Below are 54,667 nucleotides of genomic sequence, written 5' to 3'. Positions count from 1 at the left end.
TCGCCGGGGCCCACATCGCCTGGGGTTCGGGGCGGATGAAGCGGAACCGGCCATAGCGTTCCAGCTTGCGACCATGGCCGGAGTCGACCAGCCCGTAATCCGCCCAGGGCTCGCCGATCATCGTTTCGAGTTTCATGGGATGCGCGTTAGCGCAAACCATGCCCGTCGATAAAGGCCGTCACCGCGTCGAAGGTGGCAGGCAGGGTGGTGAAGCGTTCCTCGCGCTCGAACAGGTCGCCGACGCGGGGGGGCAGCGGGGGCCGCACCCCGGTCGCGCGCTCGACCGCGTCGGTGAACTTGGCCGGATGCGCGGTGGCCAGCGTCACGACGGGCACCGCAACGTCGCTCGCCCGTGCGGCGGACAGCGCGATGGCGGTGTGCGGATCGAGGATCTGCCCGGTCGACTCGGCGGCCCAGCGCATCGCGCGGCTCATATCGTCGGCATCGACCCGCGCGCTGGTGAAGAGCGGGGCGATATTCTGGCTCTGCGCATTGGTCAGCCGCATCGCGCCCGACGACTCGAAGCCCTTCATCTGCGCCGCCAGCGCCGCGCCGTCGCGGCCGTTCGCATCGAACAACAGCCGCTCGAAATTGGAGCTGACCTGGATGTCCATCGACGGCGTGGCGGTCGCCTGCACCTGACCCTTGGAATAGTCGCCCGAGGACAGCGCGCGGTGGAGGATGTCGTTGACGTTGGTCGCGACGATCAGCCGCTCGACCGGCAGGCCCATGCGCGCCGCGACATAGCCGGCGAACACGTCGCCGAAATTGCCGGTCGGCACCGAAAAGGCGATGCGCTTGCCCGGCGCGCCCAGCCGGACGGCGGCGTAGAAATAATAGACGACCTGCGCCATCAACCGCGCCCAGTTGATCGAGTTGACCGCCGACAGGGTATGGCGATCGGCAAAGGCGCGGTCGTTGAACATCGCCTTCACCAGCGCCTGCGCGTCGTCGAAATTCCCCTCGATCGCGATATTGTGGACATTGGGGGCGAGGACCGTGGTCATCTGCCGCCGCTGGATCTCGGTCACGCGGCCCGCCGGGTGCAGCATGAAGATGTCGATATTGGCGCGCCCCGCCACCGCGTCGATCGCCGCCGATCCGGTATCGCCGCTGGTCGCGCCGACGATGGTCAGCCGGGTGTCGGTGCCGCGCAGGAACCGCTCGAACAACAGCCCCAGCATCTGGAGCGCCACATCCTTGAACGCCAGCGTGGGGCCGTGGAACAGCTCCAGCAGCCATTGGTCATGGTCGAGCTGGACCAAAGGCGTGACGGCGGCGTGCGAGAAACGGCCATAGGCGGCGTCGCACAGGTCCTGGAGTTCCTGCGGCGTCAGGCTGTCGCCGACGAAGGGCGCCATGATCTTCGCGGCGGTCTGCGCATAGGACAGCCCCGCCAGCCCCTCGATCTCTTCGGGGGTCAGGGTCGGCCAGGCTTCGGGAACATAGAGCCCGCCATCGCTGGCGAGACCGGCCAGGGTCGCACCCCGGAAATCGAGGACGGGGGCGGAGCCGCGGGTACTGTGATAGCGCATGATGCGGTGCGGCTTAACCGTGTGTGTCGGTCACCACAACCATTCGATTGCGCCGAACGACCGCCAAAGCATAGATAATTGCGGCGATGGCGGCGAACAGGAACCATTGCACGGCATAGGCCAGGTGATTGTTGGGCACCGCGTCGATATCGGGGCTGGGGTTGGGCTCCAGTCCGGCGGCCGGGCTGTCCGCGACCAGCAGCATGGCTTGCGGCCGGTGGTCGAAGGCCGACTGGATCAGCGAGCCACCGTCGGGGGCGTGGGCGACATAGCCCGTCACCCGGCCGCCGGGCCAGGCGATCGCCTTGCGCGGATCATGGGTGGTGCCCAGCTGTACCTGCATCGCGCCGTGCTGCACCGAACAGGTCGCGATCAGCCGGAACCCCGCCGCCCCGGCCCCGGCGCGGCGCACCGTGACGGGCGGTCGACACTCGGCGACGGTGCGGCGGAAGAGCAGGCTGTCGTCGGGGAACAGCGGAAAGGCGATGGGCGGCCTGGCGGGGTTGGCGGCCAGCTGCGCCAGATAGGCCCGCTTCTGCGGCAACCGGTCGAGCAACTGCCACAGCCCCAGCGCGACCATCGCCGCGACCGCCAGCCCGACGACCAGCGTGGGCAGGACCGGCACCCGCTTCATGCGTCGTCGTCCGCGTCGGGTCTGGCGACCGCGCCCTCGCGCGCTTCGTTGCGATATTCGGCGGCCATCAGCGCCCCCTTGGCGACGCGCAGGGTATAGACGACGCCGATGGCGGTCAGCGGCAGCCAGATCAGCATGTGCAGCCAGAGCGGCGGATGCAGCGTCAGCTCGACCGCGATCGCCGCGATGGTGATGACCGTGCCCAGGATCAGCGTCAGGAAGGCGGCGGGCCCATCGCCGACATTGAAGCGGGTGAAATCCAGCCCGCACGCCGCGCAGGTTTCGGCGAAGGTCGTCACCTGTTTCGAGAAGAGCGGCCCGGCAAACAAATGGGGCTGGCCGCAACGCGGACACAGCCCCCCGAATGCGGCCTGCGCGATGGTGGGCGGCGTAAACTCAGCCACTATGGACCGGCGCGCCCCAGCCACCCCAGACATAGATGGTGACGAACAGGAACAGCCACACCACGTCGACGAAATGCCAGTACCAGGCCGCCGCCTCGAACCCGAAATGCTGGCGCGGGGTGAAGTCGCCGCGATAGGCGCGGATCAGGCAGACGATCAGGAAGATAGTGCCGACGATGACGTGGAACCCGTGGAACCCGGTCGCCATGAAGAAGGCCGCGCCATAGTTGATCCCCTTGAAGGGGAAGGGCGCGTGGACATATTCATAGGCCTGGATCGAACTGAAGATCAGGCCCAGCACGACCGTCAGCCACAGCCCCTTCAGCACCCCGTCGCGGTCGCCGACGCCCAGCACGCCCCACAGGCCGCGCTTCTCGCCGCCGCGCTGGTTGTGGATCAGCGCATGGTGCGCCCAGGTCACGGTGGTGCCGCTGGTCAGCAGGATCAGCGTGTTGAGCAAGGGCAGCTTGAAGGCGTCGATCACCTCCAGCCCCTTGGGCGGCCAGGTTGCGGCGATGGCGGCGGCGCCCTCGGTCGCGCGCTCCACCTGTCCGTCGACGAAGCTCATCGCGGTCGGGAACAGCGCGAAGTCGAAAAAGGCCCAGAACCAGCCGACGAAGAACATCACCTCCGACGCGATGAACAGGATCATGCCGTATCGGAAATGCAGCTGGACGACCGGGGTGTGGTCGCCATGATGCGCCTCGCGCACGACATCGGCCCACCAGCTGCCCATGCAGAACAGCACCGCCGCCAGCCCTGCCAGGAACGCCCAGCCGCCGCCGGGCGCGCTGTGCATCCACATGATCGCGCCCGAGGCCATGAGCAGCGCCGACATCGAACTGGCCAGCGGCCAGGGGCTCGGCGGCAGGATATGATAGTCGTGGTTCTTCGCGCCAGCCATGATCCCGTCCCTATGTTTCTCTTTTGAAGGGGAGGCTAACCCGCTTTCTTCCCCGAATCCACCGGGTAAAATGTGTAGGACAGGGTGATGGTCTCTATGTCGCGCGCGTCCGGGTCGTTCAGGATCTTGGGGTCGATGAAGAAGATCACCGGCATCCGCGCCGTCTCACCGGGTTGCAGCGTCTGCTGGGTGAAGCAGAAGCACTGGATCTTGGTGAAATAGCGGCCCGCCTGGTCGGGCGTCACGTTGAAGGTCGCGGTGCCGGTGACGGGCACCTTCGCATTGTTGGTCGCGGTGAAGAACACCATGTCGCGCGCGCCGATATCGACCGTCTCGTGCGGGTTTTCGGGCTTGAAGGTCCAGGCCAGCCGCGAGGAGACATTGGCGTCGAAATCGACGCGGATCTGGCGGTGGACGCTGCCCGGCGCGGCGGCCCCGCGCTGGGTCGTGCCCTGATAGCCCGTCACCTGGCAGAACATGCGGTAGAGCGGGACGCTGGCAAAGGCGAGGCCGGTCATGAACACCACGCCGAACAGCGCGAACGCGACCGTCCGGGCCTGGCGCGTCAGCCGCATCAGTGCATCCCCGACCGGATCTTCGACAGGGTGATGAAGAAGATCAGCACGACCAGGAAGCCGAGCAGCAGGGCCATCACCATGGCACGGGCGCGCTGCTTGGCGCGAATCCGATTCGAATCGTCAGGCGTCATGCCCAACGATCCACCACCAGCGCGCCGAAGAGAAGGAAAAGATAGAGGATCGAATATTTGAACAGCCGCTTTTCGGGCTTCATCGCATCGTCGGGCCGGGTGTGGCGAAAGGCGACCACCGCGGCATAGGCGGCGAAGATCGCCGTCCCGACGCTGGCGATCGCGCCATAGATCGCACCCGTCAGGCCCAGCGGCCAGGGGGCGACGGCGGCGATGGCCATCGGGATGGTGTAGAGCCCGATCTGCGCCCGCGTCACCCGCTCGCCTGCGACGACGGGCAGCATCGGCACGCCCGCATTGGCGTAATCGGTCTTCACGAAGAGCGCGAGCGCCCAGAAATGCGGCGGCGTCCACAGGAAGACGAGGCTGAACAGCAGGAAGGGCAGCAGCGCCACTTCGCCGGTCGCGGCGGCCCAGCCGATCAGCGGCGGAAACGCCCCCGCCGCGCCGCCGATGACGATATTCTGCGGCGTCCGCCGTTTCAGCCAGACGGTATAGACGAGGACATAGAACAGGATCGAGACGGTCAGGATGCCGGCGGCGACGTAATTGACCGCCAGCCCCATCAGCAACACCGAGAAACAGGCCAGCCCCACCCCGAAATGCAGCGCCGACTCGCGGGTCATCCGACCGGCAGGCAGGGGACGCTTGGCGGTGCGCTTCATCAGCGCATCCAGGTCCGCCTCATACCATTGGTTGAGCGCCCCCGCCGCCCCTGCGCCAAGCGCGATGCACAATATGGCGGTGAAGCCGATCACCGGATCGACCCCCACCGGCGCGGCCAGCATTCCGCACAGGCCGGTGAACACGACCAGCGTCATCACCCGCGGCTTGGTCAGGGCGAGGAAGTCGCGCCAGTCGGCGGGCACGAAAACGGAAGAGGGAATGCTGGACATGGGAGTCCCGCATATAGGGCTTGGCGGGGAGGGGGGCAATCGAAGCGTCTTTGCCGGGGCTGGGGGGAGTCCCATCAAGGTCAGCCCCTGGATCATTCCCTCCCCCGCCTGCGGGAAGGGAGAAGAATATGAACTCGCCCGCCAAGAGCGCACCCCCTCCCGCAAGCGGGAGGGGGACGGGGGGAGGGCCGGAGGTCTCACCGAGACCACCGCCCGTGGCCTGCCCTCCCCCATCCCCTCCCGCCTGCGGGAGGGGCGTGCCCAGCATTGAGGGCGTAGCCTAAACCGGCCTCAGCCCTTCAGCGTCGCCATGTCGATGACGAAGCGATATTTCACATCGCTCTTCTGCATCCGGTCATAGGCGGTGTTGACCTCGTCCATCGCGATCATCTCGATATCGGCGGTCAGGCCGTGTTGGTGGCAGAAGTCCAGCATCTCCTGCGTCTCGGCGATGCCGCCGATCAGCGAGCCCGCCAGCGACCGGCGGCGGAAGACCAGATTGCCGACCGAGGGCGACGGGTGCGGCGAGTCGGGCACGCCGACCAGCGTCATCGTCCCGTCGCGCTTCAGCAGGACGAGGAACTGGTCCAGGTCGTGCGGGGCCGCCACGGTGTTCAGGATGAAGTCGAAGCTGTTCGCATGTTCGGCCATCTGATCGGCGTCCTTCGACACGATCAGGTCCTTGGCGCCCAGCCGCCTGGCATCCTCGGCCTTGTTCGGCGAGGTCGAGAAGACATAGACCTCAGCCCCCATCGCGGCGGCGATCTTCACGCCCATATGGCCCAGGCCGCCCAGGCCCACGATGCCGACCTTCTGGCCCGGCCCGACCTTCCAGTGGCGCAAGGGGGAATAGGTGGTGATCCCGGCGCACAGCAGCGGCGCGACGGCGGCCAGATCGGCATCGTCATGGTTGATCTTCAGGACGAAGCCTTCCTTGACCACGATATGGTCGGAATAGCCGCCAAAGGTATGGCCGCCCAGCACGGGGTCGGGGCCGTTATAGGTGCCGACGAAGCCGGTCGTCTCGCAATATTGCTCCTCGCCGTCATGGCAGGACGGGCAATGGCCGCAACTGTCGACCATGCAGCCGACGCCGACCAGATCGCCGACCTGGTACTTGGTCACGGCATCGCCGACGGCGGTCACGCGCCCGACAATCTCATGGCCCGGCACGCACGGATATTGGGTGCCCGCCCATTCGCTCCGCGCGGTGTGCAGGTCGGAATGGCAGACCCCGCAATAGAGGATGTCGATCGCGACATCGTCGCCCTGCGGATCGCGACGCTCGAAGGAAAAGGGCGCGAGCGGGGTCTCGGCCGACTGGGCGGCATAGCCCTTGGCGGGAGTGGGCATGGAAGCTCCTCTGGAAATCTGTGACGCGACCGAAGGATCGCGGCGCCCATATGGGGCGGGCGGAGTCGCGTGCCAGCCAAGAGAAGGGCAAGTTTTTCCGATCGTTGATGATCGGATAATCGCCGGAATGCAGGATGTTATATTATCACTATTCTATCAGCGGCCATGCTGTGGGGGGCAAAGATTGTCCGGAACCGGCCGGGAAAGGCGGTATTCCGGCCCCGATCCTATCCCATGAATCCCTGGTTCCAGGTCGAGGCGTCGTAATTGCCGATATTGGGAAGCACGGTCCGCAAGCCGCCCGAGTCGATCCCGAACCACCCGGCCAGCGTCGCGGCATATTGGTCGACCGACATGGTGGGCAGCAAGCGGCCCTGCCCGACATCGTCGCTGCTGTTGATGCCGACGATCGGCGCCTTGCCATAGAAGCGCTGGCCCCGCACCGCGCCGCCGACCACGAAATGCATGCCGCCCCAGCCATGGTCGGAACCGTCGTCATTGGATTGCAGCGTCCGCCCGAAGTCGGAGGCGGTGAAGCTGGTCACCTGGTTGGCGACGCCCATCGCGGCGGTGGTGTCGTAAAAGGCCTTCATCGCCGCCGACACCTTGGCGAGCAGCCCCGGATGCTGCGCGACCAGATTGTCGTGCAGGTCGAACCCGCCCATCGAGACGAAGAAGACCTGCCGCTTCAGCCCCAGCGTCTGGCTGATCGCGATCATCCGCGCGACCATCTTCAACTGGTCGGCCAGCGCGTTGCCGGAGGGGAAGAGCGGGAAATTGGCGGCGGGCGCCCCGGCCAGCGCGCTGCTCAACTGCGCCTGGATGTCGAGCGCGCGCTTGCTGATCCGGGCATGTTCGCTAGCCATCGCAAAGCCCGGCTCGGTGGTCATCAGCCCGCGCAGCGTGTCGAGCGCCGACGACGAGCCATAGAGCGTCCGGCTGCCGCCGAGCAGCGCCACCGGCCCGCCCGTGCCCACCGCATATTGGATCGCGCTGCGCCCGGTCAGATAGACGGCATTGCCGCTGGTGTTGATGCAGGTCAGCGCGGCGGCGCCGTTGCCGCTCTGGAACACGTCGCCGATCCGCCCGCCCCAGCCGCTCGTCGCGCCCTCAGGGGTCGAGGCCTGGAAGAAGCTCTGCTGGTCGTTGTGGCTGAACAGCTTAGGCGGCAGCCTGACGGTGCGGTTGGCATATTGCGTCTTGGTCGTCGGTTCGACCAGCGTGCCGACGTTCAGCGCCACCGCCATCTTGCCCGCCGCGAACAGCTGGCTCATCTCGGGCATCGATGGCGACAGCGCATAGGCGCGGCCCCCCGGCAGCGCGATAGCGGGATTCAGGACGCTGCCCGCCAGCGCGTCGCGCTGATAGGCGATATTGGCGCGCGCCGCGCGATAGGCCGCGAAGCTGGTCTCGTCATAGGGGACGAGCGTGTTGGCATAGTCGTTGCCCCCGTACAGGAAGACGCAGACCAGCGCCTTATAGTCCGACGCGGTGGCCGCCGCCGCCTCGCCGATCGCGGCCAGGCTGGTGACGAAGGGGGTGGCCGTACCCGCCAGGCCGAGCAGCGCGCTGCGCTTCAGAAAGGCCCGTCGGGATTGATCGTGGATCATGCTCATCACCGCAGGGTCAGATAGTCGGGGGAGGCCATGGTCAGCAGGATCGCGATGCCGACCCGGTTGATCGCGCCGTTGGTCGCGGTGGCCGACACGCTGTCGACCGCGCCCCGGATCGCGGCCAGCGTCGCGGTGGAGAGCTGCCCGGCGGCAAGGACGAGGTTCACCTCGTCGACCAGCGCCTGCGCATCGGCCGCCTTGGTCAGGATCGCGCTATAGTCCGCCTTCACATCGCCGGTGCCGTTGGCGATCAGGCCGTACATATAGTTCACATAGCCCATGACGCTTTGTTCGTTGGTGATCTGGAACTCGGGCGCGACCAGCCCGGCGCTGGCGATGCTGGTCCCCGCCGGGGTGTAGCCGGGGCGGTAGAAGTTGAAGACCGAGGGGCTGCGGCCCTTGCTCTGTCCCAGCCGGTTGGCGGGATTGGAGGTGTCGCCGATCGCCCAGCCATTGGACGGCGAGGTGACACCGAAGGCGCGCGCCCAGCCGGTCAGCCGCAGCACCGGCTCGCGCAGCTTGCCCGCGGTGGTGGCGCTGGACAGGGTGCGGGCCTCGCTGTCGAGCAGGATGGCGCGGATCACCGCCTTCATGTCACCGCGCACCCCCTGGCCATTGTCGGCGAACGCGGTCGCGACGCGGGTGACATAGGCGGGTGAGGGATTGCTGGTGACGAGCCGCTGGATCAGCTGCTTCGAAATGAAGGGGGCAACGTTGGGATGCGCGAAGATCGTGTCCAGCGCCGCCTTGATCCCCGCCATGCCGCCGCCCGAGACGGTCGTGCCCAGAAAGCTGGACGCGCCGGTTTCGTTCAGCGCGGCGTTCATCACCAGTGGCTGGCGATAGCGTGCCGGGGTCGAGCTGTCGTTCGTCGCGGGGACCAGCCCGGTGAAGATGCGCGCCAGTCCCGATACATCCGCCTGGTTATAGGTCTCGACCGGCTGCCCGCCGTTCAGCCGGGGCGATCCGTCCATGTTGAGCTGATAGAGGCCGAGCGTGAACAGCTGCATCAGCTCGCGCGCGTAATTCTCGTCGGGCTGCGCGCCGGTCGCGGCATTGGCCTTGCGGTTCGACAGATAGGTCAGATAGCTGCCCATCGCGAAGCTGGTCGTCACCGCGCCCAGCAGGTCGCGATAATTGCCGAAGGCGTTGTCGAGCAGGATGTCGACATAGGCCGCCATGCTGAAGGCGCGCCACGCATCGTTGATGCCGTCCACCCCGACGACGAGGATGTCGAGCAGCGCCATGCCCACCCGCTGGCGCAGCTGGTCGGGCTCGACGATCATCTGGCGCCACAGCGTCGGGTCGAGCCCGGCGAGCGAGTTGCGATTGGCCGCCGCGTCATAGCCGTTCGCGGTCAGCCAGTCCCAATGGCTGGTCGCCCGCGTCATCGCGAACTGGTCGGTCAGCCAGCCGTCATAGCCGCGCGACACGACCGCATCGATCCCGCTGCGGGTCGCGCCCATCGTCGCCTGCGCCAGGAACCGACTCGCCTCGGTGGTGGTGGGAGAGGGGGTGACGACGACGACCGGCGTGGTGGTCGAACCGCCCGCGCCGGTGCCGGTGGCCCCCGCGCTTCCGCCGCCCCCGCCGCCACAGGCCGCAAGCGCCAGCAGGGGCAGCATCGCCGCGCCGCTCGCCCCGTGTCGCGCGATCGGACCCGGCCCGCCTGCCGGATGATCGGACAGGAGGGAGTCCGCGTCCCTGTCTCCGGTCGCCTCCGCCGGTCGGATGCTGACCGTAGGTTCGTCCCGCTGCATCGCCGCGCTATCCCGCCAACCCGCCGCCCGTCGCGGCAGGACGATATGTGCCGCATCTGTGGATAACAATCGGTGAAAGGTTCCGCCGTTCGTCGCAGCCCAGGGGCGGCTGGCGGCATCACGGGGTCCATATCGGCATAGCGGACATGCAAAAGACCCCGGAGGCGATGCTCCGGGGTCTTGCAAGGGCGGTGGGGAGCCGGGGGGTCAGTCGATGCGCGGCAGCGTCTCGAACTGGTGATAGGGCGGCGGGCTGGACAGCGTCCATTCCAGCGTCGTCGCGCCTTCACCCCACGGATTGTCGCCCGCCGGCTTGCCCGCGATCAGCGACCAGATCAGGTTGATGAAGAAGATCGCCATGCCCGCCGCCATGATCTCATAGCCGTGGGTCGCGACCTTGTTCCACAGCGCGAAGGCATCCGGATAGTCGGGATAGCGGCGCGGCATGCCTTGGAGCCCCAGGAAGTGCATCGGGAAGAACAACAGGTTCACGCCCGCGAAGAAGACCCAGAAATGCAGCTGGCCGAGCAGCTCGCTATACATCTTCCCCGACATTTTCGGGAACCAGTAATAGAAGCCCGCGAACAGCGCGAAGACCGCGCCCAGCGACAGGACATAGTGGAAATGCGCGACGACATAATAGGTGTCGTGCATGTAATCGTCGATGCCGCCGTTCGCGAGCACCACGCCGGTCACGCCGCCGACCGTGAACATGAAGATGAAGCCGATCGCCCAGACCATCGGCGTCTTGAAGGTCAGCGAACCGCCCCACATGGTCGCGATCCACGAGAAGATCTTGATGCCGGTCGGCACCGCGATGATCATCGTCGCGGCGGTGAAATACATCTTGGTGTTCACGCTCAGGCCGGTGGCGAACATGTGGTGCGCCCACACGACGAAGCCGACCACGCCGATCGCGACCATGGCATAGGCCATGCCGAGATAGCCGAACACCGGCTTGCGGCTGAAGGTCGCGATGATCTGGCTGACGATGCCGAAGCCGGGCAGGATCATGATGTACACTTCGGGATGGCCGAAGAACCAGAAGAGATGCTGGTACAGGATCGGGTCGCCGCCCCCGGCGGGGTCGAAGAAGGTCGTCCCGAAATTGCGGTCGGTCAGCAACATGGTGATCGCGGCGGCCAGCACCGGCAGCGACAGCAGCAGCAGGAAGGCCGTCACCAGCACCGACCACACGAACAGCGGCATCTTGTGCAGCGTCATGCCCGGCGCGCGCATGTTGAAGATGGTGGTGATGAAATTGATCGCGCCCAGGATCGACGAGGCGCCCGCCAGATGGAGCGACAGGATCGCCATGTCGACCGACGGCCCCGGCTCGCCGAAGGTCGATAGCGGGGCATAGGCGGTCCAGCCCACCCCCGCGCCCGACCCGAAAAAGGGCGAGGCGAGCAGCAGCGTGAAGGCCGGGATCAGCAGCCAGAAGGACACGTTGTTCATGCGCGGGAACGCCATGTCGGGCGCGCCGATCATGATCGGCACGAACCAGTTGCCGAACCCGCCGATCATCGCGGGCATCACCATGAAGAACACCATGATCAGGCCATGCGCGGTGATCAGCACGTTCCACAGATGCAGCGACTGGTCGAGGCTCTGCGCGCCGCCGTGCAGCATCCCCGCCCAGATGCCCAGATACTGGATGCCCGGTTCGCGCAGCTCGGCGCGCATCAGGCCCGAGATCGCGCCGCCGATGATCCCCGCCACGATCGCGAAGATCAGATAGAGGGTGCCGATATCCTTGTGGTTGGTCGACAGGAACCAGCGCGCGAAGAAGCCGGGCTTGTGATCGGCGTCATGGTGCGTGTGGTGATGGTCGTCATGACCGACGAAAGCCGATCCGGGGTGAAGTGCGGTGTCGGTCATGGCTTATTGTCCAGCGTTGCCGGGGCCCGCCGGATTGCCGGTGGCGCCTTGCGCGGAAGAGGGGGACTGGGCGGGCGTGGAGGCGTTTTCGGCCGGACCCGTCACCGCGTCGGCGGCATTGGCCTGCGCCGCTTCGGCGGCCGAACCCTCGGCCCCCGGCTGCGGGATGACCGAGGAGGAGGGCGCGGCCGAACCCGGCATCTTGCCGCCCTTGGCCGCGACCCATGCCGCGAACTGCGCCGGGGGCACCGCCTGCACCGCGATCGGCATGAAGGCATGGCGCGCGCCGCACAGTTCCGAACATTGCCCGAAATACAGGCCCGGCTTCTCGATGGTGAAGCTCGTCTCGTTCAACCGGCCGGGCACCGCGTCCAGCTTCATCCAGAAGGCCGGGATCGCCCAGCTGTGGATGACGTCGTTGGAGGTGGTGATGAGGCGGATCGGCACGCCCACGGGCAGGACGATGCGATTGTCCACCGCCAGCAGGCGCGGGCCGTCGGCATCGGTGCGCGCCCGCTCACCCGGCGCCACCTGATCCTTTTCCTTCAGCATGTTGGCGGTGATCTCGATCCCGCCATGATCCGGATATTGATAGGTCCAATACCATTGGTTGCCGATCGCCTTGAGCGTGACCGCACCGGCGGGCGCGGGCTTGAACTGCGCCTGGAGCAGCCCGATCGAGGGGATGGCGATCAGGACCAGGACGACGACCGGGCCCAGCGTCCACAGCACCTCGACCAGCGTGTTGTGGCTGGTCTTGGACGGCACCGGATTGGCGGCCCGGCGATAGCGGAAGACGACCCAGGCGAGCAGCAGCAGGACGAGCACGCAGATGGCGGTGATGACCGGCACCAGCACGCCATTGTGCATCCAGTGCGCGAACTCGCCGTTCTTCGTCACCTGCGGCTGGAGCCCGATGCGGCCGTCGATCGGCAGTCCGACCTTCGGGTCGATGGTGGTCGCGGGCGCGCCGTCCTGCGCCAGCAGCGGGCTGGTCGGGGCGGCGGTGGCGGGCGCGGCGGCGCTGGTCGGCGCAGTGTTGGCGACGCCCGCACCCTCGGCCGCGGCCTGGGGGACGGGCCGGGCGGGCACGGCCGGAGTCGCAAGGGCGGTTCCCGACAGCGCGGCGCATCCCATCCCGGCAGCGATCACGATCGCCTTCATCCGTCTGGGCATCCTCATCCTCCGGGGTCCGGACATGCGCTTGGCCTCGCTCATCCCGCTCTCGTCTCCCATCTCCCTCGCCCGCCCATCGTGGTCCGACGGGTCGCGGGCGGGGCGTCATGTCGTTCTTGTTAGATGGACTATAGCACGGGACCGCGCCCCCTCAACCCATAGCTGTCGCGACCATGATTGCGCCCGCGCAGGCGCGATCCTATGAGGCCGGGTCATCTGATAACGACCTGCCGGAGTTGCCCCGCATGACCGATGACGACGTCCTTGCCGAGTTCCGCGCCGCCGAGGCGCTCCTCGAGGGGCATTTCATCCTGTCCTCGGGCCTGCGCAGCCCCCGCTATCTGCAATGCGCGCGCGTCCTGATGGACCCGGCGCGCGCGGCGCGGCTGTGCGAGGCGGTGGCGGCCAAGATCCCGGCCGAGATCCGCGCACAGATCAGCGCGGTCGTCGCCCCGGCCATGGGCGGCGTGATCGTCGGCCATGAAATGGCGCGCGCGCTGGGCGTACCGGGCATGTTTCTGGAGCGGCCCGAGGGAACCTTCCACCTGCGTCGCGGCTTCCGGCTTGATGCAGGTCAGAAGGTGCTGATGATGGAGGACGTGGTCACCACCGGGCTGTCGAGCCGGGAGGCGATCGCCGCCATCGCGCGCGAAGGGGGGCAGACGATCGCGGCGGCCTCGCTGGTCGATCGTTCCAACGGCGCGGCCGATCTGGGCGTGCCCTTCTTCCCGCTGATCCGGCTCGACGTGCCCAGCTACAGCCCCGATGAGCTGCCGCCCGAACTGGCCGCGATCCCCGCGATCAAGCCGGGGAGCCGCGCGGCGGCATGAGCGGGCATCTGCGGCTGGGGGTCAATATCGACCATGTCGCGACCGTGCGCAACGCGCGCGGGGCGGGCTATCCCGATCCGGTCAAGGCGGCGCTGCTCGCGGCCGAGGCGGGGGCCGACGGCATCACCGCGCATCTGCGCGAGGACCGGCGGCATATCACCGACGACGACATTGCGCGGCTGTCGGCCGAACTGACCGTGCCGCTCAACCTGGAGATGGCGGCCACGCAAGAGATGCTGGCCATCGCGCTGAAGCATCGCCCGCACGCCGCCTGCATCGTCCCCGAAAAGCGCGAGGAGCGCACGACCGAGGGCGGGCTGGACGCCGCCGGGCAGCGCGAATGGCTGGCCCCGATGGTGGCGCAGCTGGGCGAGGCGGGCATCCGCGTCTCGCTGTTCATCGAACCCGATCCCCGCCAGATCGAGGCGGCGCTGGCCCTGCGCGTGCCGGTGGTCGAGCTGCACACCGGCCGCTATGCCGAGCTGGACGGCGAGGCCCGGACCGCGGAACTCCGCCGCCTGTCGGACGCCGCCGCGCTGGCCGCCAAGAACGGGATCGAGGTCCATGCCGGTCACGGCCTGACCTATGACAATGTCGCCCCCATCGCGGCGATCCCGCAGGTGCGCGAGCTGAACATCGGCCATTTCCTGATCGCCGATGCGGTGTTCGTCGGCCTACACGAAGTGGTCCGCAAGATGCGCGCCGCGATGGACGTGGCGCGGTGAATCCTCCCCGGCACGGGGAGGGGGACCAGCCGCAGGCTGGTGGAGGGGGAGCGCCCCAAATGACTCGTGTGGTGGAGAACCCCCTCCACCACCGCTCCGCGGCGGTCCCCCTCCCCGTGCCGGGGAGGATGTCATGATCATCGGCATGGGCTCGGACCTGTGCAATATCGAGCGCATCCAGGCCGCGCTCGACCGGCATGGCGGCCGGTTCGAGGCGCGCTGCTTTACGGATGTGGAGCAGGCCAAGGCGGCGAAACGCCCCTTCACCCGTGCAGGCACCTACGCCAAGCGCTTCGCCGCCAAGGAGGCCTTTTCCAAGGCGGTGGGCACGGGTTTCGCGCAGGGCGTGTTCATGCGCGACATCGGCGTCGTCAACCAGCCCGGCGGTGCGCCGACGCTGGTGCTGACCGGCGGCGCGCGCGAACGACTTGACGCGATGACCCCGCCGGGCCACGTCGCGCATATTCACTTGACCATGACCGACGATCACCCCTGGGCGCAGGCCTTTGTGGTGATCGAGGCAAGACCGGAAGTTTCCGCATGAAGGACGCGGTGTTGGATACCAACCAGGGCTCGCCCACGGACCAGCCGGGGCCGCAGCCGTCGGATTCCGCGCCCCGGCCCAGGAAGCGCACCGACTGGTGGTCAGAGGTCAAGGGGCTGTTCTGGCTGCTGCTGATCGTGCTGGGCTTCCACAGCTTCATCGCCAAGCCCTTCTACATCCCGTCCGAATCGATGCTGCCGGGCCTGCGCGTCGGCGACCGGCTGGTCGTCAGCAAATTCGCCTATGGCTGGTCCTTCGTCTCGCCGACCATCCCCAATCCGGTGGCGATCTTCAAATCGGTCGTGCTGCACCAGCCGACCGAGAGCTGGAGCTTCCAGCTGCCCTTCATCCATGGCCGCCTCTTCGGCTCGCTGCCGACGCGCGGCGATGTGGTGATCGTGACGCCGCCGGGGACGCATAACGACTATATCAAGCGGGTCATCGGCCTGCCCGGCGACCGGCTGGAGGTGCGCGACGGCACCGTCATCCTGAACGGCCAGCCGGTGAAGCGCGGGCCGCTCCATTATGTCGACATCCCGGTCGACACCAACAGCCCGTGCAACGCGTCCGACTATGGCGACGGAGCCAAGGTGCGGCTGGCGAGCGGCCAATGGGTCTGCCACCTGCCGATCGTGACCGAGACGCTGCCCAACAACCGCCGCTACGACACGGTCGAGCTGGGCTGGAGCCCGGGCGACAATTACGGCCCGATCACCATTCCGGCCAATCATGTCTTCCTGATGGGCGACAATCGCGACCGTTCGGCGGACAGCCGCTTCTCGCTGGCCGAACTGGGGCTGGGCGGCGCGGTGCCCTATGAGAATATCGGCGGGCGGGCCGAGTTCGTGACGTTCAGCCTGGACGGCGATGCGACGCTGAACCCGCTGACCTGGTGGGGATCGCTGCGCTCGGGCCGGGCGGGCACCTCGCTGCATCCGGCCAAGGCGGACTGAGCGCCATGACCGACCCCGCCCCGCTGACCGACGCCCCCGCACCGATCGAATTTCGCGAGGGCTTCGTCCGGCGGGAGCTGACGCGCGCGGCGATCTGGCTGGGGCTGATCGCGGGCATGGCGATCGCGGTGCTGCTGGTCCAGCCGTTGCTGGTGATCTTCGCCGGGCTGGTCTTCGCCACGCTGCTCGACGGCGGCGTGCGGCTGCTCGGGCGGGTGTTGCCGATCGGGCGCGGGCTGGCGGCTGCTGATCGTCGTGCTGGCGGTGACGGCGTTCCTGTTCGGCACCTTCTTCCTGACCGGCGTCGAGATGACGCAGCAGGTGACGCAGCTTCGCTCGACGCTGGAGACCCAGGTCGGGCGGTTGACCGAATGGCTGGCGTCGCAGGGGCTGATGCCCGGCACCTCGGACATCAACGGGCTGGTGAAACAGTCGCTGGGATCGATCGGGCGGCTGACCTCGTGGGTGGGCACGGCGGTGGGGGCGATCACCTCGGCTTTCATGATCCTCATCATCGGGTTGTTCCTGGCGATGGACCCGGAGGGCTATGCGCGCGGCTTGCAATGGATGGTCCCGCGCGCCGCGCGCGCCGAGTTCGCGATCACCCAGGCGCGCGTCATGAGCACGCTGCGCAAGCTGCTCGCCGGGCGGTTGCTCGGCATGGCGGTGGAGGGGGTGCTGACCGGCATCGCGCTGATGATCGGGGGCGTGCCGATGGCGCTGCTGCTCGGCATCATCGCGGGCATCCTGGCCTTCATCCCGAATATCGGGGCGATCATCACCGGCACGCTGATGATCGCGGTCGGCTTTTCGGCGGGGACCGATGCCGGTTTCTGGGCGATCGGCACCTATCTGGTCGTGCAGACCTTCGACGGATATGTCGTGGTGCCGATGGTCGCCAAGCGGACGGTCGACCTGCCCCCCGCGCTGACCCTGTCGACCCAGATCATGGCGAGCGCGCTGTTCGGCATCCTCGGGCTGGCGCTGGCCGACCCGATGACCGCGATGGCCAAGTCCGCGCTACAGCGCCGGTCGGAGCGCGAGGCGGCGCGCGACGGCGACAGCGCGCGCGCCGAAGCGGACATTGCCTGACGCCAGCGCCTGGCGGTTGTGCCGGGCGGTGACGATCGAATCGAACAGCGCCAGATAGCGGTCGGGCGAATCCTGTCCCGGCTGCGGCACGGGATCGGGGCGCGGCGCGACCGGGTCCAGCCAATGGCGGAGCGCCGCGACCAGTCCCGCCAGATCCTCGCGCGCGACGACCGTGCCCAGCGCAGGGTCGCGGACGATCTCGCGCACCGCCGGGCTCGAATCGGTCGCGACGACCGGGGTCCCGACCGCCAGCGCCTCGCGCAGCACGCCGGGCACGCCTTCATAATCCGACGCCAGCGCCACCACCTGCGCCGCCGCCATCGCGGCGGGGGCGTCGGCGCTATGTCCCGGCAACGTCACGCGACCGGTGAGGCCCAGCGCGGCGATCTGTGCGGTCAGCGCGGGGCGCAGGCTGCCTTCGCCCAGGATGGTCAGCCCGATATCGGGCGGCAGATGCGTCATCGCGGTGATCAGCCGGTCCCATCGCTTCTGCGGCTCGAGTCGTCCGACACCCAGGATCCGGCGACCGGGCGGGCGCGGCCGGTCGAGCGCCAGGTCGGGCAGCGCGGCGGGCGGGTTGGGGATGACCGCGACCGACAGCCCGGTGGCATCCTGCGCCGCGCGGGCGGTGGCGGGGGTCATCGCCACCAGGGCGTCGAGGAACAGCCGGTGCCGCGCCAGCCATTGCCGCTGGCCCCAGGCGAGGACGGGATGATGGTCGCCGCGATCGACCGCGTTCGACATCTTGGCGACGATCGGCGGGCAGGCCCCGGCCAGCCGCAACCGGCTCCATGCCGCCATGCTGGTATAATGGTTGCCGGGGCAGAAGATGATGTCGGGCCGCATCCGCCCGATCATCGCGGGCAGGGTGGTGCACAGCCCGGCATAGCTCTGATGCCCCAGCGTCACCGTCTCGACCCCCATCGGCACGCCCGCCTGGAACTGGCCGCTTTCCTCGCCCAGCACCAGTGTCACCCGGCGGCCGCGGTCCAGCCAGCCCTGGAACATCCGGCCCAGCGCCGCTTCCACGCCGCCGCGCATCGCCAGCGCGTAAGTCAGGATATGATCGGCTGGCATGGGCTCCCACGGGGACGATGGCGACAATGGGATGCGGCGATAATCGGCGCTTGTCGCTCAATTATGTCAGGATCAGCCCTATGGTGGACACAATCACCGGACAGAGATGAATTCTTATTCAGGTGCGAGAAAGCAGTGTTGAGGTTAGCGGGCGCCGCCGGCGCGCCGCCGCCGAGGAATCTCCCTAACGTGCAGAATGAACGAGATGATCCCATGACCCCGCAACAGGCGATCCCGTCTGCGACGAGCGGACCGGTGGCGCGCGATATGGCCGCGCTGGAGCCGTTGAAGACCGTGAAGAGCCGCTGGCCCGCCATTATCGGCGGGGCGCTGACGCTCGCCATGATCGTGGGGCTGGGGCATGAGCTGCTGGGGCGCGGGCTGGTCGGGCTGAGCCATTCGGTGCCGGCCAACCCGATGTTCTACGTCGTCTTTTTCGGCCTCTACATGGCGCTGCCGATCGGTGACTACATCATTTTCCGGCGGCTGTGGGGCATTCCGATCAGCGGCATGGCCGCGCTGATCCGCAAGCGGATCGCCAATGAGGTCGCGTTCAGCTATTCGGGCGAGGCCTATTTCTATGCCTGGGCGCGCGCCAACGCGAAGATGGTCGCGGCGCCCTTCGGCGCGGTCAAGGATGTCGGCATCCTGTCGGCGATCGCGGGCAATGCGATCACCCTGTTGATGATCGGGCTGGCGCTGCCGGTCGGGCGCGAATTGCTGACCGCCGACCAGTTGCGGCTGGTTTGGGGATCGATCGCGATCGTCATGGCGACCTCCTTGCCCTTCCTGATCTTCTCGCGCCGGGTCTTCTCGCTCGATCGCAGGACGCTCTGGTGGGTCTTCATGGTCCATTGCGTCCGCCTGATCGCCAATTCGCTGCTGGTGGCGCTCGCCTGGCATTACGGGATGCCCAGCGTGTCGCTCGGCATGTGGCTGTTCCTGTCGGCGGCGCGGCTGCTGGTCTCGCGCCTGCCGCTGGTGCCCAACAAGGACCTTCTTTTCGCCAATTTCGCGATCCTGTTGATCGGGCAGGATCAGGAATTGAGCGAACTGATCGCGTTCACCGCGGCGCTAACTTTGTTGGTCCATGTCGTGCTGATCGCCGGGTTCGGTTTGACGGCGTTGGTTCGGAAGGTGCGCGCATGATTCGCGTGATGAAGATGATGGCGGTGACGGCGGTCGCGCTGGCGGTGGTGCCGCAGGCGGCGGGCGCGCAGGTATTGGGCAGCGATGCGGCGGCCTGCACCGGCGGCGGCGGTCCGGCGATCCTGGCCCGGATCGAGGGGCTGAAGGACCGCAAGGGCAATCTCAAGCTGGAACTCTATCCGGCGAACGAGGAGGATTTCCTGGCGGACGACGGCGTGCTGGTCCGCGCGGGCAAGACGTTCCGCCGCGTCCAGGTGCCGACGCCGACGGGCGGCGGGCCGATCGCGATGTGCATCCGCGTGCCGCGCCCGGGCCGCTATGCGCTGTTGTTCACGCATGACCGCGATGGCAAGAACAAGTTCAACTTCTGGAGCGACGGTGCGGGCTTCCCGGCCAACACCAAGCTGGGCCGCCGCAAGCCGCCGCTCGAATCGGCGCTGATCGACGTGCCGTCGGGGGTGGCGACGGTGACCATTCGCGCCCAATATCTGCGTGGCCTGAGCGGCTTCGGCCCGGTCGAATAAGGGGAAGACGATGCGTATCGTCGACGTCAACGAATTCTACTCGCCTACCGGCGGGGGGGTGCGGACCTATATCGACCGCAAGATGTCGATCCTGGCCGAGATGGGCCATGAGCTGATCGTGCTCGCCCCCGGCACCGAGGATATGGTCGAGGAGCGTCCGGGCGGCGGCAAGATCATCTATATCAAGGCGCCGCGCCTGATCCTGGACACCAATTACGGCATGTTCTGGGACGGCGCGCCGGTGTGCCGCCTGCTCGACGAGCTGGACCCCGACATCGTCGAGGTGTCGTCGCCCGCCAAGCCCGCCTGGTTCGTCGCCAACTGGCAGGGGCGCGCGAAGAAGGTCTTCTTCATGCACAACGACAATGTCGGCACCTATCCGGTCCGCTGGCTGGACGGCATCGTCGCGCAGGAGCGGGTGGAGGACTGGTTCAGCTGGTACAGCCGCTACATGAACCGCTTCCTCGACCATTACGACCTGGTGCTGTCCAACGGCCCGGCGCTGGTCAAGCGACTCGGCAAGCGCGGCGTGCGGGTGGACGAGGGGATCCCGCTGGGGATCGAGCGGCATTTCTTCTCGCCCGACCACCGCGACGAACGGCTGCGTGCGGCGCTGCTGGCGCAATGCGCGCTGCCCGAGGATGCGCATCTGCTGCTGGGGCTGGGGCGGCATCATCCCGAAAAGCGCTGGACGATGGTGATCGACGCGGTCGAGCGGGTGGCCTCCAGCCGTCCGGTCGGGCTGGTCCTGATCGGCGGCGGCGTCGCCAGCCGCGCGCTGGAGAAGCGGATCGCGGGCAGCCCGCATATCCGCCTGTTCCGCCCGGTCTATGACCGCCCGCGCCTGGCGCGGATCATGGCGAGCTGCGACGCGCTGGTCCATGGGTGCGAGACCGAAACCTTCGGGCTGGTGGCGTCGGAGGCGCTGGCTTCGGGCCTGCCGCTGGTGGTGCCCGATTATGGCGGGTGCGCCGAGGTCGCCAATCCGCTGTTCGCCGAGACCTTCCGCGCCCGCGACGGCGCAGCCTGCGCCGAGGCGATCGAGCGGCTCCTGTCGCGCGACCAGCGCGTCCTGCGCAACGCCGCGCGAGTCGCGGCGGGCAAGGTGTTCAGCGACCGCGACCATGCCGAGGCGCTGATCGCGCGCTACCAGCGGCTGCTCGACCAAGGCGAGCAGCAGCGGGCCGTCGCTTAAGCCGAAACGGACCTTTCGCACCGCTCGGGAGTCTGTCACCATGACAAAAATGTCATGGGGAATGGTCGATGAGTCGGGGCTTCGCAGTCGTGATCGGCATCATGCTGGTGTCCACGGGCACGGCCCAGGCCGCCGACCGTCCCCCGATCGAAAGCTGGGGTAAGCCCGGCATCAGCTTTGCCCAATACCGCGCCGACGCGATCGAATGTGCCAAGACCGGCTATTTCCGCGATGTCTCGCAGGACGAACCGGCCAAGCGTTTCATCCGAGGGTTCGAGACGGCGGATCGCCTTTTGAATTTCCCCAGCGCTTCCGAAAGCGATAGCTGGGGCGATTCGGTCCGGCGAACGCAACCCGACCGGCAGAAGCGCGACCTTCAGGCGATTCAGGTGAGCGATGTCGAGCAATGCCTGACCGGCAAGGGCTATCACCGCTTCACCCTGACGCGCGCCGAGGTGAAGACGCTGTCCCGCTATCCACGCGGGTCAGACGCGAGGCACCAATATCTTCACAGCCTCGCCGCGCGCTGATCAGGCGGCGAGCAAATCCGCATAGCGCGACGGCGTATGGGTCTTCGCCAGTCGCGAATAGGTCTTGTCGATGCTGTCGAGCAGCGCGGGCACGCCATTGTCGCCCGGATGGACCGCGACCCGCGCAACCGGCGTCGGGCGCAGGCCGTGGCGCAGTACGGCGGCGGCGGCGAGCGAACTCAGTTGCCGCCCGCGTGAGCGACTCGCCCAGGTGACGACCGGCCCGCGCGCGACGATCCGGCCGTCGGCGGGCGTCCAGACGCGGAAATGATCCTCGGCTAGCCCGAACCCGGCATCGCCGAGCGCTGCCCGCGCCTCATCCGAATAGAGCCAGGCGGGCGCGATGAAGCCGGTCGCGCGGCGGCCGATGATGTCCTCGATCAGCGCGGTGCCGCGCTTCATCCGGCGCAGCGCCTCGGCGTGGGGCAAGCCAACGAACTCGCCTTCGCCCGCGGTCATGTGCTTGGCCTTCAGCGCGGTCTTCTGGTCGGTGTGGACCATATCGTCCTTGTGCGACCAGCCATGGACGAACATCTCGATCCCCATGTCCGCCCAGTCGCGCAGGCGGGTGGCAAAGGGGGTGCCCGGCGCGATCGGCGCGCTGTTCCAATGGTCGGGGATGACCAGCATGGCGAGGCGCGGCCCGCCAAGATGCCCCGACAGCCGGTCGAACAGCGCATCGACCGCCCCCTCGAACCGGGGGGACACGTCATGGATCGAGGCGAGAAGGCGTTTCATCGCGTGGATTTATAGACGCTGATCATCTCATTGCCCATCGGCAGTTTCGCGGTCAGCCGGTATCCGTCCGCCATCGCTGCCATGATGCGGGCATGGGCGGCGGGCCGCTCGCCCTTATAGGGCGGGCGCATCACGACCACGGCGGGGTGCCGGGCGAGGATGCGAGTGATCTCGGCATCCTGGTCGACGCCGGTCGCACCCGCTTCGCGCGCCCGGCTGAGATGCGCGGGCACGATATAGCGCGACAGGGTGCAACGCTCGGTCACGACATAGAGCATCGTGCTGCCCGAATAGACATAGAGGCATCCCGGCCCCTTGCCGACCGCCTGGGACAATGCGGCGAACTCGGCGGGGCCGCCCCGCTCGTGGCGCAGCGCGACCAGTACGATCTGCCCGGCCAGCGCGGCGGTGAGCAGCAGCGCTGGCGTGTAGCGCCGCCGCCAGTCCGCGCGTCCCAGCATCGCGGCGGCGGCGGTGCAGGCGGGCAGCAGGATGGGCAGGCCATAATGGTCGAACCAGGGCCGGAACAGCAGCACACCGACGATCGCGGCCGCCAGCCAGACCGCCAGGAAGCCATGCTCCCGATTGCGGGTCGCGCGCTTGAGGCCCAGCACCGCCAGCGTCACGACCGGCGACAGGATCAGGACCATCTGCCCCAGATTGCCCGCCAGCTCGGGCAGGGGATCGGGGTTGCGACGGAAGATCGACAGGAAATTGGCGTAAAGGAACGCGTCCCACTGGCCGATCGCGGCATAGACGCCCGCCGCCAGCGCGGTCGGGACCAGCGACACCAGGACCAGCGCCGCGCCGTACAGGATCAGCGCGACCGGGCTCCGGCTCCGCCGCCACTCGCCGCCCAGCAGCCAGAGGCCGAAGACCATCCCCTCGAACACCGCCGAATATTTGATCTGGAGGACCAATCCGACCAGCGCCATCGTGGCCAGCCCCAGGCTGCGCACTCCCCGCCGATCCGATTCGAAGATCGCCCAGGCCGCGCCCATCATCAGCAGATTGTAGAAGACCGGCGCCTGCCCGCCCTGTCCGCCGAGCAGACCGAGCCACAGGATATAGGCGATGCCCGCCGCCGTCGCGCCCGCGCCCCAGCCGAGTCGCTCCGCCATCCGCGTGATCAGCCATCCGGTCGCGACCACGCTGGCCAGCGCCATCGCCTGATAGGCCCAGATACCCGCCGGAAACCCGAATGCGGCGGGCACGGCATAGAGCAGGAACAGCCCGATCGGCTTGCGGTCCCACACATCGACGAAGGGCCACGCGCCCTGCCACATCGCATGGCCGGTGAAGAAGTAGAACTCCTCGTCCACATGGACCACCGGATTGCCGAAGGTCGCCATGCGGGCGAGGATCGCCACGGCGAGGAGGATCAGGAGGCGGTGGTTCGCCGTGGCGGGGCGATTGCTAGGCAGTCTCGACATTCGGATAGGTCCAGAATCATTCCTCCCCTGCAAGGGGAGGGTGGGCGAGCTTTGCCGTGCCCCCCGGCACGTCAAGATGGTGCCCGGGGGGCACCATCTCGCTCGCACACATGCGAAGCATGGTGGAGGGGTGTCCCCGGTGGCGAGGATATCCCTGTCCTCTCGGGCCGGGACACCCCTCCGTCAGGCCTGCGGCCTGCCACCTCCCCTGCAAGGGGAGGAAAGGGAATTACCGCGTTGCGGTGACGAAATAGTCGAGCGCGGTCGAGTCGCTGACCATGAACCCCTTGGTCGGCGAATAGCTCAGCCCCCGCACGTCGCGCACCGTCAGTCCCGCCTGGGTCAGCAAGGCGGTCAGCTCGTCGGGGGTCAGGAATTTCGACCAGTCATGCGTGCCCTTCGGGATCGCGCCCGTCCCCTCCGCCAGCGTGATGAGCGCCAGTTTCGACAGCGGCGTGCGGTTGGGCGTCGACAGGATCATCAGCCCGCCGGGCGCCAGCGCATCGGCCAGCCCGCGCACGAAGCGCGCCGGATCGGCAACATGCTCGATCACCTCCAGCGAGGTGACGAGGTCGAACGTCTCGCCCGCCAGCCCCTCGACGCTGCCCGCGCGGTAATGGATCGCCAGTCCCGATTGCGCGGCATGGGCGGCGGCGACCGCGACATTCTCGGCCGCCGCGTCCAGCCCCGTCACCTCGGCGCCCAGACGCGCCAGCGGCTCGCACAGCAACCCCGCCCCGCATCCGACATCGAGCGCGCGCTTGCCCGTCAGAGGGGTGAAGCCCTGTCCGTCGGCATCCCAGTGCAGATCGATCTGCTCGCGGATATAGCGCAGGCGCGGCGGGTTCAGCCGGTGCAGCATCGCGCTCGACCCCTTGGGGTCCCACCACTCGGCCGCCATCTTTCCGAAATGTGCGGCTTCGGCGCCGATAATGGTAGAATCGTTCAAATGGCTTGCGTTCGTCATGGGGGCTACCTATCAGGACCGCCGTTTTACCCCAAGGAGATTGGCAAAAACCGCATGGCCCGTATCGTGATGAAGTTCGGCGGCACCTCGATGGCCGGAATCGAGCGCATCCGCAACGTGGCGGCGCGGGTCAAACGCGAGGTGGAGGCTGGGCATCAGGTCGCGGTCGTCGTCTCCGCGATGGCGGGCGAGACCGACCGGCTGGTCGGTTTCTGCCGCGAGGCCTCGTCGCTCTACGATCCCCAGGAATATGACGTCGTCGTCTCGGCGGGCGAACAGATCACCAGCGGGCTGCTGGCGATCACGCTCCAGGCGATGGGCGTCCCCGCCCGTTCGTGGCTGGGGTGGCAATTGCCGATCCACACCGACACGGCCTTCGCGAAGGCGCGGATCGGCGAGATCGACACCACCGCGCTCGACGAGAGCCTGGCGGCGGGCGTGGTCGCGGTCATCCCCGGCTTCCAGGGCGTGGCCGAGGGCAACCGGGTCACGACGCTGGGTCGCGGCGGATCGGACACCAGCGCGGTCGCAGTCGCGGCGGCGATGAAGGCGGAGCGGTGCGACATCTACACCGATGTCGACGGCGTCTACACCACCGACCCGCGCATCGTGCCCCGCGCGCGGAAACTGTCGAAGGTCACCTATGAGGAGATGCTGGAACTCGCCAGCGTCGGCGCCAAGGTGCTCCAGACCCGATCGGTGGGTCTGGCGATGAAGGAACAGGTGCGCGTGCGGGTCTTGAGCTCGTTCGACGACGCACGGGACGAAGACGGACATCGCGGCACGTTGATCGTGGGCGAAGAGGAAATCGACGATATGGAACGCCAGCTCATCACCGGCATCGCGCATGACAAGAACGAAGCCAAGATCACCCTGACCGCCGTGCCGGATCGGCCCGGTTCGGTGGGCGCGATCTTCGCGCCGCTTGCGGATGCAGGCATCAATGTGGACATGATCGTCCAGAATATCGCGCATTCGACCGGCTCGACCGACGTGACCTTCACCGTCCCTTCGGCGGACCTCGCCCGCACCCTGGACGTGCTGGAAAAGGCGAGCGGTGACATCGGTTATGCCAAGATGGTCCACGACACGCGGGTCGCCAAGATCTCGGTCGTCGGCGTCGGCATGCGCAGCCATGCGGGCGTGGCGTCGACCATGTTCCAGACGCTGGGCGCGCGCGGGATCAACATTCTTGCGATCACCACCTCGGAGATCAAGGTCAGCGTGCTGATCGAAGAGGACTATACCGAACTGGCGGTGCGCGTGCTGCACACCGCTTATGGTCTGGACGCCGAGGCGGCGTAACGACCCGACCGATACCCCGTCGCCCCAGCGAAGGCTGGGGCCTCTGGCCCGGATACGATCCCGCTCGCCAAAGATCCCAGCCTTCGCTGGGATGACGGAGGGATGGGTTCGCGCGAAGCCGCTAAGACGCGAAGCGTATTCAGGAAGATTGGTTCGCGCAGAGGCGCGGAGGGCGCAGAGGTGGCGTATGCAGCCGCTATTGGTGTCCTCCAATAACGGTCTGTTGGAGCTTCGATTGCGCTGCCGCGCGCGAAACCTCTCTGCGTCCTCTGCGCCTCTGCGCGAACCCCTTCTTCTTCGCGTCATCGCGGCTTCGCGTGAACCAAATCTTGCCGTCCGCCGCGCTCCACGGCATGGAGCGCCGATGACCGACACCCTCACCACCACCACCACCACCGGCGAACAGCGTCTCGCCACCCGCATGGCGCGCGGCGCGGAATTTCTTGGCGCCGACATGGCGATCATGGCGGGTGCCATGTCCTGGGTGTCGGAGCGCAACCTCGTCTCCGCCATGTCCAACGCGGGCGGCTTCGGCGTGATCGCGTGCGGCGCGATGACGCCCGAACTGCTCGACACGGAAATCGCCGCGACCAAGGCGATGACCAGCCGCCCCTTCGGCGTGAACCTGATCACCATGCACCCGCAGCTGTTCGATCTGATCGCGGTGTGCGGCCGTCACCAGGTCGGCCATGTCGTGCTCGCCGGTGGCTTGCCCCCCAAGGGCGCGCTGGAGGCGATCAAGGAAACCGGCGCGAAGGTCATCTGCTTCGCGCCCGCGCTTTCCCTGGCCAAGAAGCTGATCCGCTCGGGGGTCGATGCGCTGGTGATCGAGGGGATGGAGGCGGGCGGCCATATCGGCCCCGTCTCGACCAGCGTGCTGGCGCAGGAAATGCTGCCCGAGATCGCGGCCCAAGTCCCCGTCTTCGTCGCGGGCGGCATCGGCCGGGGCGAGGCGATTGCCGCCTATCTCGACATGGGGGCGGCGGGCGTCCAGCTCGGCACGCGCTTCGTCTGTGCGACCGAATCGATCGCGCATCCCAATTTCAAGAAGGCGTTCATCCGCGCCTCCGCCCGCGACGCGGTGGCGAGCGTGCAGATCGACCCGCGCCTGCCGGTCATCCCGGTCCGCGCGCTCAAGAATGCGGGCGGCGAGCTGTTCACCGCCAAGCAGCGCGAAGTCGCCCAGTCGCTCGACGAGGGTAAGGTCGCAATGGCCGAGGCGCAGCTCCAGATCGAGCATTACTGGGCGGGCGCGCTGCGCCGTGCGGTGATCGAGGGCGATGTCGAGCATGGCAGCGTGATGGCGGGCCAGTCGGTCGGCATGGTCACGAAGGAAGAGCCGATCGCCGACATCCTGGCGCAACTGATGGCCGAGGCCGCCGCCGCGCTGGTCGCGCGCACGGCCTGATCCTCCCCGTGCCGGGGAGGATTTCCAACCCTCGGACATAAGGCTCGCTTCATCGCACGGGTTACGACGCGTTAACCTTGATTCGGCATGACGTCTCCAACAGCCGGGGGCGGGGTTTTCCGAGGATCAGGGTCATGGCGAGTTTGCGTGTTGTATCGGGTATCGCGATCGGTCTCTCGCTGGCGGGATGTACCGCGCGCGAGACCGCCAAGGTCGCGCCGCCGCCGGTGATGGTGCCCGCCCCGCCGCAGGTTGCGCGCGCGCCGCTGCCGCCCGGCGCCACGCCGGGGATGCGGATCCCTGCGCTGCTGCCCGACGGCAATTACGCCACGCCCAACCGTGCGCTGACCAGCGCGGCGACGATCTGGCATCTGCGCTCGGCGCTGAACGTCGCGGCGCTGGCCTGTCGCGGGCCGGACGAAGGGCTGATCGTCACCCGCTACAACACCATGCTGACCACGCGGAAGATCGCGCTGGCCGCCGCCGAGAAACGCTATTCGGCCGAATATCAGGCGCAGGGCGGCGACTGGCGCGACCGCTATGACGATGCGATGACCCGGCTGTACAATTTCTTCTCGACCACTCCGGTGCGCAAGGGCTTCTGCGCCGCCGCCGATGCGGTGCTCGCCGATATCAGCAATGCGCCCACCGACGATTTCGAAACCGGCGCGGCGGCGCGGCTGGACCGGCTGGATGCGCCGTTCATCGCCTTCTTCCGCGCCTATGATGCGTGGCGTGCGGGGACGATGGTGCCGGTGCAGCGCACGACCGCGCCGCTCGCCATCGCCGCACAGGCCAATCCGCCGGTCGCGCAGGCTGGGGCGAGTGGCCCCGTGCTGTCGAGCCAGCCGGTCCCCGCCGCCAAGCCCTATGCGCCACCGGTCATCAACCCGCCGTCGCTGAAGGTCGATTCCGCCGCGCTGCAATAAGCGCGGCTCACTCCGCGATCCAGAAGAGCGACTCGACCGGCCGACCCAAGGCGCGTGCTAGTTTGAGCGCGAGCAGGGTCGATGGCTGGAAGACGCCGTTTTCCACAGTGTTGATCGTCTTGCGGCTGACCCCGATCGCCTCGGCGAGGCCGCCCTGGGTCAGCCCGGCGGCTTCGCGCGCGGCCTTCAGGTCGTTGCAAAGCGTCTCGTTCATCGGCTGGCGCGCAGCTCCAGCGTGGAGAAGCATATCAGCGCGGCGATCAGCCCGGCGGTGATAATGATTCGTCCGATAGCGACGGCATCCATGGGGCGAAAGCAGGCGACGATCATCACCGCTACAGCCGCTGCGAACATCGCCCAGAACCCTGCCGCAAAGCTCGACCGCCGATGATCGCGTGTCGTTTCGTCATTCATCAGCTTCGAAACCTCACCATAGCTGCGCCATCGAAACGGGAGGCTGGTCAGGTTCAGTGCGGTAAGGCCGATCATGACGAACCAGGGTGCGAGCCGCGATGCGCCTTCGCTATGCCCCGCTATCGCCAGCACGGCGGATGCAAGGAGCGTCGCCGCGAGCAGATAGCCGAGTATGGCTCTTGCCCGGCTCTTGCGCTCGGCCTTTTCCACCAGATTCATCACAACTTCCTGTAACCTATAGGTGTCATGTAACCCGTAGGTAACAGGCGAGCAAGTGCCTTCCTTCCCCCGGACGGATGGGTTAACGGGCGGTCACCATGACGGTGACGGACGACGACCAGCCGAGGGGCGGCCGCTTCGAGGGGCACGAGCATCGCTTTGCGGTGCGCGTCTATTTCGAGGATACCGACCTGTCGGGCGTGGTCTATCACGCCAACTATCTCCGCTACATGGAGCGCGCGCGCTCCGACATGCTGCGGGTCGCCGGGATCGACCAGCGCGCCGCGCATGAGGCGGGGCAGGGTGCCTATGCCGTCACCGACATCGCCATCCGCTATGCCGCTTCCGCGCGGCTCGACGACGATCTGGTCGTCACGTCGCGGCTGATCCAGGTCAGTGCGGTTCGCGTCGTCATTCATCAGACAGTCAGGTGCGGCGCGGTCATGCTGGCCGACGCGCGTGTGACCGTCGCATGGGTCGGCCCGAACGGCCGCCCGCGACGCCAGCCCGCCGACTGGATCGCCATCTACCAACGCCTTGTCTGGCAAGGGGACACCCAACACCCATGAATCCCGTCTTCAACATGGATGCCGCCAGTTTGTCGCCCGTCGCGCTGTTCCTCCACGCCGACTGGGTGGTGAAGTTCGTGATGATCGGACTTCTGCTGTCCAGCATCTGGACCTGGACGATCATCGTCGCCTTTTCGCGCAAGCTGGCCCGCACGAAGAAGGGCATGACCCGGTTCGAGCGCGATTTCTGGAAGGCGGAGGATATCGACGCCTTTCACCGGATGGAGCAGGACAGCGAACTGCCCTCCGCGCGCGTCTTTTCGGCGGGCGTGCAGGAATGGCGTCGCTCGACCGCGGGCGGGCATATCGACCGCGACGGCACGCGCGAGCGCCTCGCCACCGCGATGGGATCGGCAGTCGCGGGTGAGATCGACAAGCTGTCGGACCGGCTGAACGTGCTGGCGACGGTCGGTTCGGTCGCGCCGTTCGTCGGCCTGTTCGGCACCGTCTGGGGCATCATGCGCAGCTTCACCGGCATTGCGCAGGCGCAGAACACCTCGCTGGCGGTCGTGGCGCCGGGCATTTCGGAGGCGCTGTTCGCCACCGCCATCGGCCTGTTCGCCGCCATCCCGGCGGTGATCGCCTATAACCGGTTCAGCCACGGGGTGAACAAGGTGGAGGCGTCGCTCAACCGCTTCGCCGACGGGTTCCACACCACGCTCAGCCGCCAGCTCGACTCGGCACGCTGAAGGGGTACGGGCGATGGCCATGAACCTTCCCTCCCGCTCCGGCCGGGGGCGCCGCGCGCCGATGGCGGACATCAACGTCACGCCCCTGGTCGACGTGATGCTGGTGCTGCTGATCATCTTCATGGTGACCGCGCCGCTGCTGACCACGGGCGTGCCGGTCAACCTGCCCGACAGCCGGGCCAAGGCGCTGGACCAGGACCAGAAGCCCGAGCAGATCGCGATCGACGAGCAGGGGCGGCTGTTCCTGAACGACGATGAGATCAGCGATGCCGACCTGCCCGCGCGGCTGGACGCGATCGCCGCGCGGAAAGGCCCTGATGGGCAGGCGCCGCAAATCTATCTGCGCGCCGACCGGGCGCTGGATTACGGTCGGGTGATGCGCGTCATGGGCGAGCTGAACCGCGCCGGGCTGAACCGCGTGTCGCTGGTCACCGTGGAAGGTGGCGCGGGCGAGGGAACGGGCCAGCGCTGATGGAGCGTGGCGAGCGGACGGGATTGGCGATAGCGGTCGCAGGGCATCTCGTCCTGTTCGGCCTGTTGTCGGTCGGCTTTCTGGCGACGCCGAATCCGGAAAAGCTGAAGGTCACGCCGATCGACATCTCGCTGGTCAAGGATGTCGCGCTGGACGCGGCGTCGCCGACCCCCAACCAGCAGGCCGCCCAGTCGATCGCCCCCGAAGAGGGCGCGCCGGAAGACGCGGCACCCCCCGAGCCGGTGGAGGCCGAGCCCGCGCCGCAGCCTGCGCCGCCACCGCCCGCGCCCCAGCCGCAACCGCAGCCCAAGCCTCAACCGCGTCCACAGCCGAAACCCGAACCGGCCAAGCCCGAGCCGCGTCCCGAGCCCAAGCCGCAACCCAAGCCTGCCCCCAGACCGGCGGAAAAGCCCAAGCCCAAACCGCCCGAGCCGCGCCCCAGGCCGCAACCGGCCAAGCCTGCGCCCGCCAGGCCCGCTCCGGCCAAGCCGACGCCAGCGGCCAAGCCCGCACCGGCGGCGAGGCCCAGCCGATCGGAGGGCAAGCCCGCCGCGACCAGGCCGACCACCCCGGCGCGCGGCAGCGGCAAGAGCGAGACGGCGACCACGACCCGCCCGCGCGGCTCGCATCTGGGCGCCGACTTCCTGAAGGGGCTGTCGGCCGATCCGTCGCCCTCCAAGTCGCAGGCGGCGCCCGCCGCCCGGATCGGCGCGCAGCAACTGGCGAACATCGCCTCGGCGATCCTGCGTCAGGTCCAGCCCTGTGCGAACCGTCAGGTGACGCCGGGGCCGGGCGCCGAGCGTATCCGCGTCGCGATCAACCTGCACCTCAACAAGGACGGCAGCCTGGCGGCCGCCCCGCGTGTGGTCGGGCATAGCGGTGTCGATGGCGAGAACGAACGCTATGTCGACCGGGTCGACGATCTGGCGATCGCCACCTTCAAGGGATGCTCGCCGCTGCGCGGGCTTCCCGCCGAGCTGTACGACGTGCCGGGCGGGTGGAGCAATTTCACGCTGCGCTACAAGTTGCCGGGTTGAGGATGGCCGGTCCGTCCCTTCGCCCGCGTCCGGCGGTGGCCGCGCCCCCGAAAAAACGGGGCGTGGGATCGTTGGCATGATGACGACAGTTTTCAGAAACTGTCCATTGGATGACAGGCCGTCCGCGCTTTATGGAGCGCAAGGCGGCTGGAGCGACACGCGTTTCCGTTTCAGTTACCCGGGTTGAGGATCTGTTTATGCCCCGTTCCCTGCTGACCCTGCCGCTCACGCTGGCCCTGGCGGCCAGTGCCGTCGGCGCGCAGGACGTGCCCGCGCCCGCGCCCCAGGAACAGCCCGCGGCCCCCGCGCCCGCCGGGCAGCAGCCCGCGGCCGCGCCCGCCAATGGCCAGGAAGGGCTGGTCGTCGATGTCGAGGGCGGCATCTCCGCGCCGATGCCGATCGCGATCCCGGCGATGCCGACCAGCGCGGTGGTGCAGACGGCGGCGGGCACGACCGATGTCGTCGGGCAGGAACTGTCCAAGATCATCACCAACGACCTGCGCAATTCGGGGCTGTTCACGCCGGTTCCGCCCGCGCAGCTGCGCACCGTGTCCTTCCCGGAAGTGACCGCGCCCGCCTTCGACTATTGGAACGGCACCGGCGCGCAGGCGCTGGTCCAGGGCTATGTCCGCGCCAATGGCGACGGGACGCTGACGGTCGGCTGCTACCTCTATGACGTGCTGGCCAAGAGCGAGCTGGCGCGGCAGGGCTTCGTCGTGTCGCCGGGCGACTGGCGGCGGGCCGCGCACAAATGCGCCGACACCATCTATACCAAGCTGACCGGCGAAGGCCCCTATTTCGACAGCCGGATCGTCTATGTCTCCGAGACGGGGTCCAAGGCGCGGCGGATCAAGCGGCTGGCGATCATGGACCAGGACGGCGCCAATCACCGCTTCCTGACCAACGGCCAGTCGATCGTGCTGACCCCGCGCTTCGCGCCGAACCAGCAGTCGATCGTCTACATGTCCTATGTCGACAAGCGGCCCGCCATCTATGTCTATGACATCGGTTCGGGCCGTCAGCGGCTGGTGGTGCAGAATGCCGCGACGACCTTCGCGCCGCGCTTCTCGCCCGATGGCCGCTGGATCCTGTTCTCGATGGCGCAGGGCGGCAATACCGACATCTACCGCGTCTCGGCGCAAGGGGGCACGCCGCAACGGCTGACCAACGCGCCCGGCATCGATACCGGCGGCAGCTATTCGCCCGACGGCTCCAAGATCGTGTTCGAGAGCGATCGTTCGGGCGGGCAGCAAATCTATGTCATGAACGCGGACGGTTCCAACCAGCAGCGGATCAGCTTCGGCGGTGGCCGCTATGCGACCCCGGTCTGGAGCCCGCGCGGCGACCTGATCGCCTTCACCAAGCTGGGCGGCGCGTTCCGCATCGGCATCATGAATCCCTCGGGCGGCGGCGAAAAGCTGCTGACCAACAGCTGGCAGGACGAGGGGCCGAGCTGGTCCCCCAATGGCCGCGTCATCACCTTCCAGCGCTCGACACAGGGGGCGTCGGGCAAGGCGGATGTGTGGATGGTCGACCTGACCGGGGTGAACGAACGTCGCATTCCGACGCCGCTCGACGGCTCGGACCCGGCCTGGGGGCCGTTGCGGCCGTAATGGGGTATAGGGGTTTCAGTTTCGGGGGCGAAACGAACCAAAAGGGAGTGACAGTCCAGTGACCAAGATCAAGACCACCCTGCTCGTCGCCACGATGGCGCTGGCCATCGCCGGTTGCGCCAAGAAGCGGCCCGCCGTCCTGCCGCCCGCGCCGGTCGACCAGAATGCGGCCACCGACCCCAATGCGGGCCAGACCACCCCGACCGACGGCGCGATCGTCCCCGGCTCGGACGCCGACTTCAAGCGCTCGGTGACGTCGAACACCATCCATTTCGGGCTCGATCAATATGACATCGACCCCGAGTCGCGCGCGATCCTGGACAGCCAGGCGGCCTGGCTTCAACGCTATCCCAATGTCCGCATCACCATCGAGGGGCATTGCGACGAGCGCGGCACGCGCGAATATAATCTCGCACTGGGCGATCGTCGCGCGAACGCGGCCAAGAATTATCTGGCGGCGCGCGGCATCTCGCCCGACCGGATGAACGTCATCAGCTATGGCAAGGAACGCCCGATCGCGCTCGGCTCGGACGAGGCAAGCTATGCGCAGAACCGCCGCGCGGTGACCGTGGTCCTGAGCTGACGATCGTCATTCCTCCCCATCTCTGATGGGGAGGGGGACCGCGCCCGAAGGGCGTGGTGGAGGGGCTTGGCCCGTCCGTCTTTGCCCCTCCACCACCGGGCTGACGCCCGGCGGTCCCCCTCCCCAAGCATAGCTTGGGGAGGAATGGAGTGCGGTCGGCGCCGTACCCCAAAACCCCCGTTCAGCCTGAGCGAAGTCGAAGGCCAAGGGACTCGGCTCTCGGCAAGGTCCGGCGCGTGCACTTCGACTTCGCTCAGTGCGAACGGATGGCGGGCGTTCAGCCTCTGAAGGCTTGGTTCAGCAGCTTCGCGAGCCGCAACCCGCCCCGCTTCACCTGCTCGCGCTCGACCGGGGCCATCGCCCGGATCGCGGCGTCATCCATCGTCATATGCGCGGGCGTAGGCTGGCAGGGATTGCCGCCCATCGCGGCGGCATAGGCGCGCTTGGCGACCGCCCAGTTCTCGCGGCTCCAGGCCATCACGCCGCCCGCCGCCTCGCGCCGCCGCTCGGCCGCCGGATAGGCGCGGACCAATTTGGGGGGCGTCGAGATCGCCCGCTCGGCGAGCAGCCCGTCCCAGATCGAATGCAGGTTCAGCCGCGCGGTCGCATAGTCGCCATAATCGACATGGGTGTCGTTGCCGCCCTTGTCGCCCTTGTCCCCGGCATGGAGCGGCTGGTGCAGGTCGCCGACGAAGTGGACGAGGAAGGCCAGCGCCATCACCCGGTCCTTATCGCTGGCGCGCTTGTCCTTCAGGATCGCGAGCTGGCGCGGGATCTGCGCCGATACGCAGTCCCCGCTGTCGCAGGCGGGGGGCAGGCGAAAGGGCTGGCAGATGTCCACATTCTGGTAATGCCAGCTATAGGCATAGCCGAAGCGCGACTTGCCGTTTCCGTCCTTCAGCGGCTTGACGCAATCGGGCCAGACGCTGGCCTCCTCGATCGTCCGGACCGGGCAGCTCGGCGTGTCGAGCTCGCCTTGCGCGCGCAGGATCCGGCGGATTTCGGCGCGGGCATGCGGGGTGATGTTGGCCCAGGCAATGGCCGCCACCGTCTGATGTCCATAGTCCCAATAGGCGGCGGCGGGGGAGGTGAGGAACGACGCCGCGATCATCGCGACGAACAGGCGCAAGTGCTTCATGACGCGGGTTTTATCCCTCGTCGGCGTAGATCGCCACCCTGTGTTCGCCGCCACTCGTCGCACGGCCGCGATACATGCCCGCGGTCGTCATGCTCCAGGCGATCGCGCCGTCGGGCCCGGCCAGGATGGTGCCGCCGGTCCCGCCCAGCGCCTTCACCTCGGCCAGCACCGAGTCGGCGGCGGCCTGGAGGCTGTCGCCGGTGAAGCGGCGGCGCGCGGCGATCTCATGCCCCACGCCGACGCGGATGAAGACCTCGCCCGAGCCGGTGCACGATACCGCACAGGCGCGGTCGTCGGCATAGGTGCCCGCGCCGATCAGCGGCGAATCGCCGATCCGGCCCCAGCGCTTGCCCGTCACCCCGCCGGTCGAGGTGGCGGCGGCGACATGGCCCTGCGCGTCGCAGGCGACCGCGCCGACCGTGCCGTATTTCATGTCGCTGTCGAACGCATCGGCGCCGCGCGACAGCAGCTCGTCGAGCTGGCGGCGGCGCTCGTCAGTGTGGAACCAGGCGGGGTCGACCTGCTCCAGCCCCTGGTCGACCGCGAATCGGTCCGCGCCCTGCCCGGCCAGCAGGACATGCGGGCTGGCCTCCATGACCTTGCGCGCCAGCGTCACCGGGTTGCGCGTCCGCGTCACCCCCGCGACCGAACCCGCCCGCCGGTCGCGCCCGTCCATGATCGCGGCGTCCAGCTCGTTGGTGCCGTGCTGCGTGAAGCAGGCGCCGCGCCCGGCGTTGAAATGGGGATCGTCCTCCAGGACGCGCACGGCCGCCTCGACCGCGTCCAGCGCGCTGCCGCCCTCCGCCAGCACCGCCGACCCGGCCTTCAGCGCGGCGTCGAGCCCGGCGCGCGCTCCGGCATCCTGTTCGGGGGTCAGGACATCGCGGGTGATCCGGCCCGCGCCGCCATGGATGACCAGCGACCAGGATGCGGACATGGGGAAACTCCGATACTTGAAGGGGACAGGCTTTGCGCCCGAGCCCCTATCAGATCGTCGCTTTCCCGCCATCCCCCGGACGCAGCCCGATCAGCGGGCGGAGCCAGCGCAGCTTGCGGCCGACCAGATAAAAGGCCCAGCAGCCCGCCACCGTCGCCGCCACCAGGATCGCGGCATCGACCGCCAGCGGCCAGCCCAGCCTGCGCAGGCCCAGCGCGACGAGGATGATGATCGTCTGGTGGATCAGATAGAAGGGGAAGACCGCCTCGGTCAGCGTGCGGCGCCACGGATGGTCGCGGTTCCAGAAACGCTCCGCCAGCCCGATCAGCGCGACGACCGCCATCCACCCCTGCACCGCGCGTGCGCCCGCAAAGACGGTGCCCAGCCCCGCGGGCGCGCCCGCCAGCCCCGGCCAGCGCCACTCCAGCGCGGCGGCGACCGCATAGCTGGCCAGCGCGATGCCCGCCGCGACGATCCAGCCGCGCCGGAAACTGCCCAGCACCCGCTCCGACCCCGCCATGCCGAAGCCGAAGAGCAAGGCGGGGAAATAGATGGCATGCGCCAGCCAGTCGTCGATCAGGCCATGCGTCTCCAGCCCGCCGGGGAACAGGCGGATATCGACCAGCAGCAGCCACAGCACCGGCAGCACCGCGCCGCCCCATCCGCCGAACACCCGGTCGAACAGCGCCTGCGCCCTGCCGCCGAACCGGCCGCCCACCGCCAGCAGCACAGCCACCGCCATGGTATAGACCCACAGATAGGCGACGAACCACAGATGGTTCCAGGCGGGCGTCGGCACCACCCCGCCGATCAGCCGGAAGCCCAGCCAGTCGTGCAGCCAGAAGGTCGCATAGGAGCCCGGATAGCCATATTTGCTGACCAGCTCGGCCCAGATCTGCGGCGGCACCAGCACCGCGACCCCGAACGCCAGCGGCACGAGCAGCCGGATGCTCCGCCCTCGCGCGAAGCTGGCGATAGAGGGATGCCGGACCGCCAGCGCGCGGGTCGCATAGCCCGACACGACGAACAGCAGCATCAGCCGCCACGGATTGCTCGCCAGCATCGGGATCGCGACCCAGGGCAGCCGGGCGAGTTGCACATGGAAGCCCCACGGCACGAAGACCATGCCGATATGATAGAGGATCAGGATGGCGAAGGCGCCGATGCGCAGCCAGTCGAGTCCGTAATGGCGGGGGATGGGGGCGGCGGCGGTCATTCTTTGCCCGGTCTGGTACAGCACTGACTTTGAACCGCAACGCGCTTGCGCGTATATAGGGCCCATGTCCATTCGTCCCTGGCGAGACATTGTCCGCCGCCAAAGCCGTCAGATCATGGTGGGCCAAGTGCCCGTGGGCGGCGACGCCCCCGTCACCGTGCAGACCATGACCAACACGCCGACCAGCGATCCGGTCGCCACGATCAACCAGATCCGGCGCTGCGAAGAGGCGGGGGCGGACATCATCCGCGTTTCCTGCCCCGACACCGATTCGACCGCCGCGCTGGCCAAGATCACCAAGGCGGCGCGCGTGCCGATCGTCGCCGACATCCATTTCCACTATAAGCGCGCGCTGGAAGCCGCCGATGCGGGCGCGGCCTGCCTGCGCATCAATCCGGGCAATATCGGATCGTCCGAGCGCGTCGCCGAGGTCGTCCGTGCGGCCAAGGCCAATGGCTGCGCCATCCGCATCGGCGTGAATGCCGGTAGCCTGGAGAAGGACCTGCTTGAGAAATATGGCGAGCCCTGTCCCGAGGCGCTGGTCGAATCGGCGCTCGACCATATCAAGCTGCTCCAGGACCACGACTTCCACGAATATAAGGTCGCGGTGAAGGCGTCCGACGTCTTCCTGGCGGTGGCGGCCTATCAGGGGCTGGCCGAGGCGACCGACTGCCCGCTGCATCTGGGCATCACCGAGGCGGGCGGACTGATCGGCGGGACGGTCAAGTCCTCGATCGGCATCGGCTCGCTCCTGTGGTTCGGGATCGGCGACACGATCCGCGTCTCGCTCTCGGCCGAGCCCGAGGAAGAGGTGCGCGTCGGCTTCGAAATCCTGAAGGCGCTGGGCATCCGCAATCGCGGCGTGCGCGTCGTGTCCTGTCCGTCCTGCGCGCGCCAGGGCTTCGACGTGATCCGCACCGTGCAGGTGCTGGAGGAACGGCTCCAGCATATCCGCACGCCCATGTCGCTGTCGGTGCTGGGCTGCGTGGTCAACGGGCCAGGCGAAGCGCGCGAGACCGATATCGGCGTGACCGGCGGCGGCAATGGCAAGCACATGGTCTATCTGTCGGGGCTGACCGATCATACGGTCGAGGACGCCGACATGGTCGACCATATCGTCAAGCTGGTCGAGGCGAAGGCCGCCGAGCTCGAAGCGGCGGACGTCGCCAAGGCGGCGATCGCGGCGGAATGACCTGGGCCCATTCCTCTCCTTGCGGGGGAGGAATGGGTTTCGTTACGATGCGGGCATGACCGTCCTCCGCATCGCCGCCGCCCTGATCGAAGACGGAAGCGGGCGCATCCTGCTGGTGCGCAAGGCGGGCACCCGCTGGTTCATGCAGGCGGGCGGCAAGATCGAACCCGGCGAGGACGCCGCCGCCGCGCTGATCCGCGAACTGGACGAGGAGATCGGGCTGACGGTCGCCGAAACGGCGCTGCGCCTGATCGGGCGATTCTCGGCGGCGGCGGCCAATGAGCCGGGGCACCGGGTCGACGCCACGGTCTTTCACCTGACCGTCGACCATGACCCGGTGCCCGCCGCCGAGATCGAGGAGGCGATCTGGATCGATGGCCGCTCGGTCGAAACCCTGCCGCTGGCACCGTTGCTTCGCGACCATATCCTGCCATGGTGGCGGGGCGGCACGGGCAGGAGGGAATGACATGCGGCGGGGCGTGGCGATGATGGCGGGCGCGTTGATCCTGTCGGGTTGCGTCACGACCACGACCGAGAAGCCGTTGCTGACCAAGCGCGCCTTTGCTCGACTGGCCGCCCGGTGCGGCGTGACCCCGACCGAGTTCAAGACGGCGCGCAGCGGCCTGCCCTATGTCCGCTTCCGCTACACCGATGCCGCGCAGGAAACCGAAATCCGGGCCGCGCCCAGCGTCGAATGTATCGGGCGCGGCCTGAAACGCTATCGATATGAATATTTCGGCCCCGACCCGGACCCGGCCAAGCCCGACGCCTGACCAGGGCAGATCGCCATTCCGCGATGCCTTTCCGTCCCTCGCCCCTCGCAGAGGGGAGAGGGGAGAGGGTTGCGCAGACTTGGTCTTTGCGAGAGCAAAGGCTTAGTCGGAGCTGGGTGAGGGGTGGGCGCTCGCTTCGCGAGCGCGCGAGCCTTTGGGCTCGCTGTACCCCTCACCCAAGCTGCGCTAGCCAGCAGGCTGGCAAGCTCCGCTAACCCTCTCCCCTGTCCAGGGGAGAGGGGAAAAAGCAGTCCTGAATGTCGATCCGGCCTATAGCCGCAGGCCCAGCCGAACCCCCGCCCCGGCATCGGGGGCACCCCGGCTGACCCCGGCGCTGCCCTGGATGCCCAGCGACAGACGCTGCGACAGTGCGGTGTCCAGCCCCGCGCCGATCTCCTGCCGGTCGGCGCTCTGGTCGCTCGCGCGCGAGGCATAGTTGTACGAGAGGCTGACCTCGCTCGCCTTGCCCATGCGGACCGCCACGCCGCCCCGCGCGCTGGTCACGTCGCGCAGGGCATAGCCGTCGGGCTGACCGACGAAGCTGTGGCCGATCGCGGCAAAGGGCGTGACCCTGCCGGGCACCGCGGCTTCCGCCCCGATCGAATAATCGGTCTTGCCCGTCCCCAGGCCGCGCGAGGCCGAGGCGGTGGGCAGCTTGGCGCTGCCGGTCAGGGCCAGCGCCAGATGGTGCGGGCGCGGCGCGACCAGCTGGACCGACGCCCCCACCACCGCATCGCCCAGCCCGCTGCGCCGGACGCGCGTGGCCGGGCGGGTGGGGTCGACGAAGATGGGCAGGCCCAGCGGCCCGCCGGGCGCGACGACATTGCCCGGCGCGTCCACCTGCACCACCGGCAGCGCGGCGAACACCGTCACCCGCTTGCGCTTGGCCCGCAGGCCCAGCGACGTGCTGGCGGTATCCACACGCTGTCCGGTGCCATAGCGGCCCGAGGCATAGTCCGCCCCGACCGTCGCGGTGACCTGTGCCCCCGCCGGTGCCGCCAGCATCATGGCCAGACCCGTTGCCATCCATGCCGTCCTCATGCCCGTCATCCCTTTTTGCATCGGTGTTGCGGAGGCAACGGATGCGGGATGGGATTTCATCCGATCATCGGTGCACCCTCTCGCTTCCGTCGGGGGAGGGCGGCAATCGGCTCCTCTCGCCTTTCGGGGCCGTCCCCGTTATCGCCACGGGCATGAGCGCGCGCACGTCCCCCGTCATCGCCTTCGGCGCCGCGGCGCTGGGCATCGCCATCTATTCGGTGATGGACACGCTGATGAAGCGACTGTCGATCGACAGCGGGGCCTATAGCGCGGTGCTGTGGCGGTCCTGGGTCGGGGTGGTGCTGACCGGCGCGCTGTTCCTGGCGCGGGGCGGGCGCTGGCCGGGGCGGCAGGCGCTGGCCCTGCATGTCGCGCGCGGTGCGACCGGGGGCGCGTCGGTACTGCTATTCTTCTGGGGGCTGGCGCGGGTGCCGATGGCGCAGAGCATCGCGCTGACCTTTCTCGCGCCGCTGATCGCGCTGTTCCTGGCGGCCTTCACCCTGGGCGAGCGAATCCGGCGCGCCGCGATCCTGGGGTCGCTGATCGCGGGGGTGGGGGTGCTGGTGATCGCGGCGGGCGAGGTGCAGGCGCAGGCCTCAACCGAGACGGTGCTGGGCTCGCTGGCGATCCTCGCCGCCTCGATCCTCTATGCGGTCAGCCTGGTGCTGCTGCGGCGGCAGGCGCAGGTGGCGGGGCCGGTCGAGGTCGCGCTGTTCACCATGCTGGTGATCGCGGTGCTGATGCTGCCCGCCGCACCCTTCGTCTCGGGCTGGCCCGCCACGGCGCAATGGCCCGCCATCGTCGTCGCGGCGGCGCTGGGCAGCCTGTCGGCGCTGCTGCTCGCCTGGGCCTATGCGCGCGCGGAGGCACAAATCCTCGCGCCGGTCGAATATACCGCCTTCGTCTGGGCCGCGCTGCTCGGCTATGCGGTGTTCGGCGAGCGCGTGTCGCCGTTCACGCTGGTCGGGGCGGCGGCGATCATCGGGGGCTGCGTCGTCGCGGTGCGGCGGCCCGGACCGGGGCCGCAGAGCGAGGCGGGACTATGACGACGACCATCCGGGCCGCCCGGCCCAGCGATAGCGCGACCATCCTGGGCTTTGTGCGCGAACTGGCGGCGTTCGAGCGCGAGCCCGATGCCGTCCACGCCACCGAGCCGATGCTGGCGGAGGCGCTGTTCGGCGAACGTCCCGCCGCCGAGGCGATAATCGCCGAGCGCGACGGCATGGCGATCGGCTTTGCGCTGTTCTTCGCCAATTTCTCGACCTGGACCGGGCGGCGGGGCCTGTATCTGGAGGACCTGTACGTTACGCCGTCCGCGCGCGGGGGCGGGGTGGGCAAGGCGCTGCTGGTCCATCTGGCAGGGATTGCGCGCGATCGGGGCTGGGCGCGGTTCGAATGGTCGGTGCTCGACTGGAACACGCCCGCGGTCGAATTCTACCGCGCGATGGGCGCGCAGCCGATGGCGGAATGGACGGTGCAGCGCGTGTCGGGCGAGGCGCTGGAGCGGCTTGCGGGGCGGTGATCGGGTTCGTCCGGAGGCGCGCCTCGCTATGTCGTCTCTGGCCGATTGTTCGGAAATTGGGGTAGCGGCAGGCAAGACACCTCCGCGTTCTCCGCGCCTCCGCGCGAACCATTCTTCCTGGCCGCCCCACCCTGTCCGCTCCGTTCAGCCTGAGCGAAGTCGAAGGCCAAGGGATTGCCGTCGCCAAGCCGCGCGGATGGTGCGTGCGCTTCGACTTCGCTCAGCGCGAACGGAGGAGGGGAATCGGAACGCCGTTCCCAAGTCCCGGCCTCACCCGCCGACGATAAAAAACGCCCCGGTGCGGGTGGCACCGGGGCGTCCTTCAAACCGAAATCCGAAAAGGGATTATTCGCGGCCGGGCACGTCGTGGTCGTGCGGCTCTTCGCCCTTGGCCTTGGCGGCCTCGTAACGCTCGATCGCTTCCAGGGTGATGCGGCGCGCTTCGTCGCGGTCGCCCCAGGTGCCGATGCGCACCCACTTCTTCTTCTCCAAATCCTTGTAATGGGTGAAGAAGTGCTCGATCTGCTGGAACACGATCTCGGGCAGGTCGTCGCGACCGCCGACATTCGAATAATAGGGGAAGGTCGAGTCGACCGGCACGCAGACCAGCTTCTCGTCGCCGCCGGCTTCGTCTTCCAGGTTCAGCACCGCGATCGGACGCGCGCGCACGACGCAGCCCGGGATGAAGGGCGAGCGCGACACGACCAGCGCGTCGAGCGGATCGCCGTCGGGCGACAGGGTGTGGGGCACGAAGCCGTAATTGGCCGGATAGCGCATCGGCGTGTGCAGGATGCGGTCGACGAACAGGGCGCCGCTCGCCTTGTCGAACTCGTACTTCACGGGCTCGCCACCGGTGGGCACCTCGATCACGACATTGAGGTCATCGGGCGGGCTCTTGCCGACGGGAATGAGGTCGATACGCATGGTCAGTCTTTCTCTGCCAGGGGGCCGGATACAAGTTCCGGTGCAAAAACAATGGCGGGCGCGATAGCGCAACCCGCCATGCCCTGTCGATAGATGTCCTCAGCGCGCCTTCAGAAGACGATCGAGCCCGGTTTCGCCGGTGCCGACCTTTTCCAGACGCGGATAACGCGGACCGCCGGTATAGGCGAGCGTGACGTCGCGGAAGACATCCTGGTTCTTTATCACCAACTTGACCGGCTTGGCCGGGTCCTTGGCGGCCAGGATCGCGGCCTTCAGGCGATCGCCCGAATAGCTCTCGCCGTTGACCGCCTGGATTTGCGTGCCGACATCGATTCCCGCCTTGAACGCCGGACTGTCCCAAATCGAGCTGGTCACTTCGCCGCTGTTCGACACGATCATGCCCAGCGAGTAGCTGACATTGGTGCTGTTCTTCTCGCCCTGCTTGAAGGTCGCGGTGGGCTCGGGCGTATAGACCAGCTTGTAGCCGTTCATCGCAAAGCCCTGGATCGGGGCGGGCTGGCCCGTCTCGGTGATGCGACGGCGCAGGAAATCGGCCCAGTCATAGGGGACGATCTTGTTCAGCGTGGCCGCCACATCGTCGAAGGTGTAGGTCACCTCGCCCCAATCGCCGTTGCGGATGCCGAAAAAGGCCTTGGCGAAATCGTCGATCGACTTGGTGCCGTTCGACTTCTGGCGGAGCATCGCATCGACCTCCATCCAGACCATCAGCCCTTCGTTGTAATAATCTTCCGACCGCTGCCAGCTGGTCCAGCCCTTGGGCTTGCGCGACGAGATGATCGGGTCGTTGGTGGTGTCGACCAGGTTGCGCCACTGGCGCGCGGGCGCGGTGTCGTAGATGGCGAGGATCGAGGCGTACTGGTCCAGCGTATCCTGCTTCGACACCATGCCTGACCGCGCCTGGAGGACATAGCCCCAGAACTGGGTCTGCCCCTCATAGACCCACAGCAGCGAGTCGCGCATCGGCGAACGGTAATCGGGGGTCCACAGGTCCGCGCCGCGCCGGAACTTGCCGTCCCAGCTATGGGTGAATTCGTGCGGCAGCAGGTTGCGGCGACCCGGCCCGGCATTCCACTCGGTGAAATAGCCCGGCGTCACGCCATTTTCGGACGAGCGGTGATGCTCCAGCCCGATGCCGCCCAGCTGGTCGCTGATCGACAGCAGGAATTCATAATGGTCGTAATGCTCCGCGCCGAAGGTCTTGACCGCCTGTTCGACCAGCCGCCGGTGCGCCTCGATCTGATCGGGCTTGGCGGCCAGTTCGGCGGGATTGTCGGCAAAGACGTTCAGGTTGACGCGCGGGGTCAGCGGGAAGACCTTGCCATATTTGCCCGCCAGCACCGGCGAATCGACCAGAATCTCGTAATTGGTCGTGTCATAGGTGTAGGTCGAACCCGACGCCTTGGACGGCACCGCGCCCGCGGCGGTCCAGCCGGTCGGGAAGGTGGCGGTCATCTGGATCGGGATCTGGCGGGTATAATAGCCCGCCGGATAGAGGCTGACCGAATTGGGTTGCAGCGAGATCATCGTCGGGGTGACCGCGACGCGGCCCTGGTCGGGCTTGGTCGCCGACAGGAACTGGAACTCCAGGTCGAGCTGCGCCGCGCCCGCGGGCACGTCGATATGGAAGGCGAAGACGTCGACCGGGTCGCGGGTCCAGGGCAGGATCTGCCCGTTGGCGCGGATGACCAGCCCCGCCAGCTTCTCGATCTCGCCGCGCGGGGAATGCGCGCCGGGCAGCCATTTCGGGAAGAGCAGCGCCATCGGCCCGGCCTTGGCGACCGGGATCGTCTCCTTCACGCGGAAGATGCCGCGGTCGGTGTCGGTGGCGTCGACCACCAGCTTGATCGTGCCCGGATAGGGGGTGTCGACCGCGTCGGGGATGGTGTTGACGAACGGGGCCTGCGCGGCGGGCGCGGAATTGCCCGGCGGCACCTGGGCGTTCGCCACGTAGAGCGGGGCGGCAGCGGCCGAGGCGAGCAGCGAGGCAACGACAATCGAACGAAACGCGGTACGGATCATGGAGAGCCTTTTGCGGCGAAGAGAGACGCCGGCAGGTTAGGCACCCGATAGGCCAGTCGTCCAGACCCTTTTGCCCGCCTCAGCTCCCGCCGCCCAGCACGTTGACCGTGAAGGCGATGACGCCGAGGTTGAAGATGAACGCCGCCAGGCACTGGCCCGTCACCACGCGGCGCATCCGGCGCGAAGCGATCGACACGTCGCTGGTCTGGAAGGTCATGCCCAGCGTCACCGAGAAATACAGGAAGTCCCAGTAATCCGGTTCGGTAGTGTCGGGGAATTGCAGGCCGCCCGCATCGCCCTTGTCGCCCGCACTGTAGAAGAGATGCGCATAATGCAGCGCATAGACGATGTTGGAGAACAGCCAGGCCAGGATCAGCGTGGCCACGACCAGCGCGATGGTGACGAGGCTGCTCCGCCCGCGCAACTCGCCGCCGACCGCGACCAGGACGACGAACAGCACGATCCCGCAAAAGACCAGCAGCACCGCGCGATTGGCGTCGTTGCGTGCGGCGCGGCGGCGCATCGTGGCCGCCTGTCCCTGTTTCAGCAGCGGGACCAGCGACCCGATGAACAGGATCGCGGCGGCATCGAACCCGGCAAGAATGCCCCGCGTCAGACCCAGCCGCGGAATCAGCAGCGCCGCCGCCACGATCAGGACGAACCCGAACAGCACGAATCGCGGCGGTGCGATCCGGTCCCCGATACGACGTTGCAGCCGTTGCCAGCGTGTGATGGTCATAAGATCGATCTACCCGGACGCGGGCGGGGTCGGCCAGTGACAAAGGCGACGCCTGTCGCGGCCGTCCGAAATCCCGGCACGGCCCGGATGCGCCGCAGGCGTCAACCCGCCGCGCGCGCGCCCTCATCTGCGATCGCCACCCGATTGCGTCCGTCGCGCTTGGCCCGATAGAGCGCTTCGTCCGCCCAGCGGAAGAGGTCGTCCTGCGTGGCGTCACTACGCCCCGGGTCGAGACAGGCTTGCCCGATGCTGACCGTGACGACCCGGCCGGGGGGCAGGCCCGGATGCGGCAGGGCCATGGCCTCGACCTGGCGGCGGATGCCCTCCGCGATATTGATCTCTTCCCAGGGCAGCAGCAGCGCGAATTCCTCGCCGCCGAACCGCGTCACCATCTCGATCGGACAGTTCGCGCCGCGGGCAATGGCCTTGGTCACGGCCTGCAGGCACCGGTCGCCGGCGGCGTGGCCGGCGGCGTCGTTGAACAGCTTGAAATGATCGACATCGATCAGGATCAGGCGGATCGCGTCCCCCCGCATCCGGGCGGTCTGCCGCAGTCGGGCATAGCGTATGTCCATGCTGCGCCGGTTGCCCGCGCCGGTCAGCGGATCGCGATGCGACATGCGGGTCAGTTCCTCGACCGCCGCCTCCAGCTCGCTGCTCTGGCGCTGCTGGATCAGGGTCAGCAGGAAACTCTGCTTCTGCACCCGCTCGTTGAAATAGGCGCCGATCGGTGTCGCCAGGATCATGGCGCCGTGGAAGGCCAGGATGTCGACCGACTGGAAAAGTAGCGTCCGTGGCGCGATGGCAAGCGGCAGTCCGAGATAGACGACGATGTTGGCGAGCGCGACGAGGATCGCGGGACGCACCTTGATCGGCAGGATCAGATTGGCGGTGAAGGCCGTCGCCAGTGCCGTCGTGCTCAACTGCTCGGCCATGGGCGACGGGACCGCCAGCGAAAGCCGGGTGACGAGGCCGACCGTGATGACGAACGGGATGGCACCGGCAAGCCATATCAGATGGGGCGGAATCCGCCGCTGCCCGACGAGGATCAGCGCCAGCACGATGGACGGCAGTTGTACGCTGAGCTTCCAATAGAGGGATAGCGCCAGCACCCCCACGCGCATGTCCACGATCACACCGAACAGCGTCAGGACCAGAAGCGTGGCGAGGACATAGACGACCTGGCTGCGCACGCTATCGGCGCGATAGCGGTCGAAGTCCCGCTCGAGGCGCGGGGGCAGGCGGATCGAGGACGTCAGCCTGGAAAGCGCATCCTCCAAAGCGGGTCGATCGGGCATCAGGCACTCCGGCTGACCGCGTCCTAGGGGGACGACGGTAAACCATAGGTTATAGACACAGATTTGGCTTTCGCGCCGGTGAATCCGGTCCTGTCCGGCCGCGACGAACGGGCGACCCGCTATTCTGTTCGAGGCGGCTTCCGGTCACGGCGCTTTCGGGTCGGAACTTGGGCCAGATCAACGCCTTGCCTCTGGCGGTATGACATGCAGGGGGCATGTCCGAACCCGCCACCCCCTTGCCGAGCGGCACGTCCGCTTCCCATGCCGCCGCGCTGATCGTCATCGACATGATCAACGATCTCGATTTCGAGGGCGGCGAGGATTTGCGCGAACCGGCCGAGGCGGCGGCGCAGCGGATCGTGGCGCTGCGCGATGCGGCGGACGAGGCCGGGGTACCGGTGATCTACGTCAACGACAATTTCGGCCATTGGCATTCCGAACGCTCCTCGATCATCGCGCATTGCGACCGCGAGGACAGTCCGGGCCGCGCGCTGATCGCCGCGCTCCGGCCGCGCGACCGCGACTATTTCGTGGTGAAGCCGCAATTTTCGGGTTTCTACGCGACCAACCTGCCCGTCCTGCTGCCGCAACTGGGCGTCACGCGCGTCATCCTGACCGGGGTGGCCGCCGACATCTGCGTGCTGTTCACCGCCGCCGATGCGCATATGCGCGAGTATGACCTGTGGGTGCCGGGCGACACGGTGGCGAGCGAGAGCGACGCGCATCGCCGCTGGGCGCTGGAGATCATGCGGCACAGCATGTGCGCGGAGACCCGGCCGACCGACGAACTGGCGCTGGCCGACTGGCTATCCCAAGGGGCGTGATCGCACTCTAGCGCGCGGGGCTTCGCTACCTTAGATAGCGCCACCTCTATGGCACGGATCGAAACCCCCAAGCGCGTGCGCGGCACGCAGGACATCTTCGGCGACGAGCAGCGCCGCTTTGCGCAGGTGCTGGCCACCTTCGAGCATGTCCATGGCCTCTACGCCTTTCAGCGGCTCGACCTGCCGGTGTTCGAGGATACGCAGGTCTTTGCCCGCTCGATCGGCGAGACGACCGATGTCGTGTCGAAGGAGATGTACACCTTCCCCGATCGCGGCGGCGACCTGCTGACGCTGCGCCCCGAATTTACCGCGGGGATCGCGCGCGCCTATCTGACCGAGGGGTGGCAGCAATATGCGCCGCTGAAGCTCGTCACCTCGGGCCCGGTGTTCCGGTACGAGCGCCCGCAAAAGGGGCGCTATCGGCAGTTCCACCAGATCGACGCCGAGATCCTCGGCGCGGCCGAACCGGCGGCGGATGTCGAGCTGCTGGTGATGGCCGACCAGCTGCTGCGCGACCTGGGCATCGCCGAGGGCGTGACGCTCCAGCTCAACACGCTGGGCGATGCCGAGACCCGCGATGCCTGGCGCGACGCGCTGGTCGCGCATTTCGAGGCGCATCGCGACCAGCTGTCCGAGGACAGTCTGGTGCGGCTGGAGAAGAATCCGCTGCGAATCCTCGATTCGAAGGACCCGCGCGACCGGCCGATCGCCGATGCCGCGCCCGATATCGACGCCTATCTGACGCCCGAGGCGCGCGCCTTCTTCGAGGCGGTGACGGTGGGGCTGGACGCGGCGGGCGTGGCCTGGACGCGCAATGCGCGGCTGGTGCGCGGGCTCGATTATTATCGCCACACGGCCTTCGAGTTCGTGACCGACCGGCTGGGCTCGCAAGGGACCGTGCTGGCGGGTGGTCGCTATGACGGGCTGATCGAGTCGCTGGGCGGTCCCGCCACGGCGGGCGTGGGCTGGGCGGCCGGTGTCGAGCGGCTGGCGATGCTGCTCGACGAGCCGGCCAAGCTGGGGATCGACGCGGTTGTCGTGCCGATGGGCGCGGCGGCGGAGCTGCGCGCGACGGGGCTGGTCGCGGAACTGCGCCGCGCGGGCGTCGCCACCGACATGGCGTTTCGCGGCAATATGAAGCGCCGCATGGCCAAGGCCAACGACCAGGGCGCCAGCTATGCGCTGATCCTGGGCGATGACGAGTTGGCGAACGGCCAGGTGCAGGTGAAGGCGCTGAAGACCGGCGAGCAGGCGACCGTCTCGCTCGACGGGGCGGCGCAGGGCCTGTTCGACCTGTTGTTCGAGGACGAGATCGCCGAGGCTCATGGCGAGACGCTCCCTCCATTGGCGCAGCGTCTGACCATCGCATGAAGACCATCTCCGCCGAACGCATCGCGCAGATCGAGGCGCGGCGCGACGAATTGCAGGCGATGATGGCGACCGGCGACCTGCCCTCGGACCGTTTCGTCGCGGTGTCGAAGGAATATGCCGAGCTGGAGCCGGTCGCCAACGCCGCCGCAGAAGTGCGTCGGTTGCGGCAGGAGGCCGACAGCCTGACCTTCATGACGCAGGACGGCGACGACGAATTGCGCGAGCTGGCGGCGGAGGAACTCCACGCCAACCGCACCGCGCTGGCCGAGGCGGATCGCCATCTGGCGCTGGCGCTGCTGCCCCGCGACGCCGCCGACGAGCGCGCGGCGATGCTGGAAATCCGCGCCGGGACCGGCGGCGACGAGGCGGCGCTGTTCGCGGGCGACCTGTTCCGCATGTACCAGCGCTATGCCGAGCGGCAGGGCTGGCGGGTCGAGGTCATCTCCGCCTCGGTCCCCGATACGGGCGGTTACAAGGAAGTCGTCGCCTCGGTCGCGGGCGCGGGCGTCTTCGCCAAGCTGAAGTTCGAATCGGGCGTCCACCGGGTCCAGCGCGTGCCGGTCACCGAATCGGGCGGGCGCATCCACACCTCGGCGGCGACCGTCGCGGTGCTTCCGGAAGCGGAGGAGGTCGACCTCCAGATCGATGACAAGGATCTGCGCATCGACATCTACCGCTCGTCGGGCGCGGGCGGGCAGCACGTCAACACCACCGATTCGGCGATCCGCATCACCCATATCCCGAGCGGGCTGGTGGTGATCCAGCAGGACGAACGCTCGCAGCACAAGAATCGCGCCAAGGCGATGAAGGTGCTGCGGACCCGGCTCTACGAGGCGGAGCGCGAGCGGCTGGCGGCGGAGCGGGCGGGCACGCGGCGCTCGATGGTCGGATCGGGCGACCGGTCGGAACGGATCCGCACCTATAATTTCCCGCAAGGCCGCGTGACCGATCATCGGATCAACCTGACGCTCCACCGCCTGCCCGAAATCCTGGAGGGCGAGCTGGACGAACTGGTCGGCGCGCTGCTGGCGGAGGATGAGGCCGAACGGCTCGCCGCGCTCGATGGGTGAGGGCAGACGTTCCTCTTTCCTCCATTCACACCACCCCGGCGAAGGCCGGGGTCCAGCTACCCTGTCGCCTGAGATGCGCGATGGGTGTCGACCAAGGGCCGGTAGAGACTGGACCCCGGCCTGCGCCGGGGCGGTAGGAACGGTTTAGTGGACGCCCGCACCGCGCTTCTACAGGCCGCCGAGCGTTTCGCCTTTTCCCCCACCGCGCGGCTCGATGCGGAACTGCTGCTCGCTCATGCCCTGGGGATCGAGCGCAACGCGCTGCTGCTCGACCTGACCCGCGCCGTCCCCGACAGCTTCTGGCCGCTGGTCGAGCGTCGCGCCGCGCAGGAGCCCATCGCCTATATCACCGGCACGCGCGGCTTCTGGACATTGGACCTGGCGGTCGGCCCCGGCGCGCTGGTGCCGCGCGTGGACAGCGAAACGCTGATCGACGCGGCGCTGGCCCATTTCAAGGGGCGCCCGCCCGCCACGGTGCTGGACCTTGGCACTGGGCCGGGGACTTTGCTGCTGGCGCTGCTCGACGAGTGGCGGGCCGCGGTCGGGCTGGGCGTGGATCGCTCTGCGCAGGCGCTGGACTATGCGCTCGCCAATGCCGCCGCCTGCGGGCTGGCCGATCGCGCGCGGTTCGTGCGGGGCGACTGGGCGGCGGCGCTGACCGGCGCGTTCGACTGCATCGTCACCAATCCGCCCTATATCGGCACCGACGAGATCCTCTCGCCCGAGGTGCGCGATTACGAGCCCGGCTCGGCGCTGTTCGCGGGGCCCGAGGGGCTGGACGACTATCGTCTGCTCGCCCCCGAACTGCGTCGCCTGCTTGCCCCCGGCGGGGCGGCGGTGGTCGAGATCGGGCACGAACAGGCGCCCGCCGTGACCATGCTTCTGGAAGCGCAGGGATTCCGGGTGGCGCTGCACCGCGATCTGGGCGGTCGCCCGCGCGCGCTGCTGGCGCATTGAACATTCCCGACGATGCCCCATATTTCACTTGTAGGACCGGCCCCCGACCCGCTACAGCGCGCACAGGGGCACGCGAACATCGACGGCTTGCACCGTGTTTTCGGGACACGACGTGGTTGGGCATCGTCGATGTCGGGCCGATGCCCGTACCCTTCGTCATGCAGTCGCTGCTGTCCGGCGGCCGTGGCAAGCGCCCGTTGGGCGCCAGAGCTTCGCATCGTGCGGGACGCGCGCGGTGCCGGGAAAAGTGGACCTTGTTGGTTTGACGACTAAGGACGAACAGCTTGATCAATAATCGGCAGGCCGGCCGCCGTCGCGGTCGTGGTGGCGGCAATAATGGTGGGCAGCGCCCGGGTGGCAATCCCGGTCGTCCCGACAATGGCAATCGCATCGACAACCGCGCGCGCGGCAACGCCAACCAGCTGTACGAAAAGTACAAGAATCTGGCGGCCGAGGCGCAGCGTCAGGGTGACCGGGTCAACACCGAATATTATTGGCAGTTCGCCGATCACTATTTCCGGGTGTTGAGCGAAAGCCGCTCGCGCTTCGAGGAGCAGAATCAGCGTCGCCAGCGCGAGGAATCGCGCGATGACGGCTTTGACGACGGCTTCGACGGCGGCGACGAGGATTATGGCGACGAGGGCGATCCCATCCGTCCCGGCGAGATGCAGGGCGAGGCGGAGCCGCGTCGCGAACGCCAGCCGCGCGAGGAGCGCAGCCGCGACGATCGCCCCCGCCGTGACCGTGAGAGCCGTGACCGTGAGGGCCGCGACCGTGAGGATCGCCCGCGCCGGGACGACCGCCGCCCGGCCCGCACCGAACAGCCGGTGATGGCCGAAGAGGCGCAGCCCGTCGTTGCCGCGAGCGCCGAGGTCGCCGAGCCGACCGCCGAGGCCGAAGCGCCCCGCCGTCGCGGTCGCCCGCGTCGCGAACGCCCGGTCGAGGCGCAGGCTCAGGACGGCGCGGAAGCGACCGGCTTCGACGCCGATCGCCTGCCGCCCGCGCTGAGCCCGGTGGCCGACAGCGAGGCTCCCGTCGAGGAAAAGCCCCGCCGTCGCCGTGTCCGCGCCGCCGCTCCGGTCGAGCCGGAAGCCGCGGCGGGCTGATACCGCCCGGACGGAACGAAAAGGCCGGTCGTCGCACCCCGCGACGGCCGGCCTTTTTCATGGAATGGCGGGCGCGGGGCACTCAATCGCGCCGGTCGACCTCCTCGTCATGCCCGCTGCCCGAACTGAGGAAGACCAGCCCCATCAGCGCGCCGGTCAGCATCACCATGCCGCCGATCCCACCGACCACCCCCAGCATGGTGACGGGGTTGAGCGGGCCATAGACCTCCGCCAGCACGACCAGCGCGAAGCAGACCGCCACGGCGGCGGCCAGCGTCATCCATGCCATGATCGCGCGGAACCGCGCCCAGGCGAAGGCTGCCTGCTCGGGATCGTCCAGACCGGATGGGGGAGGGGCCATGGCCCGACTATGGGTGCAGCGCCGCGTCCGGACAAGCCGCTCCGGCCGCGTCGGTCAGGCGCCCAGCCCGGACCGCCGCACCGGCAACCGCGCCAGGACGCCGCCGGCAATGGCGTTGATCTCCAGCCGGATCGGATGCCGCAGCGCATAGACCACTGCCAGCCACGCCAGCACCCCCGCCGCCGCCGCCAGACCCAGCAGGCCCAGCCCCATCGCCTCGGGCGCCGCGACCCAGTGGTACAGCGCCAGCAGCGGGACGACGGTGGCCAGCGCGCCGACCAGGCTCTGCGCATAGATGACCAGCATCGCGCGCCAGGCAAAGCCGGTCAGCCGCCGCATCAGCCCGACATAGATCAGGAACCAGGCGATGCCATAGCCGACGCGCGAGGCCGCCGCCGCCTCCAGCCCCGCCATCGCGCCCAGGAGCAGCAGCCCGATCGACGCGGCGGTATCGAGCATGTTGAACACCACCAGCTTGCGAATCCGCCCAAGCACGATGGGCAGCTCGATATGCAGCGGCAGCGCCGCCATGAAAATCTGCCCGATCGCGATCCACACCAAGAGCGGCGCCACCCCCGCCCAGCGCGGGCCATAGAGCATCAGCACGATCGGCGTCGCGGCGGCGGCCAGGAACGCCATGGCGGGCCAGGTCACCGCGCTATAGGCGGCGACCACCCGCTGATAGGGCGCGGCCAGATCGGCGCCCGAGTCGCGCAGGCGGGCAAAGGCGGGATAGAAGACGCCGTCGACCGCGCCGCTGACCAGCATCTGCAACTGCGCGGCCAGGCTGGAGGCGCGACCGAACAGGCCGACCGCGGTCAGGGTCAGGACACGGCCGATCACCAGATCGGGGCTGCGCATCCCGATTCCCCCGCTGATATGCAGCAGCGAGCTGTTGGAGCCGAAGCGCAGGATCGGCCCGACGCCCTTCAGCCGGGGCGGAAAGGGCGGACGAAGGCCCGAGCGCCACTGGCCGATCAGCGCGCGCGTGGCTTGCTGCGCAACGGCGGCCCAGGCGAGCGAAAAGGCCGAATAGCCCGCCCAGGCCAGCCCCAGCGAAAAGCCCGCATTGACGATCGCCGCGCCGACATTGACCAGGAACAGCGAATGATAGTCCATGCGCCGCTGCAACATGGCGCTGGGCACGATGCCGAAGGGGACGACCAGATAGGAACCCGCGATGATCGCCAGCAACGGGGTCAGCCGCGCATTGTCGTAGAATTGCGCGAGCGGCCAGGCGAGCATCAGGATCAGCAGCCCGATCCCCAGCGCGAAGATCAGCGAGACCGAAAAGCACGTCTCCACCTGGGCATCGGTCAGGTTGCGTTCGCCTGCGACGAACCGGCTGATGCCGAAATCCTGCACCACTGACACCATCATCGCGGCGGACAGCGCGATCGAATAGAGCCCCATTTCGGGCGGCGACAGGAAGAAGCGCGAGATCAGGACGCTGACGACGAACTGAATCGCAAAGGCGATATATTGCGCCCCGATCGACCAGAGCGCGGCGCCCCGGATCGACGACCCGCTCATCGGCGGATCCTGTCGCGGGCCAGCGCGCGGGCCAGCCGCACCGCCGCCAGCGGCCGCCCGGTCCGCGCCAGCCGCGCTACCGCGCGCCACAGGCCCGGCACCCGCCCGGCCGGATGCCCGTGCGTATCCGCCAGATGCGCGATGATCACCGGCAGCCCGGCGCCCGCCAGCGAAGGAGGATCGAACAGGATGCCGGTGACCACCTCGCTGCGCACCGCCCGCGCCACGCCGTCACGACCAAAGGCGGCGTCCAGCCCTTCGATCGGCGGCAATTCCTGCCAGCCGTCGGAGGGATCGGGCCGCCCCGCCAGCCGCTCGATCCGCACCTGCCGCGCGACGGCGGCACCATAATGCTGCACCAGGACATGGCGATTGGACACCTGGGTCCCCGAATAGCGATAGAGGAGCAGGCGGTCGGGCAGGTTGGCCATGCGCGTCCGCTCGGCAAGCCGCAGCCAGAGGTCGTAATCCTCGCAATGGCGATAGGCCGGGCGATAACCACCCACGGCTCGCAACAGGTCGCGACGCATCATGACCGAGGGGTGGCAAAGAAGCGGCCCCGATTCCAGTGCCGCCGTCACCGATTCGGCGGAAAGGGGGTGATCGATCGCCGCGCCGCGCTTGGGCTCGCCGGTCTCGGTGATCCGCAGGACGCGGGTGCCGACGACGCCATGATCGGGATGCGCATCGAGAAAGGCGACCTGCCGGGCAAAACGCTCGGGCAGCGCGACGTCGTCGCCGTCCATGCGCGCGACATATTCGCCC

At 68.1% G+C, this 54,667-nt stretch carries 57 protein-coding genes and 1 pseudogene (2 of these 58 cut by a window edge); 28 read left to right on the top strand and 30 right to left on the bottom strand.

Annotated features, from left to right (window positions below; translation table 11 throughout):
* The 13 genes from QE385_RS10375 to coxB form a co-directional block, all read right to left on the bottom strand.
* Positions 1-136: the beginning of a class I SAM-dependent methyltransferase gene (locus tag QE385_RS10375; RefSeq protein ID WP_307101528.1), read on the bottom strand. 734 nt of this gene lie to the left of the window's left edge; the window shows 136 of its 870 coding nt (coding positions 1-136); its start codon is at positions 134-136; its stop codon lies beyond the left edge, outside the window.
* A gap of 10 nt (positions 137-146) precedes the next feature.
* On the bottom strand, positions 147-1,535 hold the full coding sequence (gene thrC, locus QE385_RS10370; protein WP_307101526.1) for a threonine synthase: 1,389 nt from the start codon (positions 1,533-1,535) through the stop codon (positions 147-149).
* A gap of 13 nt (positions 1,536-1,548) precedes the next feature.
* Positions 1,549-2,169, bottom strand: coding sequence for an SURF1 family protein (locus QE385_RS10365; RefSeq protein WP_307101524.1), 621 nt, complete (start codon positions 2,167-2,169; stop codon positions 1,549-1,551).
* Positions 2,166-2,606 carry a DUF983 domain-containing protein gene (locus QE385_RS10360; RefSeq protein WP_373424654.1) on the bottom strand — a complete coding sequence of 147 codons (441 nt, stop codon included), beginning with the start codon at positions 2,604-2,606 and terminating at the stop codon, positions 2,166-2,168. The genes QE385_RS10365 and QE385_RS10360 overlap by 4 nt, the downstream gene beginning before the upstream one ends.
* Complete coding sequence (locus tag QE385_RS10355; protein WP_307101520.1) at positions 2,566-3,477, bottom strand: cytochrome c oxidase subunit 3; 912 nt, start codon at positions 3,475-3,477, stop codon at positions 2,566-2,568. The genes QE385_RS10360 and QE385_RS10355 overlap by 41 nt, the downstream gene beginning before the upstream one ends.
* A 35-nt stretch (positions 3,478-3,512) precedes the next feature.
* Positions 3,513-4,052 carry a cytochrome c oxidase assembly protein gene (locus QE385_RS10350; RefSeq protein ID WP_307101518.1) on the bottom strand — a complete coding sequence of 180 codons (540 nt, stop codon included), beginning with the start codon at positions 4,050-4,052 and terminating at the stop codon, positions 3,513-3,515.
* Positions 4,052-4,186 (bottom strand): hypothetical protein, encoded by a 135-nt coding sequence (locus tag QE385_RS10345; protein ID WP_307101516.1) that lies wholly within the window; start codon positions 4,184-4,186, stop codon positions 4,052-4,054. The genes QE385_RS10350 and QE385_RS10345 overlap by 1 nt, the downstream gene beginning before the upstream one ends.
* Complete coding sequence (locus QE385_RS10340; protein ID WP_307101514.1) at positions 4,183-5,082, bottom strand: heme o synthase; 900 nt, start codon at positions 5,080-5,082, stop codon at positions 4,183-4,185. Before QE385_RS10340 ends, QE385_RS10345 begins: the two co-directional genes overlap by 4 nt.
* Before the next feature lie 291 nt (positions 5,083-5,373).
* Positions 5,374-6,435 (bottom strand): NAD(P)-dependent alcohol dehydrogenase, encoded by a 1,062-nt coding sequence (locus QE385_RS10335; protein ID WP_307101512.1) that lies wholly within the window; start codon positions 6,433-6,435, stop codon positions 5,374-5,376.
* 227 nt (positions 6,436-6,662) lie between these two features.
* A complete protein-coding gene (locus QE385_RS10330) occupies positions 6,663-8,045 on the bottom strand; it encodes a DUF1501 domain-containing protein (RefSeq protein WP_307101510.1) in 1,383 nt (460 codons plus the stop codon).
* Between the two features lie 5 nt (positions 8,046-8,050).
* Entirely contained in the window at positions 8,051-9,808 is a 1,758-nt protein-coding gene (locus QE385_RS10325) for a DUF1800 family protein (protein WP_307101508.1), read from the bottom strand.
* A 207-nt stretch (positions 9,809-10,015) separates the two neighbouring features.
* The gene (gene ctaD / locus QE385_RS10320) at positions 10,016-11,689 is read right to left on the bottom strand and encodes a cytochrome c oxidase subunit I (protein WP_307101506.1); all 1,674 of its coding nucleotides are present in this window, start codon (positions 11,687-11,689) and stop codon (positions 10,016-10,018) included.
* 3 nt (positions 11,690-11,692) lie between these two features.
* A complete protein-coding gene (gene coxB, locus QE385_RS10315) occupies positions 11,693-12,853 on the bottom strand; it encodes a cytochrome c oxidase subunit II (protein WP_307101504.1) in 1,161 nt (386 codons plus the stop codon).
* Positions 12,854-13,110: 257 nt separating this feature from the next.
* Between coxB and pyrE the strand changes: the two genes are divergently transcribed.
* The 5 genes and pseudogenes from pyrE to QE385_RS10290 all read left to right on the top strand — a co-directional run bounded on the left by pyrE (position 13,111) and on the right by QE385_RS10290 (position 17,009).
* On the top strand, positions 13,111-13,695 hold the full coding sequence (pyrE, locus tag QE385_RS10310; protein WP_307101501.1) for an orotate phosphoribosyltransferase: 585 nt from the start codon (positions 13,111-13,113) through the stop codon (positions 13,693-13,695).
* Positions 13,692-14,420 carry a pyridoxine 5'-phosphate synthase gene (locus QE385_RS10305; protein WP_307101498.1) on the top strand — a complete coding sequence of 243 codons (729 nt, stop codon included), beginning with the start codon at positions 13,692-13,694 and terminating at the stop codon, positions 14,418-14,420. Before pyrE ends, QE385_RS10305 begins: the two co-directional genes overlap by 4 nt.
* A gap of 133 nt (positions 14,421-14,553) precedes the next feature.
* Positions 14,554-14,964: a holo-ACP synthase gene (gene acpS / locus QE385_RS10300; protein WP_307101496.1), complete on the top strand. Its 411-nt coding sequence runs from the start codon at positions 14,554-14,556 to the stop codon at positions 14,962-14,964.
* The gene (gene lepB, locus QE385_RS10295; protein ID WP_307101495.1) at positions 14,961-15,917 is read left to right on the top strand and encodes a signal peptidase I; all 957 of its coding nucleotides are present in this window, start codon (positions 14,961-14,963) and stop codon (positions 15,915-15,917) included. Before acpS ends, lepB begins: the two co-directional genes overlap by 4 nt.
* 5 nt (positions 15,918-15,922) lie before the next feature.
* Positions 15,923-17,009: pseudogene (locus QE385_RS10290) on the top strand (AI-2E family transporter).
* Here the strand turns inward: QE385_RS10290 and QE385_RS10285 are convergent.
* Positions 16,938-18,086: a glycosyltransferase gene (locus tag QE385_RS10285; RefSeq protein ID WP_307101492.1), complete on the bottom strand. Its 1,149-nt coding sequence runs from the start codon at positions 18,084-18,086 to the stop codon at positions 16,938-16,940. The pseudogene QE385_RS10290 and the gene QE385_RS10285 overlap by 72 nt on opposite strands.
* Before the next feature lie 213 nt (positions 18,087-18,299).
* Between QE385_RS10285 and QE385_RS10280 the strand changes: the two genes are divergently transcribed.
* The 4 genes from QE385_RS10280 (at position 18,300) to QE385_RS10265 (ending at position 21,484) form a co-directional block, all read left to right on the top strand.
* Positions 18,300-19,235 (top strand): hypothetical protein, encoded by a 936-nt coding sequence (locus QE385_RS10280; protein WP_307101489.1) that lies wholly within the window; start codon positions 18,300-18,302, stop codon positions 19,233-19,235.
* Positions 19,232-19,759: a DUF2141 domain-containing protein gene (locus QE385_RS10275; protein WP_307101488.1), complete on the top strand. Its 528-nt coding sequence runs from the start codon at positions 19,232-19,234 to the stop codon at positions 19,757-19,759. Before QE385_RS10280 ends, QE385_RS10275 begins: the two co-directional genes overlap by 4 nt.
* 10 nt (positions 19,760-19,769) lie before the next feature.
* Complete coding sequence (locus QE385_RS10270) at positions 19,770-20,954, top strand: glycosyltransferase (protein ID WP_307101486.1); 1,185 nt, start codon at positions 19,770-19,772, stop codon at positions 20,952-20,954.
* 68 nt (positions 20,955-21,022) lie between these two features.
* On the top strand, positions 21,023-21,484 hold the full coding sequence (locus QE385_RS10265) for a hypothetical protein (protein WP_307101483.1): 462 nt from the start codon (positions 21,023-21,025) through the stop codon (positions 21,482-21,484).
* Here the strand turns inward: QE385_RS10265 and QE385_RS10260 are convergent, their stop codons facing one another.
* From QE385_RS10260 to ubiG, 3 genes are all read right to left on the bottom strand, one after another.
* Positions 21,485-22,222: a polysaccharide deacetylase family protein gene (locus QE385_RS10260; RefSeq protein WP_307101481.1), complete on the bottom strand. Its 738-nt coding sequence runs from the start codon at positions 22,220-22,222 to the stop codon at positions 21,485-21,487.
* On the bottom strand, positions 22,219-23,655 hold the full coding sequence (locus QE385_RS10255) for a hypothetical protein (protein WP_307101480.1): 1,437 nt from the start codon (positions 23,653-23,655) through the stop codon (positions 22,219-22,221). The genes QE385_RS10260 and QE385_RS10255 overlap by 4 nt, the downstream gene beginning before the upstream one ends.
* A gap of 229 nt (positions 23,656-23,884) precedes the next feature.
* On the bottom strand, positions 23,885-24,622 hold the full coding sequence (gene ubiG, locus QE385_RS10250; RefSeq protein WP_307101478.1) for a bifunctional 2-polyprenyl-6-hydroxyphenol methylase/3-demethylubiquinol 3-O-methyltransferase UbiG: 738 nt from the start codon (positions 24,620-24,622) through the stop codon (positions 23,885-23,887).
* A 54-nt stretch (positions 24,623-24,676) separates the two neighbouring features.
* Here ubiG and QE385_RS10245 point away from each other — a divergent pair, with 54 nt between their 5' ends.
* The 3 genes from QE385_RS10245 to QE385_RS10235 all read left to right on the top strand — a co-directional run bounded on the left by QE385_RS10245 (position 24,677) and on the right by QE385_RS10235 (position 28,264).
* Positions 24,677-25,927 (top strand): aspartate kinase, encoded by a 1,251-nt coding sequence (locus QE385_RS10245; protein ID WP_294233037.1) that lies wholly within the window; start codon positions 24,677-24,679, stop codon positions 25,925-25,927.
* A 364-nt stretch (positions 25,928-26,291) separates the two neighbouring features.
* On the top strand, positions 26,292-27,335 hold the full coding sequence (locus tag QE385_RS10240; RefSeq protein ID WP_307101475.1) for a nitronate monooxygenase family protein: 1,044 nt from the start codon (positions 26,292-26,294) through the stop codon (positions 27,333-27,335).
* A 134-nt stretch (positions 27,336-27,469) separates the two neighbouring features.
* Positions 27,470-28,264 (top strand): hypothetical protein, encoded by a 795-nt coding sequence (locus QE385_RS10235; RefSeq protein WP_307101473.1) that lies wholly within the window; start codon positions 27,470-27,472, stop codon positions 28,262-28,264.
* A gap of 7 nt (positions 28,265-28,271) precedes the next feature.
* Here QE385_RS10235 and QE385_RS10230 read toward each other — a convergent pair whose 3' ends face one another.
* Together QE385_RS10230 and QE385_RS10225 are read right to left on the bottom strand one after the other, a co-directional pair.
* On the bottom strand, positions 28,272-28,478 hold the full coding sequence (locus tag QE385_RS10230) for a helix-turn-helix transcriptional regulator (protein ID WP_307101471.1): 207 nt from the start codon (positions 28,476-28,478) through the stop codon (positions 28,272-28,274).
* Entirely contained in the window at positions 28,475-28,888 is a 414-nt protein-coding gene (locus QE385_RS10225) for a hypothetical protein (protein WP_307101468.1), read from the bottom strand. The genes QE385_RS10230 and QE385_RS10225 overlap by 4 nt, the downstream gene beginning before the upstream one ends.
* A gap of 107 nt (positions 28,889-28,995) precedes the next feature.
* Here QE385_RS10225 and QE385_RS10220 point away from each other — a divergent pair, with 107 nt between their 5' ends.
* The 6 genes from QE385_RS10220 to pal all read left to right on the top strand — a co-directional run bounded on the left by QE385_RS10220 (position 28,996) and on the right by pal (position 33,860).
* Complete coding sequence (locus tag QE385_RS10220) at positions 28,996-29,466, top strand: YbgC/FadM family acyl-CoA thioesterase (protein ID WP_307101465.1); 471 nt, start codon at positions 28,996-28,998, stop codon at positions 29,464-29,466.
* Complete coding sequence (gene tolQ, locus QE385_RS10215) at positions 29,463-30,155, top strand: protein TolQ (RefSeq protein WP_307101463.1); 693 nt, start codon at positions 29,463-29,465, stop codon at positions 30,153-30,155. The genes QE385_RS10220 and tolQ overlap by 4 nt, the downstream gene beginning before the upstream one ends.
* A 13-nt stretch (positions 30,156-30,168) precedes the next feature.
* Positions 30,169-30,627, top strand: a complete 459-nt coding sequence (gene tolR / locus QE385_RS10210) for a protein TolR (protein ID WP_307101461.1) — start codon at positions 30,169-30,171, stop codon at positions 30,625-30,627.
* Entirely contained in the window at positions 30,627-31,664 is a 1,038-nt protein-coding gene (locus tag QE385_RS10205) for a cell envelope integrity protein TolA (RefSeq protein WP_307101459.1), read from the top strand. The genes tolR and QE385_RS10205 overlap by 1 nt, the downstream gene beginning before the upstream one ends.
* A gap of 197 nt (positions 31,665-31,861) precedes the next feature.
* Positions 31,862-33,277 carry a Tol-Pal system beta propeller repeat protein TolB gene (gene tolB / locus QE385_RS10200; RefSeq protein WP_307101457.1) on the top strand — a complete coding sequence of 472 codons (1,416 nt, stop codon included), beginning with the start codon at positions 31,862-31,864 and terminating at the stop codon, positions 33,275-33,277.
* A 58-nt stretch (positions 33,278-33,335) separates the two neighbouring features.
* The gene (gene pal, locus QE385_RS10195) at positions 33,336-33,860 is read left to right on the top strand and encodes a peptidoglycan-associated lipoprotein Pal (RefSeq protein ID WP_307101455.1); all 525 of its coding nucleotides are present in this window, start codon (positions 33,336-33,338) and stop codon (positions 33,858-33,860) included.
* Positions 33,861-34,137: 277 nt separating this feature from the next.
* Here pal and QE385_RS10190 read toward each other — a convergent pair whose 3' ends face one another.
* Genes QE385_RS10190 through QE385_RS10180 form a run of 3 tightly spaced genes read right to left on the bottom strand, consistent with a single transcriptional unit; the run spans position 34,138 to position 37,151 of the window.
* Positions 34,138-34,998: a S1/P1 nuclease gene (locus QE385_RS10190; protein WP_307101453.1), complete on the bottom strand. Its 861-nt coding sequence runs from the start codon at positions 34,996-34,998 to the stop codon at positions 34,138-34,140.
* A 10-nt stretch (positions 34,999-35,008) separates the two neighbouring features.
* The gene (locus QE385_RS10185) at positions 35,009-35,935 is read right to left on the bottom strand and encodes an isoaspartyl peptidase/L-asparaginase family protein (protein WP_307101451.1); all 927 of its coding nucleotides are present in this window, start codon (positions 35,933-35,935) and stop codon (positions 35,009-35,011) included.
* A gap of 49 nt (positions 35,936-35,984) precedes the next feature.
* Positions 35,985-37,151 (bottom strand): acyltransferase, encoded by a 1,167-nt coding sequence (locus QE385_RS10180; RefSeq protein WP_307101450.1) that lies wholly within the window; start codon positions 37,149-37,151, stop codon positions 35,985-35,987.
* Positions 37,152-37,215: 64 nt separating this feature from the next.
* On the opposite strand from QE385_RS10180, the gene ispG reads away from it, so the two are divergent.
* Genes ispG through QE385_RS10165 form a run of 3 tightly spaced genes read left to right on the top strand, consistent with a single transcriptional unit; the run spans position 37,216 to position 39,116 of the window.
* Positions 37,216-38,343 carry a flavodoxin-dependent (E)-4-hydroxy-3-methylbut-2-enyl-diphosphate synthase gene (ispG, locus tag QE385_RS10175; protein ID WP_307101448.1) on the top strand — a complete coding sequence of 376 codons (1,128 nt, stop codon included), beginning with the start codon at positions 37,216-37,218 and terminating at the stop codon, positions 38,341-38,343.
* Positions 38,344-38,398: 55 nt separating this feature from the next.
* Positions 38,399-38,809 (top strand): NUDIX domain-containing protein, encoded by a 411-nt coding sequence (locus QE385_RS10170; RefSeq protein WP_307101446.1) that lies wholly within the window; start codon positions 38,399-38,401, stop codon positions 38,807-38,809.
* 1 nt (position 38,810) lies between these two features.
* Complete coding sequence (locus QE385_RS10165) at positions 38,811-39,116, top strand: hypothetical protein (protein WP_307101444.1); 306 nt, start codon at positions 38,811-38,813, stop codon at positions 39,114-39,116.
* Between the two features lie 270 nt (positions 39,117-39,386).
* On the opposite strand, the gene QE385_RS10160 is transcribed toward QE385_RS10165, so the two are convergent.
* Positions 39,387-40,142: a transporter gene (locus QE385_RS10160; RefSeq protein ID WP_307101443.1), complete on the bottom strand. Its 756-nt coding sequence runs from the start codon at positions 40,140-40,142 to the stop codon at positions 39,387-39,389.
* A gap of 167 nt (positions 40,143-40,309) precedes the next feature.
* Here QE385_RS10160 and QE385_RS10155 point away from each other — a divergent pair, with 167 nt between their 5' ends.
* Complete coding sequence (locus tag QE385_RS10155; protein ID WP_307101440.1) at positions 40,310-41,203, top strand: DMT family transporter; 894 nt, start codon at positions 40,310-40,312, stop codon at positions 41,201-41,203.
* Positions 41,200-41,679 carry a GNAT family N-acetyltransferase gene (locus tag QE385_RS10150; protein WP_307101438.1) on the top strand — a complete coding sequence of 160 codons (480 nt, stop codon included), beginning with the start codon at positions 41,200-41,202 and terminating at the stop codon, positions 41,677-41,679. Before QE385_RS10155 ends, QE385_RS10150 begins: the two co-directional genes overlap by 4 nt.
* Before the next feature lie 345 nt (positions 41,680-42,024).
* On the opposite strand, the gene ppa is transcribed toward QE385_RS10150, so the two are convergent.
* The 4 genes from ppa to QE385_RS10130 form a co-directional block, all read right to left on the bottom strand.
* Positions 42,025-42,603: an inorganic diphosphatase gene (ppa, locus tag QE385_RS10145; protein WP_307101436.1), complete on the bottom strand. Its 579-nt coding sequence runs from the start codon at positions 42,601-42,603 to the stop codon at positions 42,025-42,027.
* Positions 42,604-42,702: 99 nt separating this feature from the next.
* Positions 42,703-44,643 (bottom strand): M61 family metallopeptidase, encoded by a 1,941-nt coding sequence (locus tag QE385_RS10140; protein ID WP_307101433.1) that lies wholly within the window; start codon positions 44,641-44,643, stop codon positions 42,703-42,705.
* A 79-nt stretch (positions 44,644-44,722) separates the two neighbouring features.
* On the bottom strand, positions 44,723-45,382 hold the full coding sequence (locus QE385_RS10135) for a DUF1345 domain-containing protein (protein WP_307101431.1): 660 nt from the start codon (positions 45,380-45,382) through the stop codon (positions 44,723-44,725).
* A gap of 101 nt (positions 45,383-45,483) precedes the next feature.
* A complete protein-coding gene (locus QE385_RS10130) occupies positions 45,484-46,680 on the bottom strand; it encodes a diguanylate cyclase (RefSeq protein WP_307101429.1) in 1,197 nt (398 codons plus the stop codon).
* A gap of 215 nt (positions 46,681-46,895) precedes the next feature.
* Here QE385_RS10130 and QE385_RS10125 point away from each other — a divergent pair, with 215 nt between their 5' ends.
* The 5 genes from QE385_RS10125 (at position 46,896) to QE385_RS10105 (ending at position 52,008) form a co-directional block, all read left to right on the top strand.
* On the top strand, positions 46,896-47,504 hold the full coding sequence (locus tag QE385_RS10125) for a cysteine hydrolase family protein (protein WP_307101427.1): 609 nt from the start codon (positions 46,896-46,898) through the stop codon (positions 47,502-47,504).
* A gap of 48 nt (positions 47,505-47,552) precedes the next feature.
* Positions 47,553-48,875 carry a histidine--tRNA ligase gene (hisS, locus tag QE385_RS10120; protein WP_307101425.1) on the top strand — a complete coding sequence of 441 codons (1,323 nt, stop codon included), beginning with the start codon at positions 47,553-47,555 and terminating at the stop codon, positions 48,873-48,875.
* Positions 48,872-49,945 carry a peptide chain release factor 1 gene (gene prfA, locus QE385_RS10115; protein WP_307101423.1) on the top strand — a complete coding sequence of 358 codons (1,074 nt, stop codon included), beginning with the start codon at positions 48,872-48,874 and terminating at the stop codon, positions 49,943-49,945. The genes hisS and prfA overlap by 4 nt, the downstream gene beginning before the upstream one ends.
* Before the next feature lie 147 nt (positions 49,946-50,092).
* Positions 50,093-50,902, top strand: a complete 810-nt coding sequence (prmC, locus tag QE385_RS10110; protein ID WP_307101421.1) for a peptide chain release factor N(5)-glutamine methyltransferase — start codon at positions 50,093-50,095, stop codon at positions 50,900-50,902.
* Between the two features lie 284 nt (positions 50,903-51,186).
* The gene (locus tag QE385_RS10105; RefSeq protein ID WP_307101419.1) at positions 51,187-52,008 is read left to right on the top strand and encodes a DUF4167 domain-containing protein; all 822 of its coding nucleotides are present in this window, start codon (positions 51,187-51,189) and stop codon (positions 52,006-52,008) included.
* Between the two features lie 82 nt (positions 52,009-52,090).
* Here QE385_RS10105 and QE385_RS10100 read toward each other — a convergent pair whose 3' ends face one another.
* The 3 genes in view from QE385_RS10100 to QE385_RS10090 are tightly spaced (at most 54 nt apart) and all read right to left on the bottom strand, a layout consistent with a single transcriptional unit that may run on beyond the window.
* Complete coding sequence (locus tag QE385_RS10100) at positions 52,091-52,369, bottom strand: hypothetical protein (protein ID WP_307101417.1); 279 nt, start codon at positions 52,367-52,369, stop codon at positions 52,091-52,093.
* Between the two features lie 54 nt (positions 52,370-52,423).
* On the bottom strand, positions 52,424-53,902 hold the full coding sequence (locus QE385_RS10095) for an oligosaccharide flippase family protein (protein ID WP_307101415.1): 1,479 nt from the start codon (positions 53,900-53,902) through the stop codon (positions 52,424-52,426).
* Positions 53,899-54,667, bottom strand: partial view of a glycosyltransferase gene (locus tag QE385_RS10090; protein WP_307101413.1) — the 3' portion only. Its footprint extends 248 nt past the window's final position; only the last 769 of its 1,017 coding nucleotides appear in the window; its start codon lies beyond the right edge, outside the window — the gene reads right to left on this strand; the stop codon is at positions 53,899-53,901. The genes QE385_RS10095 and QE385_RS10090 overlap by 4 nt, the downstream gene beginning before the upstream one ends.

The sequence above is a fragment of the Sphingomonas sp. SORGH_AS_0950 genome (genome assembly GCF_030818415.1).
Classification (GTDB): domain Bacteria; phylum Pseudomonadota; class Alphaproteobacteria; order Sphingomonadales; family Sphingomonadaceae; genus Sphingomonas.
This window is presented reverse-complemented; position numbering and strand designations above follow the sequence as displayed.

Bases quoted from the DNA above. Each gene is read 5' to 3' on its own strand.
- QE385_RS10340 (WP_307101514.1), bottom strand. From the start codon at position 5,082: ATGTCCAGCATTCCCTCTTCCGTTTTCGTGCCCGCCGACTGGCGCGAC.
- QE385_RS10245 (WP_294233037.1), top strand. From the start codon at position 24,677: ATGGCCCGTATCGTGATGAAGTTCGGCGGCACCTCGATGGCCGGAATC.
- QE385_RS10260 (WP_307101481.1), bottom strand. From the start codon at position 22,222: ATGAAACGCCTTCTCGCCTCGATCCATGACGTGTCCCCCCGGTTCGAG.
- QE385_RS10180 (WP_307101450.1), bottom strand. From the start codon at position 37,151: ATGACCGCCGCCGCCCCCATCCCCCGCCATTACGGACTCGACTGGCTG.
- QE385_RS10190 (WP_307101453.1), bottom strand. From the start codon at position 34,998: ATGAAGCACTTGCGCCTGTTCGTCGCGATGATCGCGGCGTCGTTCCTC.
- QE385_RS10280 (WP_307101489.1), top strand. From the start codon at position 18,300: ATGACCCCGCAACAGGCGATCCCGTCTGCGACGAGCGGACCGGTGGCG.
- QE385_RS10265 (WP_307101483.1), top strand. From the start codon at position 21,023: ATGAGTCGGGGCTTCGCAGTCGTGATCGGCATCATGCTGGTGTCCACG.
- QE385_RS10355 (WP_307101520.1), bottom strand. From the start codon at position 3,477: ATGGCTGGCGCGAAGAACCACGACTATCATATCCTGCCGCCGAGCCCC.
- QE385_RS10305 (WP_307101498.1), top strand. From the start codon at position 13,692: ATGAGCGGGCATCTGCGGCTGGGGGTCAATATCGACCATGTCGCGACC.
- acpS (WP_307101496.1), top strand. From the start codon at position 14,554: ATGATCATCGGCATGGGCTCGGACCTGTGCAATATCGAGCGCATCCAG.
- tolQ (WP_307101463.1), top strand. From the start codon at position 29,463: ATGAATCCCGTCTTCAACATGGATGCCGCCAGTTTGTCGCCCGTCGCG.
- QE385_RS10285 (WP_307101492.1), bottom strand. From the start codon at position 18,086: ATGCCAGCCGATCATATCCTGACTTACGCGCTGGCGATGCGCGGCGGC.
- QE385_RS10230 (WP_307101471.1), bottom strand. From the start codon at position 28,478: ATGAACGAGACGCTTTGCAACGACCTGAAGGCCGCGCGCGAAGCCGCC.
- QE385_RS10170 (WP_307101446.1), top strand. From the start codon at position 38,399: ATGACCGTCCTCCGCATCGCCGCCGCCCTGATCGAAGACGGAAGCGGG.
- tolR (WP_307101461.1), top strand. From the start codon at position 30,169: ATGGCCATGAACCTTCCCTCCCGCTCCGGCCGGGGGCGCCGCGCGCCG.
- QE385_RS10205 (WP_307101459.1), top strand. From the start codon at position 30,627: ATGGAGCGTGGCGAGCGGACGGGATTGGCGATAGCGGTCGCAGGGCAT.
- QE385_RS10255 (WP_307101480.1), bottom strand. From the start codon at position 23,655: ATGTCGAGACTGCCTAGCAATCGCCCCGCCACGGCGAACCACCGCCTC.
- pyrE (WP_307101501.1), top strand. From the start codon at position 13,111: ATGACCGATGACGACGTCCTTGCCGAGTTCCGCGCCGCCGAGGCGCTC.
- QE385_RS10150 (WP_307101438.1), top strand. From the start codon at position 41,200: ATGACGACGACCATCCGGGCCGCCCGGCCCAGCGATAGCGCGACCATC.
- ppa (WP_307101436.1), bottom strand. From the start codon at position 42,603: ATGCGTATCGACCTCATTCCCGTCGGCAAGAGCCCGCCCGATGACCTC.
- QE385_RS10220 (WP_307101465.1), top strand. From the start codon at position 28,996: ATGACGGTGACGGACGACGACCAGCCGAGGGGCGGCCGCTTCGAGGGG.
- QE385_RS10125 (WP_307101427.1), top strand. From the start codon at position 46,896: ATGTCCGAACCCGCCACCCCCTTGCCGAGCGGCACGTCCGCTTCCCAT.
- QE385_RS10100 (WP_307101417.1), bottom strand. From the start codon at position 52,369: ATGGCCCCTCCCCCATCCGGTCTGGACGATCCCGAGCAGGCAGCCTTC.
- QE385_RS10140 (WP_307101433.1), bottom strand. From the start codon at position 44,643: ATGATCCGTACCGCGTTTCGTTCGATTGTCGTTGCCTCGCTGCTCGCC.
- QE385_RS10185 (WP_307101451.1), bottom strand. From the start codon at position 35,935: ATGTCCGCATCCTGGTCGCTGGTCATCCATGGCGGCGCGGGCCGGATC.
- QE385_RS10325 (WP_307101508.1), bottom strand. From the start codon at position 9,808: ATGCAGCGGGACGAACCTACGGTCAGCATCCGACCGGCGGAGGCGACC.
- QE385_RS10155 (WP_307101440.1), top strand. From the start codon at position 40,310: ATGAGCGCGCGCACGTCCCCCGTCATCGCCTTCGGCGCCGCGGCGCTG.
- QE385_RS10135 (WP_307101431.1), bottom strand. From the start codon at position 45,382: ATGACCATCACACGCTGGCAACGGCTGCAACGTCGTATCGGGGACCGG.
- QE385_RS10345 (WP_307101516.1), bottom strand. From the start codon at position 4,186: ATGACGCCTGACGATTCGAATCGGATTCGCGCCAAGCAGCGCGCCCGT.
- QE385_RS10365 (WP_307101524.1), bottom strand. From the start codon at position 2,169: ATGAAGCGGGTGCCGGTCCTGCCCACGCTGGTCGTCGGGCTGGCGGTC.
- QE385_RS10330 (WP_307101510.1), bottom strand. From the start codon at position 8,045: ATGATCCACGATCAATCCCGACGGGCCTTTCTGAAGCGCAGCGCGCTG.
- lepB (WP_307101495.1), top strand. From the start codon at position 14,961: ATGAAGGACGCGGTGTTGGATACCAACCAGGGCTCGCCCACGGACCAG.
- QE385_RS10270 (WP_307101486.1), top strand. From the start codon at position 19,770: ATGCGTATCGTCGACGTCAACGAATTCTACTCGCCTACCGGCGGGGGG.
- QE385_RS10095 (WP_307101415.1), bottom strand. From the start codon at position 53,902: ATGAGCGGGTCGTCGATCCGGGGCGCCGCGCTCTGGTCGATCGGGGCG.
- QE385_RS10275 (WP_307101488.1), top strand. From the start codon at position 19,232: ATGATTCGCGTGATGAAGATGATGGCGGTGACGGCGGTCGCGCTGGCG.
- prfA (WP_307101423.1), top strand. From the start codon at position 48,872: ATGAAGACCATCTCCGCCGAACGCATCGCGCAGATCGAGGCGCGGCGC.
- QE385_RS10160 (WP_307101443.1), bottom strand. From the start codon at position 40,142: ATGGCAACGGGTCTGGCCATGATGCTGGCGGCACCGGCGGGGGCACAG.
- tolB (WP_307101457.1), top strand. From the start codon at position 31,862: ATGCCCCGTTCCCTGCTGACCCTGCCGCTCACGCTGGCCCTGGCGGCC.
- coxB (WP_307101504.1), bottom strand. From the start codon at position 12,853: ATGAAGGCGATCGTGATCGCTGCCGGGATGGGATGCGCCGCGCTGTCG.
- ubiG (WP_307101478.1), bottom strand. From the start codon at position 24,622: ATGACGAACGCAAGCCATTTGAACGATTCTACCATTATCGGCGCCGAA.
- QE385_RS10335 (WP_307101512.1), bottom strand. From the start codon at position 6,435: ATGCCCACTCCCGCCAAGGGCTATGCCGCCCAGTCGGCCGAGACCCCG.
- QE385_RS10350 (WP_307101518.1), bottom strand. From the start codon at position 4,052: ATGCGGCTGACGCGCCAGGCCCGGACGGTCGCGTTCGCGCTGTTCGGC.
- QE385_RS10165 (WP_307101444.1), top strand. From the start codon at position 38,811: ATGCGGCGGGGCGTGGCGATGATGGCGGGCGCGTTGATCCTGTCGGGT.
- QE385_RS10235 (WP_307101473.1), top strand. From the start codon at position 27,470: ATGGCGAGTTTGCGTGTTGTATCGGGTATCGCGATCGGTCTCTCGCTG.
- QE385_RS10360 (WP_373424654.1), bottom strand. From the start codon at position 2,606: ATGTCTGGGGTGGCTGGGGCGCGCCGGTCCATAGTGGCTGAGTTTACG.
- ctaD (WP_307101506.1), bottom strand. From the start codon at position 11,689: ATGACCGACACCGCACTTCACCCCGGATCGGCTTTCGTCGGTCATGAC.
- thrC (WP_307101526.1), bottom strand. From the start codon at position 1,535: ATGCGCTATCACAGTACCCGCGGCTCCGCCCCCGTCCTCGATTTCCGG.
- QE385_RS10240 (WP_307101475.1), top strand. From the start codon at position 26,292: ATGACCGACACCCTCACCACCACCACCACCACCGGCGAACAGCGTCTC.
- ispG (WP_307101448.1), top strand. From the start codon at position 37,216: ATGTCCATTCGTCCCTGGCGAGACATTGTCCGCCGCCAAAGCCGTCAG.
- hisS (WP_307101425.1), top strand. From the start codon at position 47,553: ATGGCACGGATCGAAACCCCCAAGCGCGTGCGCGGCACGCAGGACATC.
- QE385_RS10130 (WP_307101429.1), bottom strand. From the start codon at position 46,680: ATGCCCGATCGACCCGCTTTGGAGGATGCGCTTTCCAGGCTGACGTCC.